The organism is Rhodoferax saidenbachensis (assembly GCF_001955715.1).
In the GTDB taxonomy this organism is placed as follows: Bacteria; Pseudomonadota; Gammaproteobacteria; order Burkholderiales; family Burkholderiaceae_C; genus Allorhodoferax; species Allorhodoferax saidenbachensis.
Window position 1 is genome coordinate 676,974 of record NZ_CP019239.1, and the last position, 57,247, is coordinate 734,220.

Below are 57,247 nucleotides of genomic sequence, written 5' to 3' on the forward strand. Positions count from 1 at the left end.
GATGTGCTGGCGGCCCACCGCAAACAGGTGGAAGAACAAATGGCAGACCTGCAAGCCAACCTGGAAGAGATCAAAGTGCACCAGCGCGAGGCCCGCGCCTTGCTGGCCAAAACTGGCAAAGCGGCAGACACCAAGAGCGAGGCCAAGAAACATGCCGCCTGATGCCCTGTGGGAGCGCGTGGCCAGTAGCTTGGCGCGCCAGGGAATGATGCAGCACCTGGGTGCGCGTCTGCTGCGGGTAGAGCCGGGGCTGGTGGAAGTGGCCCTGCCGTACTCGGACAAGGTGACGCAGCAGCAGGGCGGCTTCCATGGCGGTGCCATGGGTGCGCTGGCCGATATTGCGGGTGGTTATGCCGGCCTGACCATGGCGCCCGAAGGCATGGAAGTGGCTTCGGTGGAATACAAGATCAATTTTCTTGCGGCCTTTCAGGGCGGCGAGTTGCGCGCCACGGGCCGGGTGGTCCGCGCCGGGCGCCGCATCATAGTGACCACGGCCAACGTCGTGCACATCGACAGCGCTGGCAAGACCAGCGACTGTGCCGTGATGCAGCAGACCCTGGCACCAGTGCCCAAAACATACTGAACCTACAAAACAGGAGCCCCTCAAAATGAACAACTTGCCCGGATTGAATTTCCAACTCGGCGAAGATATTGACGCACTGCGCGACGCCGTGCGCGAATTTGCGCAGGCCGAGATCGCGCCACGCGCTGCTGAGATCGACCGCAACGACCAGTTCCCCATGGATCTGTGGCAAAAAATGGGTAGTTTGGGCGTGCTGGGCATCACCGTCGGTGAAGAGTACGGCGGCGCCAACATGGGCTACCTGGCGCACATGATTGCGATGGAAGAAATTTCCCGCGCTTCGGCCTCGGTGGGCCTGAGCTATGGCGCACACAGCAACCTGTGTGTGAACCAGATCAAGCGCAACGGCACGGATGCACAACGCGCCAAGTACTTGCCCAAGCTGATCAGTGGGGAACACGTGGGTGCACTGGCGATGAGCGAACCCGGTGCGGGCTCCGACGTGCTCTCGATGAAACTCAAGGCCGAAGACAAGGGCGGCTACTACCTGCTCAACGGCAACAAAATGTGGATTACCAATGGCCCAGACGCTGACACGCTGGTGGTCTACGCCAAGAGCGAACCCGAGCTGGGCGCGCGCGGCGTCACTGCCTTCCTGATCGAGAAGGGCATGAAGGGCTTCTCCATTGCGCAGAAGCTCGACAAGCTGGGTATGCGCGGCAGCCACACTGGCGAGTTGGTATTCAACAACGTCGAAGTGCCGCACGCCAATGTGCTGGGCCAGGTCAACGGTGGTGCCAAGGTGCTGATGAGCGGGCTGGATTACGAGCGCGCGGTGCTGACCGGCGGGCCGCTGGGCATCATGCAGTCCGTCATGGACAACGTCATTCCGTATATCCACGACCGCAAGCAGTTCGGTCAAAGCATCGGCGAGTTCCAGCTGATCCAGGGCAAGGTGGCGGATATGTACACCGTGTTGCAAGCCGGCCGTTCATTCGCCTACACCGTGGCGAAGAATCTGGATCTGCTCGGCACAGAACACGTGCGCCAGGTGCGCAAGGACTGCGCCTCTGTCATTCTGTGGACCGCTGAAAAGGCCACCTGGATGGCGGGCGAGGGTGTGCAGATCTTTGGCGGCAACGGCTATATCAACGAATACCCGCTGGGCCGCCTGTGGCGCGATGCCAAGCTCTATGAAATCGGGGCTGGTACCAGTGAGATTCGCCGCATGCTGATCGGTCGGGAGCTCTTCGCGGAGACAATGTAGGGCTTAGCGTCAACCGAACCCGTCCATGCTGTCTTTTGTCTCCCGTTTCCTGAGCACCGTGTTGCGCGGTGCCTTGCGTGGCCTGCTGCGTGCGTGGCTCCTGGTCGTGCCTTTGGTCATCGTGCTGTCGCTGATCCGCTGGGGGCAACTGGCCTACTTCTGGCCTGCGGGCTACACGGCCTCTGCCGCCGATGTGGCGACGGTACTGGGCCAGGGGTTTCGTTTTGACCTGAAGGTCAGTGCGATTGCAGGTTTTTTACTGCTGGTCGCCTTGCCCTGGGTACCGGTGCGCGTCTACCGGCGCGTTCTGGCGATGCTCGCCGTGGTGTTTGTGCTGCTCTCGCTGGTCAACCTGCATTACTTTGGCTTTTACAAGACACCCATCGACTCGCTGGTGTTTGGGGTGGTGGAAGATGACACCCTGGCGGTGTTTCGCACCATATGGCACGACTTCCCGGTGGTGGGGACGATTGCGCTGTGGCTGGCGCTGAGTGTCGGGGCCGTGGCCCTGCACCGTTGGGTGACGGCGCGTGCCAACCCCGATGTGCTGCTGCAAAGCCGCCATTGGGCTGGCAAGCTGCTGGTGATTGTGGTGGCGTTTTTTGCGCTGCTGTTTGCCGGCAAGGGCACGTTGCGCCAGATGGCGTTGCAGCGCCAGCATCTGACGGTGACCACGTCGCAGTTCCTCAATGACATGGTGCCCAACGGTGTCATCGCGCTCAAATACGCATGGGACAGCCGGGGCCAGTCGCAAAACCTGCAAAACCCGCTGGTGGTTCTCAAGGCGCTGGGTTTTGATTCGGCCCAGGCCGCTGCCGATGTGCTGGGTTTGCCCCATGGCAGCGAAGCGGAGGTGCATGCGGCGCTGATTGCGCATGAAGCGTTGCCGCCTGATGCGCCCAAGAAGAACCTGGTGTTCTTCCTGATGGAGTCGTTCAGCGCCGAGCCCATGCTTTACCACGCGCCGAAATTTGACGTGTTGGGCCGCCTGGCACCGACGCTGGACAAAGCCTGCCACTTCAGCAATTTCGACTCGGCCCAGCCGGGCACGCATCCCTCTCTGGAGGCCATCCTGTTTTCCTCCCCCATCACTCCGCTGACCTTGGGCGATGTGGGACGCAAGCCGATCCCCTGGGCGATTCCGAAGGTGGTGAAGGACGCGGGCTACCAGACCCTTTTCGTCACCTCGGCCCGCTCCGGTTGGCGTGACCTGAACCGCGTGCTGGCGGTGCAGGGCTTTGACGAGGTGATTGACGCCAACAACCTGAAAGAAGCCTACCCCGACGCCACACTGGGCATCTGGGGCGTGTGGGACAGTTATGTTTTCAAGTACGTCAGCAAACGCTTGGCGGCCCAGCCCAAGGACAAACCGCTGTTTGTGTTTGTGCTGACCTCGTCCAACCACCCGCCCTACGACCTGCCGGCGGACTACCACCGCGTGCCACGCGACATGGCGCTGTGGAAGGGCGAGACCAGTGCCGATACGCTGCTGTTGAACCTGGACACCTACCACTACGCCACCGACCTGCTGGGCGCCTTTGTGCAGGATGTGCAAAAAGGACCGCACAAGAGCGACACCATCATCGCCGCGACCGGCGACCACAACGTGCGCTCCTTTGGCGTGTATGCCGAGGCACAGCGCCGCTACCTGCTGCGCCAAGTGCCATTCCTCATTTGGGAAGAGGGCCTGAACTGCGGCACGCAGCAGGCGCTGCCAGCCAGCCACCGTGACATGTTCTCCACCCTGCTGCCACTGGCCGGCGTGGCGGGGCCGTATGTCAACGCCGGGCGTAATCTGCTGCGCCCGGCCAGTGACAAACCAGACCCCATCAACGCACCACGTGCCATGTTTTTCACGGGCGAGGTGCGCAGCGCCCAAGGCATGTGGCAGCTCGGAAACAAGGACTCCTTTGTCTGCACATCGGCCCAGAAGCCTGCGGCTGACTGCCAGTTCAACGCCCAGGACGACCAGCAGGAGCGCGCTCGCTTTGGATTGCTGGACTGGCATGTGCGCGATTCACTCAAAAAATAAAGGCCAACCAACGATGTCTGAACTGAACGAACTCTTTGCCCGCAACCGTGCCTGGGCCGCCGAGATGGAGCGCACGCGCCCCGGCTTTTTCACCGCCCTGGCCAACCAGCAGACGCCGCAGTACATGTGGATTGGCTGCTCCGACAGCCGTGTGCCCGCCAATGAAATTTTGGGGCTGGCGCCTGGGGAGGTGTTTGTGCACCGTAACGTGGCCAACGTGGTGGTGCACTCTGATCTGAACGCGCTCTCGACCATCCAGTTCGCGGTGGAGCGTCTCAAGGTCAAGGACATCATGGTCGTGGGCCACTACGGTTGCTCCGGCGTGCAGGCGGCGCTGGAGGGCGCGCGCATCGGCCTGGCCGACAACTGGCTGCGCCATGTGCAGGACGTGCGCGACCGCCACAAACACTTGCTGGAGCTGATCCCCGAGCATGGCCGCGCCCAGGCGCTGGTGGAACTCAACGTCATCGAGCAGGTCATCAATGTGGCGCAGAGCACGGTGATGCAGGACGCCTGGTCACGCGGCCAGGACGTGACGTTGCACGGCTGTGTGTACGCCGTGCAGGACGGCCTGATCCAGAACCTGCACATGACGGTCGAGGGCAACGACGGACTGGACACGCTGTACGGCGAAGCGCTGGCCGGTGTGCGCCAGATGCCGCGCCACGCACGCTGAATTTCAAGCGAAATAGGCCTCTAGCCCTCGTCCGTATTGCGCAACCAGCTATCAAAAGCATAGTGAAAGTCGCGTAGCGTGTTCCCTTCTCGCTTGGACTCTTCGGTCGCGTACGACATCGCCAAGGCGATGATGGATGGCTTCAACCGCCACTACCAGCTGTTCCGCACCGAGTCCGCGCGTGCCAAGCACCGGTTTGAGACGGCGGACTGGCACGGCCAGCAAAGGGCGCAGCGCGAGCGCATTGAGTTTTACGACCTGCGCGTGCGCGAAGCATCGCGGCGGCTGGAGCGCGAGTTCAAGGCGGGTGAGCAGGGTATGGAGATCTGGCAGCAGATCAAGCTGCACTACATCGGCCTGCTGGTCGACCACCACCAGCCCGAGCTGGCCGAGACCTTCTTCAATTCGGTCACCACCAAGATCCTGCACCGCAGTTACTTCCAGAACGACTTCATCTTCGTGCGCCCGGCGGTCAGCACCGAATACATCGAAAACGATGAGTCCAAAGTGCGACCCACCTACCGCGCCTATTACCCCGCGCGTGCGTCCATGGCAGAGACGCTGCAGCGCATGGTGGAAGATTTCGATCTGCGCAAACCTTTTGACGACCTGCCGCGCGACGCGGGCTACGTGGCCGCGGCCATGCTGGCGCGCCTGGTGGACGCCCAACTGCGCGCCAACTTCCAGATCCAGGTGCTCACCGGCCTGTTCTTCCGCAACAAAGGGTGTTACATCGTTGGCAAGCTGATCAACGGCTTTACCGAATACCCGTTTGCGCTGCCAGTGCTGCACAACAAGGCCGGTACGGGGCTTGCGATCGATGCGGCGCTGTTTGGCGAAGACGACTTGCTGATGCTGTTCAGTTTCGCCCGTGCCTACTTTATGGTCGACATGGAAATCCCGTCGGCCTATGTGCAGTTCCTGCGCAGCATGATGCCCAGGAAGCCGCGCAACGAGATCTACAACGCGCTAGGCCTGGCCAAGCAGGGCAAGACGCTGTTCTACCGCGACTTTCTGCACCACCAGCGCCACAGCAGCGACCAGTTTCGCATTGCCCCCGGTATCAAGGGCATGGTCATGCTGGTGTTCGACCTGCCCAGTTTTCCCTATGTGTTCAAGGTCATCAAGGACTACTACCCGCACCAGAAAGACACCACGCGCGAGCAGATCATGGGCAAATACCTGCTGGTCAAGCAGCACGACCGGGTGGGGCGCATGGCAGATACGCTGGAATACAGCGAGGTGGAGTTTCCGCGCGCGCGTTTCAGCGACGAACTGATTGCCGAAATCGAAAAGTTCGCGCCCAGCCAGTTGGAGATCAGCGACCGCGATGGCGACGGCAACATCGAAGTCATCATCAAACACGTCTACATCGAACGGCGCATGATCCCGCTCAACATCTACCTGCAGGAGGCTTTTGACGCGGGTGGCGCCAACCCCGCCGACACCAGCCCGGCAGCCGTGCGGGCCCGCGAGCAGATCGAGCGCGGCGTCATCGAATACGGCAACGCGATCAAGGACCTGGTGGCCGCCAACATCTTCCCCGGCGACATGTTGTGGAAAAACTTTGGCATCACGCGCCACGGCAAGGTGGTGTTCTACGACTACGACGAGATTGAATACATCACCGACTGCCACTTCCGCCGCGTGCCCGCGCCACGCAACGAGGAAGACGAAATGTCCGGCGAGGTCTGGTACAGCGTAGGCCCGCGCGACGTCTTCCCCGAAACCTTCGCCCCCTTTCTGCTGGGCAACCCTGCCGTGCGCGAGGTCTTCATGCAGCACCACGCCGACCTGCTGGACGTGGAGTTCTGGCAGACCCACAAGGCCCGCATCCAGGCTGGGTATGTGCACGACGTGTTTCCGTATGGCCGCGATAAACGCTTTGCCAAAGCGCAGGCCATCAACTAGCCCCCTACTTCATTTTCATTGAGGAGAACCCCTATGTCCGATTCCATAGTTATCACCGGCGCCGCCCGCACCCCCATGGGCGGCTTTCAGGGCGACTTCTCGTCGCTCGCAGCCCACGACCTGGGTGGTGCCGCCATCAAGGCCGCCATCGAGCGCGCGGGCATTGCGCCTGAGTTGGTGACCGAAGTGCTCTTCGGCAACTGCCTGATGGCCGGCCAGGGCCAGGCGCCTGCGCGCCAGGCGGCGTTCAAAGGCGGCCTGCCCAAGAGCGCGGGTGCGGTCACGCTGTCCAAGATGTGCGGCTCCGGCATGCGCGCAGCGATGTTCGCGCACGACATGCTGCTGGCGGGCAGCCACGATGTGCTGGTGGCCGGCGGTATGGAAAGCATGACAAACGCACCGCACCTGCTGCTCAAAGGGCGCAGCGGTATCCGTATCGGACACGACCGCGTGATGGACCACATGATGCTCGACGGTCTTGAGGACGCCTACGAAGCCGGCCGTTCCATGGGCACCTTCGGCGAAGACTGCGCCGCCAAGTACAGCTTCACCCGCGAACAACAGGACAATTTCGCCACAGCCAGTGTGCAGCGTGCGCAAGCAGCTATCAAATCAGGAGCGTTTGAGGCGGAGATCACACCCGTCACCGTCAAGACCCGCTCCGGCGAAGAACAAATCAGCGTGGACGAAGGCCCCGGCAAGATCAAGCTTGAGAAGATCCCCACGCTGAAAGCCGCGTTCAAGAAAGACGGCACCATCACCGCCGCCTCCAGCAGCTCGATCAACGACGGCGCTGCCGCGCTGGTGATGATGCGCGCCTCTACTGCCCAGACGCTGGGTAGCACGCCACTGGCCAAAATCGTCGCCCACACCACCCACGCGCAAGAGCCCAACTGGTTTGCCACCGCCCCCGTCGGCGCGGTGCAAAAGCTGCTGGCCAAGGCCGGCTGGAAGGTGGAAGACGTGGACCTGTGGGAAATCAACGAAGCCTTCGCCGTGGTGCCCATGGCGCTGATGAAAGAGCTGAACATTCCGCACGACAAGGTCAACGTGAATGGTGGTGCCTGCGCGCTGGGCCACCCGATTGGCGCGTCTGGTGCGCGCATCATGGTGACGCTGATTCACGCTTTGAAGGCGCGTGGCTTGAAGAAGGGCGTGGCGACGCTGTGCATCGGCGGGGGTGAGGCAACGGCGGTGGCACTGGAGTTGCTTTGAAAGCACAACACGTGTTCGCGCCTCCGTATCTGGACCAGGTGGGAATGAAAATTTGTAAATGGGGGAGAATGCAAGCCACTCGTTCTATCAGGGTTTACGCATGAAATTCAGCTCCAAACTCCTCCTGTGCGCCTTGGTGCCCGCAGTGATCTTCATTGGAGGCTTGGCTGGCAGCATCGGGGGGCTGGTCTATACCAAGGACCAATTCGGTCGTTACATTCAGACCGAGCAGCGGATCAGCGCCGGTCTCAATGAGATGTATGCGCAGGGTCTGCAGATGGGGCAAGCGCTGCGCAATATCGTGCTCGATCCGGCCAATCCGCAGGCGCCCAAAAACCTGGACGCTGCACGTGTGGCGTATGAGAAGGCGTATACCGAAACCGTCAAGACTGCCCAGGGCACGACGTTCGAAGCAGACCTGGCCAAGCTGCCGCCCTTGCGCGCCGCACATGCCCAGGCCCAGGAGAAGGTGCTGGCGCTGATCAAGGAGCAGTCCACAGAAACGGTGAAGTTTCTCAATAGTGCGGAAACGCCGGCCTGGCGCAATTTGCGGGGGGAGTTGCTCAAGCAGGCCGAGGTGGCCGGGAAGGTGTCGCAGGCGGCACAGACCGACGTCGATGAAAAAGCCAACCGTGCCATTCTTTCTTCGGTGTCATTGGCGGCTCTTGCCGTTGTGGTGGCTGCGTGCTTCTGCTTGTACTTGCGCAAGACCGTCGACAAGGAACTGGGCGGTGACCCCAGTGACGCACGCCACGCCCTGTCGGAGATCGCTGACGGCAACCTGGCTTACCCCGTGCCAACTGCGCGTTTTCAGGGCAGCTTGATGGACGGACTGGTGAAAATGCAGGAGTCGCTGCGCCGCCTGGTCGGAGAGGTGCGGCAGTCGACAGACAGTATCACTACGGCCAGTAGCGAGATCGCCGCCGGTAGCCAGGATCTGAGCGGACGCACCGAAAGCCAGGCCAGTGCGCTGGAAGAAACTGCTGCATCCATGGAAGAGTTGTCATCCACTGTCAAGCAGAATGCCGATAACGCCCGCCAGGCCAACCAGCTGGCGCAGAGCGCCAGCACGGTGGCGGTGCAGGGTGGTGAAGTCGTGGCCCAGGTGGTGGACACCATGAAGGGCATCAACGACAGCTCCAAAAAGATTGCCGACATCATCAGCGTGATCGATGGCATTGCCTTCCAGACCAACATCCTGGCGCTCAATGCGGCGGTGGAAGCGGCCCGGGCCGGTGAGCAGGGCCGTGGGTTTGCCGTCGTGGCCTCTGAAGTGCGCAGCCTGGCCGGGCGCAGCGCCGATGCGGCCAAGGAAATCAAGACGCTCATCTCTGACAGCGTGGCGCGAGTGGAACAGGGTACGGCTTTGGTGGACAAAGCCGGCAGCACCATGGCTGAGGTGGTCAGCAGCATCAAACGCGTGACCGACATCATGGGTGAGATCAGCGCGGCCAGCAGCGAACAGAGTTCCGGTGTTGCCCAGGTTGGCGAGGCGGTCACACAGATGGACCAGGCAACCCAGCAGAACGCTGCCCTGGTGGAGGAATCCACCGCAGCTGCGATGAGCTTGCGTGAACAGGCGCAGCACCTGAATCAGTTGGTCGGCACCTTCCGCCTTTGACGGGGTGAACCATGGCCGCGCGCCGGTGTGACATTCAAATGGCCAACGTTGGCTTGCAGTCGGTTAACGACAGGAGTGACGCAGCAGTTGCGCTGCGTCTCGTGGCTGCCGGTGCAAGCCGAAACAAGTAGAAATGAGGCAACCGCATGAACGTTCTCATCCTCGGCGCATCCCGCGGCATCGGCCTGGAGTTTGCACGCCAGTATCTGGAGGCGGGTGACCGTGTCATTGCCACGGCCAGAGACGCAGATGGCATCGCGCGGCTGCAGGAAATGGGCGCGCAGCCCATCAAGCTGGATGTGGCCAACCCGAGCAGCGTGAGCGGCTTGAGCTGGCTGTTGGACGGCGAGAAGATCGATGTGGCGCTGTATGTGGCGGGCGTGTTCTCCGACGACGCAGCCACCAGCCCGCCCACGCAGGAGGCGTTTGACCGCGTGCTGCATACCAATGTGCTGGGCGCCATGCAGGCCATTCCACAGGTTGCGCCCTGGGTGGAAGAGGCGGGCGGTGTGTTTGCCTTCATCACCAGTGGCATGGCACAAATCGGCGGTGTTGAGTCCAGCCGGGGCTGGACCTACCGCGTCAGCAAGGCCGCGCTCAACATGGCCGTGGCCGCCGCGCAAAACGACTACCCGCGCGCCACCTTGCTGGCCATCAGCCCGGGCTGGGTGCAGACCGACATGGGCGGGGCGTCCGCCACGCTGACGGTGGAGGCCAGTGTCAGCGCCATGCGCAAGGCCTTGGTGGCGGCCAAGGGCAAACACCAAGGCCAGTTTCTCAATTACGACGGCACGCCGTTTTCTTCCTGGTGAATCGGAGCCTCTCATGCTGTTAAGTCAAGACCAAGAAATGGTGCGCGACGCGGTGCGCGACTTTGCGCAGGCCGAACTGTGGCCCAACGCTGCGAAATGGGACAAGGAGCACCACTTCCCGAAGGACGCACACAAAGGCTTGGCCGCGCTGGGTGCCTATGGCATTTGTGTGCCGGAAGAGCTGGGCGGAGCGGGGCTGGACTATGTGACGCTGGCACTCGTGCTGGAAGAAATCGCGGCCGGTGACGGCGGCACCAGCACGGTCATCAGCGTGACCAATTGCCCGGTCAACGCCATTCTCATGAAGTACGGCAATGCGCAGCAAAAAAAGCAGTGGCTGGAGCCGCTGGCGCAGGGCCAGATGCTGGGCGCGTTCTGCCTGACAGAGCCGCACGTCGGATCGGACGCATCTTCGCTCAGGACCACCGCCGTCAAGGACGGTGACGAATACGTCATCAACGGTGTCAAACAGTTCATCACCAGCGGCAAACATGGCGATGTGGCCATCGTCATCGCCGTGACCGACAAGGGCGCGGGCAAGAAGGGCATGAGCGCCTTTCTCGTGCCCACCAAGGCGCCGGGCTATGTGGTCGCACGCCTCGAAGACAAGCTGGGCCAGCACAGCAGCGACACCGCGCAGATCAATTTCGACAGCTGCCGCATCCCCGCCGAGAACCTGATTGGCAAAGAGGGCGAGGGCTACGGCATCGCCCTGGGCGGGCTGGAAGGCGGGCGCATCGGCATTGCGGCGCAAAGCGTAGGCATGGCGCGCAGCGCGTTTGAGGTGGCGGTGGCCTATGCCAAAGACCGCCAGAGTTTTGGTCAACCCATCTTCAACCACCAGGCCGTGGGCTTTCGCCTCGCCGAATGCGCCACACAGATCGAAGCCGCGCGCCAGCTGATCTGGCATGCCGCAGCATTGCGTGATGCCGGCCGCCCCTGTCTGAAAGAAGCCGCCATGGCCAAACTTTTCGCTAGCGAGATGGCCGAGCGCGTCTGCAGCGCTGCCATCCAGACGCTGGGCGGTTACGGTTATGTCAGCGACTTCCCGCTGGAGCGCATCTACCGCGACGTGCGCGTGTGCCAGATTTACGAAGGCACCAGCGACGTGCAGAAGATCATCATCCAGCGCGCACTGTGATGACCAGACCTCTGCCCGCCGGAATCACCGTTTTCGAGCGGGGCTGGCTGTCCAGCAACAACATTCTGATTCAGGGTGCGGGCCATGCGGCGTTGATCGATAGTGGGTATTGCACGCATGCGGAGCAGACCCTGGCGCTGGTAGGCCACGCACTGCAAGAGCGCCCGCTGGATCTGCTGCTCAACACCCATTTGCACAGCGATCACTGTGGCGGCAATGCTGCGTTGCAGGCCGCCTATCCCATGCTGCAGACACTGATTCCACCGGGCCACGCGGAGCAGGTGCGCGTGTGGGACGCTAGCGCGCTGACGTATGAAGCGACAGGGCAGCAATGCCCGCGCTTTCGTTTTGATGCGACGTTGCAGCCTGGCACCGAGATCGACCTGGGCGGAACGCCGTGGCAGATCCATGTAGCACCCGGGCATGACCCGCATTCAGTGATTCTGTTCGAGCCCGCCAGTCGCACGCTGGTCTCTGCCGATGCTTTGTGGGAACGGGGTTTTGGTGTGGTGTTCCCGGAGCTGGACGGACAGGACGCGTTTGACGAGGTGGCTGCGACGCTGGATGTGATCGAACGCCTGCAGCCCGCGCTGGTGATTCCCGGCCACGGCGCACCGTTTGCCGACGCGCCCACGGCCATTGCTTTTGCACGCCAGCGCCTCAATGGTTTTGTGCAAAACCCGGCTAAACACCTGCAGTACGCCGCCAAGGTGTTGCTCAAGTTCAAGCTGCTGGAGCAGCAGCAGATGGAACAGGACGCGCTGCTGGCCTGGGCCCAGGGCACACCGTATTTCGCCACCACCTTTGCCAAGCACTTTGCCAGCCAGCCGTTTGCAGAGGCCGCGGGCCAACTGGTGCAGGACCTGGTGCGCTCGGGCGCTGCCACGGTGCAGGGCACGGTGGTGTACAACGCCTGAAGGAGAGAGCCCACCATGCCCGTGACCAAATCATCCCGCGCCCTGGTAGACGAAGCCACGGCGCAGATCACCACCTACTCGGTGGCCCAGGTGCTGCAGCGCTTGCAAGACCCCAAAGTGCAACTGGTGGATATCCGTGATCCGCGCGAGCTGCAGGACGGTACCGCGCTGAACGCCTTCCCCGTACCGCGCGGCCTGCTGGAGTTCTGGGTCGACCCTGCGTCGCCATACCATAAGCCGATTTTTGCGGATGACTCCAAGGAGTTCATCCTGTTCTGCGCCCTGGGCTGGCGCAGCGCGCTGGCCACCAAGACGCTGCAGGATATGGGGATGACCAATGTGGCCCATATCGAAGGCGGCTACATCGCCTGGGTGGAGCAGGGCGGCCCGACGGAAACGCTGGAGCAGCAAAAAGCGCGGCGCGCAGCCAAGGCATGAAGACACTGGCTTTGGACAAGCCTTGCCCGTGTGGACGTGTGGGCGCCAAACCAAAGGCACTGGCGTATAGCGAATGTTGCGGGCGTTGGATCGAGACAGACACTCCAGCCCCTGATGCCGAGAGCCTGATGCGCAGCCGTTACGGCGCGTTTGTGCTGGAGCGCGAAGCGTATTTGCTGTCGACCTGGCACCCAGGCAATCGCCCTGGCGGTGTGGAGTTTGAACCCGGTGTGAAATGGCTGGGGCTGGATGTGCGCAGCCATACGCTGCGGGGCGCAGATCATGCGCAGGTGGAGTTTGTGGCGCGCCAAAAGCCTGCCACCGGCGCCGCAGTGCGATTACATGAGCGCAGCCGATTTGTACGGGAAAACGGTCGCTGGCTGTACGTGGATGGAGATGCCTTGTGAAATTTGATGCGGTGTTGTTTGACTGTGATGGTGTGCTGGTGGACAGCGAGCCCATTACCAACGGCGTGTTGCGTGACATGCTGCAGGACCTGGGCTGGACACTCACATTGCAGGAGTGCATGGATGTGTTTGTGGGCAAGGCCGTGAAGGACGAGATTGCCCAGATCGAGGCGCGCACGGGCAAACCGCTGCCCCCTGAATGGATGGCGGAGTTCCGCACACGCCGAAATGCCGCGCTGATGGAGCGGGCCCAGCCCATTCCGAATGTGCTGCCCGCCGTGCAGCAGATCCATGCTGCCTATGGCGGGCGCATCGCCTGCGCCTCGGGTGCCGACCTGCCAAAGGTGCTGATGCAAATGGGTAAGACGCAACTGTTGCCGTTCTTCGAAGGTTTTGTGTTCAGTGGGCACGACCTGCCACGTTCCAAGCCCTTCCCCGATGTGTACCTGGCCGCTGCGGCCGCACTGGGGGTGGACGCAGCGCGCTGCGCGGTGGTGGAAGACACCGTCACCGGCATCGCCGCAGGTGTGGCGGCCGGGGCCACGGTATTTGGCTACGCACCCCAGGGCCAAAGGGATGTTTTGCTGGCGGCGGGCGCCTCCCAGGTGTTTGCCGACATGACGGAGTTGCCCGGGTTACTGGTCTGAAATCTGCCACAATTGACGTTTACGTAAACGTCAACTCTCAAACCAACTTTTGGGGTGTCCATGCCGGTTCTGGAAACCAAACTCAATGCCCGCTCTGCGGACTTTGTGGCCAACGCCACGGCCATGCGTGCGCTGGTGGCCGACCTGAATGCACAAACCAGCAAAGCTGCACTGGGTGGCGGCGAGGCGGCTCGTGCCAAACACACAGCCCGCGGCAAGCTGCTGCCGCGTGACCGCGTGCAGATGCTGCTGGACCCCGGCACGCCGTTTCTGGAACTCTCCCCGCTGGCCGCGCTGGCCATGTATCCGGACCGTGATGGAACCGACAGTGCGCCTTGCGCGGGTGTGATCGCCGGTATCGGTCGTGTGTCGGGCGTGGACTGCATGATCGTGTGCAACGACGCCACCGTGAAGGGCGGCACCTATTACCCGCTCACCGTCAAAAAGCACTTGCGCGCCCAGGAAGTGGCGGCGCAGAACAACCTGCCTTGTATTTATCTGGTGGACTCGGGTGGCGCGAATCTGCCGAACCAGGACGAGGTGTTCCCCGACCGCGACCACTTCGGCCGCATCTTCTTCAACCAGGCGAATATGAGCGCGCAGGGTATTGCGCAGATCGCCGTGGTCATGGGCTCGTGCACGGCAGGCGGTGCCTACGTGCCCGCCATGAGCGACGAGACCATCATCGTGAAGAACCAGGGCACGATTTTCCTGGGCGGCCCACCGCTGGTGAAGGCTGCCACGGGCGAGGTGGTGACTGCGGAAGACCTGGGTGGCGGCGACGTGCACACGCGCCTGTCCGGTGTGGCTGATCATCTGGCGCAGAACGACCTGCATGCGCTGGCACTGGCGCGTGAAGCCATTGCGCATTTGAATAGAAACAAGCCACAAAGTCTTGTCACACAAGCGCCGGTAGCTCCCAAATTCGCAGCAGACGAGTTGTATGGCGTGATTCCGACGGATACGCGCAAGCCGTTTGACGTGCGCGAAATCATTGCCCGCATCGTGGACGACTCGGAGCTGCACGAGTTCAAGCCGCGCTACGGTGCCACACTGGTCTGTGGCTTTGCCCACATCGAAGGCATGCCGGTGGGCATCATCGCCAACAACGGCATTTTGTTTTCCGAGTCGGCCTTGAAGGGGGCGCACTTTATCGAGCTGTGCTGCCAGCGCAAGATTCCGCTGGTATTCCTGCAGAACATCACCGGCTTCATGGTCGGCCGCAAATACGAGAACGAAGGCATTGCGCGCAACGGTGCCAAGATGGTCACTGCTGTGGCCACGGCCCAGGTGCCCAAGTTCACCATCATCATCGGCGGCAGCTTTGGTGCGGGCAACTACGGCATGTGCGGCCGCGCTTACAGCCCACGCTTCCTCTGGATGTGGCCTAACGCGCGCATCTCGGTGATGGGTGGCGAACAGGCTGCGAGCGTATTGGCCACGGTCAAGCGCGACGGCATCGAAGGCAAGGGCGGCGCCTGGAGTGCGGACGAAGAAGAGGCGTTCAAGGCGCCGATCCGCCAGCAATACGAAGTGCAGGGCCACCCCTATTTCGCCACGGCGCGCCTGTGGGACGACGGCATTATTGACCCCGCCGACACGCGCCGCGTCCTGGCGCTGGGGCTGTCTGCCTCGCTCAACGCGCCTATCCCGGAAACCAAATTCGGCGTGTTCCGCATGTAGCTTGCCGCCATGGATGCGCGCGCCCATTTCCTCACACTGGCCCGGTACAACGGCTGGGCCACGCGGCGCCTGCTGGTGGCGCTGGAGCCCGTGTCAGACGCACAGTACCGTGCCGATGCGGGCCTGTTTTTCAAATCCATCCACGGCACGCTGAACCACCTGCTGGTGGCCGAACACCAACTGTGGTTCAGGCGCTTTGCCGAAGGCCTGTCGCCCACGGTGGCGCTGAATGCCGAGGTGGAGCCGGACCGCACGCGCCTGGCCGCGGCCTTACAAGACGGCGCACTGCGCTGGGAGGCGTTGATCGCCACCTGGCAGGACACGGTGTGGGACGGTGCGCTGAACTACACCAATATGCGCGGTCAGCCGCAAAGCCTGCCGTTTGCAGCCACGCTGGCCCATGTGTTCAACCACGCTACGCACCACCGCGGCCAGATAACCGCAGCACTCACGGCGTTGGGCCATGCCAGCCCGGAGCTGGATATGGTTTATCTGTTGCAGGGGCAGGTCCCATGAAACGAATACGCGCATCACTGTGCGGGCTTGCCGTGTTGTGCGCGCTGTCTGCAGTCGCGCAGACCGAAGCGACACCGGCGACGGCAGAGATTGTCATGGCGCAAGACCTGCGCGAAGAGATACAGCACTTGCCGGTGACGGTGAAGGACCTGTATGGCCGGCAGGAAACGCGGCAGATTCCCGTGACCATCTTCCGCCCGCAGGGCAATGGCCCGTTCCCGCTGGTGATCATGAACCATGGCCGGGCTGTGAGTGAGAAGCGCGCGCAACAGGGCCGCCAACGGTATGAAAATCTGGCGCGTTACCTGGTGGACAAGGGTTTTGTGGTGTTTGTGCCCACACGCGTGGGCTATGGTGAAACTTATGGTGATTTCGACCCCGAAAGCTCAGGCAATTGCAATGCCTTGCGCCTGGAGCCCATGACCCTGGCGGCCTCGGACCAGGTGCTGGCGACGCTGGCTTGGGCGCAAACGCTGCCTTATGTAGATGCCCGGCGTTGGCTGGTGATGGGCCAGTCGGTGGGAGGCTTAACCACGGTGGCGACGGTCACGCGCAATCCGCCGGGGCTGGTCGGCGCCATCAATTTCGCCGGCGGTACCGGGGGCGATCCTGACAAGCACACCGGCCAGCCCTGCTCGCCCCAGGCCACCGAACGCCTGTGGCTGGACAAGGCGTCGGGTGCCAAGGTGCCTATGCTGTGGCTGTACTGGGCCAATGACAAATACTGGGGTGAGGCTACTCCGAAGCGCTGGCACAACGCTTGGGTCAGTGGTGGCGGTGCGGCCGAATTTCACACCCTGCCCGCAGCAGGCACGGATGGACACAGCGGCCTGTTGATTGACATGGACACCTGGGTACCCCTGGTGGAGCAGTACCTGCGCAAAGTGGGCTTTGCCACATCGGGCGTGATTGTCCGGCCACTGGCCACCGCGTATGCGAGAGTGGACGAAGCGGACAAAGTGCCGGTCAACAAAGCGACGCAAGACGGCCTGTACCGCAAGTTCCTGGAGGCCAAGACGCCACGCGCATTTGCAGTGGGCAAGAAGGGCTCTTCGGGGTATGCCACCGGCGACTGGGCCATTGGCCGCGCCATCGGGTTTTGCCAGGCCCGCAGGGGCGACAGCTGCAAGCTGTACGCCGTAGACGATCAAGTGGTGTGGACCAAAGATTAGGGCCCATCGGATATTCAAACAAGGATTGTTATGTTTACAAAAATTCTGATTGCCAACCGTGGGGAGATTGCCTGCCGCGTCGCTGCAACTGCCAGGCGCTTGGCCATCAAGACTGTCGCTGTGTATTCGGATGCTGACGCGAGCGCCAAACACGTTGCAGCCTGCGATGAGTCTGTGCACATCGGCGGTAGCGCGCCCAAAGACAGCTACCTGCGTTGGGAAAAAATCATTGACGCTGCCAAAGCGACGGGCGCGCAGGCGATCCACCCCGGCTACGGTTTCCTGAGCGAGAATGAAGAGTTCGCGCAGGCCTGCGCCAAAGCCGGGCTGGTGTTCATCGGGCCGCCTGCATCTGCGATTTTGGCGATGGGCCTCAAGGCCGAGTCCAAACAGTTGATGGAAAAAGCCGGCGTGCCGCTGGTGCCGGGTTACCACGCGGCGGACCAGGACGCTGCATTGCTGCAGCGCGAGGCCGACCGTATTGGTTACCCCGTGCTGATCAAGGCCAGCGCCGGTGGTGGTGGCAAGGGGATGCGTGCGGTGGATAAGGCAGAAGACTTCGCCGCCGCACTGGCCAGTTGCAAGCGCGAAGCGATCAACAGCTTTGGCGATGACGCGGTGCTGATCGAAAAATACGTGCAACGCCCGCGCCATATCGAGATCCAGGTGTTTGGCGATACGCATGGCAACTACGTCTACCTGTTCGAGCGCGATTGCTCGGTGCAGCGCCGCCACCAGAAGGTGCTGGAAGAAGCGCCTGCGCCCGGCATGACCGAAGCCTTCCGCCAACAGATGGGCGAAGCCGCGGTGGCTGCGGCGCGCGCGGTGAACTACGTGGGTGCGGGCACAGTTGAATTCATCGTCGAGCAAAAGCCAGATGGCAGCATGACCTTCTTCTTTATGGAGATGAACACGCGCCTGCAGGTGGAGCACCCGGTAACGGAGGCGATCACCCGGCAGGATCTGGTGGAGTGGCAACTGCGCGTCGCATCCGGCGAGAAGCTGCCTTTGCAGCAAAGCGAATTGAAGATTCAGGGCCACGCCATCGAAGCGCGCATCTGCGCCGAGAACCCCGACAACAACTTCCTGCCCGCCACAGGAACGCTGCATGTCTACGGCCTGCCGGAGCATGTGACGTTTGAGCGCGCTCCTCATGCTGCGCGCGTGGACTCGGGTGTGCGTCAGGGCGACACCATCAGCCCCTTTTACGACTCCATGGTCGCCAAGCTGATCGTGCACGGAGCGACCCGCGAGGAGGCGCTGGCGCGCATGGACGCGGCGCTGGCGCAAACCCATATCGTCGGCCTGGCGACCAATGTGCAGTTCCTGCGCCATGTGGTGACCAGCCCGTCGTTTGCCCAGGCCAATCTGGACACGGCACTGATCCCGCGCGAGGCGGCGGTGCTGTTCCAGCAGGAACGTGTGGGCCTGGCGCTGGCCGCTGCCGCCGATGTGGCGCGTACGCTGCTGGACGAGCGTGCCACCGAAGGCGCAGACCCCTTCAGCAAGACCGACGGCTGGCGCAGCCATGGCGTATTTGCGCGCCGTTTTGCGTTTGACTTCCATGGCGAGACGGTGCAGTCGGTGCTGAGCTACCTGCACGATGGTGCGCTGCACCTGACCGTGGGCCCGCATGCGGGCGTGTTGCAGTTTGCCGCAGCCGGTGACGCCATCAATGTGCAGTTTGCAGACCAGCGCACGCTCGCCGCTGTGTATCGAAAAGGCGAGGTAGCCCACGTCCATACTGCGCAAGGCGCTACACAAATCATAGCGATTGACCTGCTGGCACACGCCGGTGAAGCGCAGGCGGAAGGCGGACGCCTGACCGCTCCCATGCCGGGCAAGGTCGTGTCGTTTGCGGTGAAGGCCGGCGACCCGGTCAAGAAAGGCCAGGCGCTGGCGGTGATGGAGGCCATGAAGATGGAGCACACCATTGCAGCGCCCGCCGACGGCGTGGTGGCTGAGCTGCTGTTTGCGCCGGGTGAGCAGGTCACCGAAGGCGCGGAGCTACTGCGTCTGGACACCGCTACTCAATAATTCTGCATTCCAATCAACTCCGTTCAGACTGAGCCTGTCGAAGCCCTGCAGCCCTTCGACAAGCTCAGGGTGAACGGATGGTGTGTAAAGCGAAAATGTCCACTATGAAGATCATTTATTTCAGCCCGGACAAAGACGGCGGGACCTGGATTCCAGGTTTGCAGGCCGCGTTGCCTGACGCGCAAGTCAGCCTATGGCAGCCCGGCGCACCGCTGGCCGACTACGCCGTGGTGTGGAAACCCACGCAGCAACTGCTGGATGAACAAACCCGACTCAAGGCCGTTTTCAACACCGGAGCTGGTGTCGATGCGCTGATGCAATTGCGGTTGCCCGCAGGCGTGCCCGTGGTGCGGCTGGACGACGCTGGCATGTCGGTGCAGATGGCGGAGTACGTGTGCCACACGGTGATCCGCCATTTCCGCGAGTTTGACGGTTACGAGGCCGACATGGACAACGGCAAGTGGTCGTTTCGCAAGCCGCGCAGCCGGTTGGACTTTCCTGTGGGCATTTTGGGCTTGGGGGTGCTGGGCGAGCGTGTAGCGCGTGCCGTGGCGCAGTTTGATTTTCCGGTCAACGGTTGGAGCCGCTCGGCCAAGACCTTGCCGGGTGTCAACAGTTTTACCGGAGAGGCCGAGCTGGACGCTTTTCTGGCGGCCAGTCGTGTCGTGGTCTGCCTGTTGCCGCTCACGCCTGACACCGAAAATCTGCTGGATGCCCGGCGCCTGGCGAAGATCCGCGCGGGTGGCTACCTGATCAACGTAGCGCGTGGTGCCCACGTGGTGGACACCGACCTGATCGCCGCCATCGACAGCGGCCATCTGGCGGGCGCCACGCTGGATGTGTTCCGTGTGGAGCCGCTGCCCCAGGGCCACCCTTTCTGGCAACACCCCAAGATCACGCTCACGCCGCATACCTCGGCACGCACCCTGCGCAGCGAAAGCATTGCCCAGATCGCAGGCAAGATTGCCGCACTGGAGCGCGGTGAGCCTGTGGCTGGCAGGGTTGATCCATCCCGGGGATACTGACCCCTGTTTCGTGAAGAGAACACCATGGCTTTACCCAACCGCGTCAAGATCATCGATGTAGGCCCGCGCGACGGCCTGCAGAACGAAAAACAACCGGTGCCCGCCGCCATCAAGGTCGAGCTGGTGCATCGCTTGCAGGCAGCCGGCCTCAAGGACATTGAAGTTACCAGTTTTGTCTCGCCCAAGTGGGTGCCGCAGATGGGGGACAACGCCGAAGTGATGGCGGGCATCCAGCGCCAGTCTGGCGTGCGCTATTCGGTGCTCACGCCGAACATGAAGGGTTTCGAGGCCGCAGTGCTCTCCAAACCCGATGAGATCGTGGTGTTTGGCGCGGCCAGCGAGGCTTTCAGCCAGAAGAACATCAACTGTTCGATTGCCGAGAGCATCGAGCGTTTCCGCCCCGTGGTGCAGGCGGCTGTGGCCCAGGGCATCGCGGTGCGCGGTGCGATTTCGTGCGCGGTGGGTTGCCCGTATGAGGGCGAGATTGCGCCCGAACGTGTGGAGCTGGTGGCACGGCTGATGGCCGACATTGGTGTGCAGCATGTAGGCGTGGCCGACACCATTGGCGTGGGCACGCCCTCCAAGGTACAGCGCGCGCTGGAAGTGACGCTCAAGCACTACGACATCGACCATGTCTCCGGCCACTACCACGACACCTACGGCATGGCACTGGCCAACACGCTGGCCAGCCTGGAGATGGGTATCTGGAACTACGACACCTCGGTGGCGGGACTGGGTGGCTGTCCCTATGCCAAGGGCGCTACGGGCAATGTGGCGACCGAGGACGTGGTCTACATGCTGCACGGCATGGGTATTGAGACCGGTATCGATCTGGACAAGCTCATTGATGCGGGCAAGTTCATCAGTGACTTCCTGGAGCGCAAGCCGCATTCGCGTGCGGCCAATGCGCTGCTGACCAAGAGGGCGGGATGATGAGCGACGCTGGGCCGCCCCAAGGCGCGAAGGCCCCCCTGGGGGGCCGCGCAGCACACGCAGTGGCAAGCGTAGGGGTCATGTTGTGATGTGTGGAGCGGAATTGCACAGCTTGCCGGATGGCGTGCGTCGCGTTGCGGACTTTTTGCAGCAGCGCAACCACCCCCATGGCCCGCAAATGCTGGACGATGCGGCGCGTACTGCGCAGCAGGCGGCCGACGCGTTGGGTGTGGCACTGGGGCAGATTGCCAAGAGCATCATCTTTCGCCGGCTGGCCGATGACTGCGCGGTGCTGGTTATCACCTCCGGGGACCGCCGGGTGGACCAGAAGAAAGTGGAGGCTCTGGTGGGCCCGCTGGGGCGTGCCGATGCGGCGTTTGTGAAAGACCGCACCGGTTTCTCGATTGGCGGCGTGGCGCCTGTAGCCCATGCACAAGAGTGCGTCACGCTGCTGGATGCCGAGCTGTTCCGTTTTGACACCGTGTGGGCTGCAGCCGGTCATCCGCACGCGGTGTTCCAGCTCACGCCGGCAGAGCTCAGCGCGCTGGTGGGTGTGTCGGGGACCGATGTTGTGGAGGCGCTGGCGGTGCCAGCCGCAGGCTAGACCATGGACTTACCAGTCGCATCCGTCTCTCGAGGCGCTATGAAATTGCTAGCTGCTCGCGCAATATCCGTAAGGGCTATGGCCGAAAACATACCTTCTCCCTGCCTTTCGGTATGCCGAATGGACGCGGCTGGCACGTTGTGCCTGGGTTGCTTCCGAACGCTGGACGAGATCGCCCTGTGGAGCCGCGCTGACGATGCCACCAAGCGCCAGGTCTGGGCGGCGATTGCCCAGCGCCTGCCTGCCCCTCACACCCCGTCCACTGCGCCATGAAACACATCACCTTCTACCTGGACTTCATTTCGCCCTACGCCTACCTGGCGTTTGAAGAACTGCCGCAGGCCCTGATGGGGCTGAGCTATTCCGTGACCTACAAGCCGCTGCTGTTTGCGGCGCTGCTCAAACACCATGGCCAGTTGGGCCCGGCCGAAATACCGGCCAAGCGCGACTGGACCTACCGCCAGGTGCTGTGGCGTGCACACAGCCAGGGCTTGCCACTGGACCTGCCTGCTGTCCATCCGTTCAACCCATTGGGCCTCTTGCGCCTGGCAGTGGCCACCCAGGCACAGGGTTTGCCCAACCGCTACGTCTGCGAAAACCTGATGCGCCATGTATGGGTGGGTGGTGCAGATGCGGCTGATGCGGAGCGCCTGCAGGCGCTGACGAAACAACTGGCACCCAGCCGCGATCCGTCGGATGTGTCGGTCAAGGCGCAACTCAAGGCCCATGCGGACGAGGCCATTGCCAAGAACGTGTTTGGTGTGCCCAGCTTCGAAGTGGATGGCAAAGTCTTTTGGGGCCACGACGCCCTACCCATGCTGCGCCGCTACCTGGAAGGTGATGCCTGGTTTGCTGACACAGCCTGGGAGCGTGTGCAAACGCACCCTGCGGGTATTCCCTTGCATCGGACATAACTTGCCGCCATGTGAAAAGACCTTTAAGGGTTAGACCTTAATTCGTCAGGGGTCAGTCAGTTTGGCGCAAGCCCATGTTGGTTTCGCGTCAGAGCAGGGTCAGTGCGGGCTCCAAGAATAGAGCAAGCCTCCATGTCGGGGGCTGCATAAAATCTGGAGACACCACATGGCAACTGCAGCAGCCCCACGGCCGATGTCTGCGGAAGAGAAGAAAGTCATCTTCGCTTCCTCACTCGGTACGGTTTTTGAATGGTATGACTTCTACCTGTACGGCTCGTTAGCCGCCGTTATCGCCAAGCAATTCTTCGGCGGACTGGACCCAACATCGGCGTACATTTTTGCGTTGCTGGCGTTTGCTGCGGGCTTCCTGGTGCGTCCTTTCGGCGCGCTGGTGTTTGGCCGTCTGGGTGACATGATCGGTCGCAAATACACCTTCCTGGTGACCATCCTGATCATGGGCTTGTCCACGTTTATCGTGGGTATCCTGCCCAACTACGCCACCATTGGTCTGGCTGCTCCCGTGATCCTGATTGCCCTGCGCATGCTGCAAGGCCTGGCGCTCGGTGGTGAGTACGGCGGTGCTGCAACCTACGTGGCAGAACACGCGCCCCACGGCAAGCGTGGTGCGTACACAGCCTGGATTCAGACCACGGCGACTTTGGGCCTGTTCCTGTCGCTGATCGTGATCCTGGTCACACGTGAACTGACCGGCGCAGACTTTGATGTCTGGGGCTGGCGCGTTCCTTTCCTGGTCTCCATCCTGTTGCTGGGCGTGTCGGTGTACATCCGTTTGAGCATGAACGAGTCGCCTGCCTTTGCCAAGATGAAGGCCGAAGGCAAAACCTCCAAGGCACCGTTGTCCGAATCCTTCGGTCAGTGGAAAAACCTGAAGATCGTGATTCTTGCGCTGGTCGGTTTGACCGCCGGCCAAGCCGTGGTCTGGTACACCGGTCAGTTCTATGCGCTGTTCTTCCTGACGTCTATCGCCAAGGTGGACGCCAAGACGGCCAATCTGCTGATTGCAGCGGCGCTGGTGATCGGTACGCCGTTCTTCATCGTGTTCGGTTCGCTGTCTGACAAGATCGGCCGCAAGCCCATCATCATGGCAGGCTGCCTGCTGGCTGCGTTGACCTACTTCAAGGCATTCCCCATGCTGCTGGACTACGCCAATCCTGGCCTGGTTGCTGCGCAAAAGGCCGTGCCTGTGGTGGTCACTGCCGATCCTGCACACTGCTCCTTCCAAGGTAGCCCGATTGCACGTCCGATTGATTTCACCAGCTCTTGCGACATTGCCAAACGTACCCTGACAGAGAACTATGTTCCCTACCAGAACGTGGCAGCGCCTGCAGGCACCGAAGCCACCGTCAAGATCGGCGAAACGCTGATCCCATCGGTGACCGGTACGCTGAACGAAAAGCGTGACGCCTTCGCCCCCGATAGCGCCAAAGCCATCGCCGAGTTCAAGAAGACGGTGGTGGATACGGCCAAGGCCGGTGGTCTGACCACCAAGGCTGACAACGCGTCCATGAACACCCCGATGGTGCTGGCGGTGCTGGTGTACCTGGTGATTCTGGTGACCATGGTGTACGGCCCGATTGCTGCCATGCTGGTGGAGATGTTCCCCACCCGCATTCGCTACACATCGATGAGCTTGCCGTACCACATTGGCAATGGCTGGTTTGGCGGCTTGCTGCCAACCACCGCCTTTGCCATGGTGGCCGCGACCGGAGACATCTTCTATGGCCTGTGGTACCCCGTCATCGTGGCGGCCGGTACCTTTGTCATCGGCATGATCTTCGTCCGTGAGACCAAAGACGTGGACATCTACGCCAACGACTGAATGTTGCGCAACTAGTGAGTTAACGCCCCAGCCCTTGCGGTTGGGGCTTTTTCAGGCCCTCCTTGTGGGGGCCTTTTTATTGAAAGAAATGGTATGTGGAAAATTGCAGTTGGTTTTATCGCCTTCGCGGCGCTAGGCTTGTACATCCTGAGTCGTGGCGGCGAGATTGATATGGGTGGTGAAAAACACGGGATCGATACCTCCCACGCCCCCGCAGTCGCCGCCAGCGCACCCAAACAGTGACATACGGGCCACAGGTGCCCTGCAAATGCTGGTAAACGCGATAGGCATGGGCACTGAGGGGCCCTAGAATGTCCGCATGAAATTCATAAAAACGGAGGCAGGCCAGCAGGCGTTCAAGGCGCGTTCGCCGCTTTTTTCGGCCCGGCAACGGTCCGCCTTCATTTTGGTGGACGGTACAAAAACAGTAGACCAGGTGCTTGCCGCCACATCCGGCCTGGGCGTTACCCAAGTCGATCTGGACCATTTGGTGGAGCAGGGCTTTTTGAGTGTGCTCGCTGAACCGGTGGCCGCCACCCAGCCCGGCGCGCTGGCGCCTGTGATCGCAGACGAACCACCCAGCAACCGTACGCCCCAGGAACGTTACTTTGATGCCAAGCCCCTGGCAACCCAGCTCACCGCCAGCATGGGGTTGCGCGGTTTCATGCTGAATTTGTCGGTCGAGTCTGCCGCCGGGTACGACGACCTGCTCATCCTGTTCCCCAAGATCCAGGACGCCTTGGGCAGCAAAGCCTGCCGGGAATTGGAACGCGCGCTGAAGGGCTAACCCCTACGCTCCGGTGCCCTGCGTAAAGCTTGGGGCGACACAATGCAAAATTGCCCTTGCACACAGACGTGGTCATTGTGGAGTGCCTAGAATGTCTCTCCCCCTCACAGAGAGCATCAACTTATGTCCCAGGGCACCATCCGCATTCGCGGGGCGCGTCAGCACAATCTCAAGAACCTTGACCTGGACATTCGCACCGGCGAACTGACAGTGGTGACCGGTCCCAGCGGCTCGGGCAAGTCCAGTCTGGTGTTCGACACGCTATACGCCGAAGGCCAGCGGCGCTACGTGGAAACCTTCTCAGCCTATGCGCGCCAGTTTCTGGACCGCATGGACAAACCGGCGGTCGACAAGGTGGAGGGCGTACCACCCGCGATTGCCATCGACCAGACCAACCCGGTCCGTTCCAGCCGCTCCACCGTGGGCACGATGACGGAGCTCAACGACCATTTGAAACTGCTGTTCTCGCGCGCTGGCAGCCTGTTTGACAAGCAAACCGCATTGCCAGTGCAACACGACACGCCCGAGACGATTTATACGGAGCTGGTGCGCAGGGCTGCGGCTGAGAACGATCCCCGCGTGATATTGACGTTTCCGGTGGAGTTGCCTGCCGACACGTCTGCCGAAGAGGTCACCCAATGGCTCAGCGCCAGTGGCTTCACCCGCATCCACGCCGAACGCGAAGTCGAGGTGGCTTCCGATGCGCCGCCCGACGCAGGCAAAGCTGCGGCAAAGAAAACCAAAGCGAAAGCGGACGCGGCCACCAAAGCTGCGGCCTCGACTCGCAAGGTGCTGGATGTGGTCGCCGACCGCTTTCGCATCGCCGGTGCGGAAAAGGCCCGCGTGCTCGACGCGATTGAGTTGGCCCTGAAGCGCGGCAGCGGTCGCCTCAATGTTTATGTGATGCCTGACGCGACGAACGAACCCGTTCGGCCTGAGCCTGTCGAAGGCAGCGTTTCGACAAGCTCAACGCGAACGGGGGGCGCGCTGTGGCGTTTCTCCACCGGCCTGCACTGCCCGCAAAGCGATCTGCGCTACACCGATCCCATCGCGTCGATGTTCTCGTTCAACTCCGCAGTCGGCGCCTGCGAAGCCTGCCGCGGCTTTGGCCGTGTGGTCGGCGTGGACTACGGCCTGGTCATCCCCAACGACAAGCTCACGCTGCGTGCGGGTGCTGTGAAGCCGATGCAGACGCCCGCATGGCAGGAGTGCCAGGACGACCTGATGCGCCACGCCGAGGCAGCAGGTATTCCGCGCGACACACCCTGGTACAAGCTGACCGAGGAACAGAAGAATTGGGTCTACAAGGGCTCGCCCAACTGGAACGGCAAATGGAACCAGCACTGGTTTGGCGTGGATCGTTTCTTTGAGTACCTGGAGTCCAAGGCCTACAAGATGCACATTCGTGTGCTGCTGTCCAAGTACCGCAGCTACACGCCGTGTGGCACCTGCGGCGGCGCGCGATTGAAGACCGAGAGCTTGTTGTGGCGCATTGGTACTAAGGAGCAAGCTGATGCAGTGCTCGCGCCTTCCAAACGTTTCATGCCGCAAGGCGTGCAGTGGACGCGCGAGCAACTGGAGGCTCTGCCGGGCCTGTGTCTGCACGACATGATGCTGATGCCTCTCGACAAACTGCGGCGTTTCTTCGATTCGCTACAAGTGGGGCTGAACGTATCCGAAGGCTCGGAGGCAGATGCCAAAACCCTCAAGCTGCTGTTCGAAGAAGTTTGCACGCGTCTGAAGTACCTGTGCGACGTCGGTATTGGCTACCTGACGCTGGACCGCCAGAGCCGCACGCTGAGCGGCGGCGAAGTGCAACGCATCAACCTGACGACCGCGCTGGGCACTTCGCTGGTCAACACCCTGTTTGTGCTGGACGAACCCAGCATCGGTCTGCACCCACGCGATATGCACCGCATCATTGTGGCGATGCAACGCCTGCGCGATGCGGGCAATACACTGGTTGTCGTGGAGCATGACCCGGCCGTGATGCTGGCGGCGGACCGCATGATCGATATGGGGCCGGGACCTGGCGAAAAGGGTGGGCAGATCGTGTTTGACGGCACGACGGACGATCTCAAAACTTCCGACACCATGACGGGTGCTTACCTCGGTGGGCGCAAGCAGGTCGGTATGGGCTTCAAGCGCATGGTCGCCGCCAATACGCCGCGGCTGGTGCTGGAAGGTGCGACCGAACACAACCTGAAAAACGTGACGGTAGAGATTCCGCTGCAGCGCCTGGTGTGCGTGACCGGCGTGTCCGGCTCTGGCAAGTCCACCTTGATTCAGGATGTGCTGGCCCCCGCGCTGTTGCGCCACTTTGGCAAAGCAACAGAGACGCCCGGTGCACACGCACGCCTGCTGGGTGCGGAACAGATCAGCGAAGTGGTGTTTGTCGACCAGTCGCCGATTGGCAAGACGGCGCGCTCCAACCCGGTCAGTTATGTGGGTGCGTGGGACGCGATCCGCGAGCTGTTTGCCGGCGCCGCATTGGCGCGTGAACGCAGTTACACAGCCAGCAAGTTCAGTTTCAACAGCGGCGATGGCCGTTGCGCGCTGTGCGGCGGCTCGGGCTTTGAGCATGTGGAGATGCAGTTTTTGAGCGACGTGTATCTGCGTTGCGCGGATTGCGACGGCAAACGATACCGGCCCGAGATTCTGGAAGTCACGATTGAACGCAAGGGTCGCAACGTCAATGTGGCTGATGTGCTGGATTTGACGGTCAGCGAAGCAGCTGATTTGTTCAGCGCTGATCGTGATGTGATCCGCGTGTTGCAGCCCATCGTCGATGTGGGGCTGGAGTATGTGAAGCTGGGCCAACCAGTGCCCACGCTATCAGGCGGCGAGGCGCAGCGCCTCAAGCTCGCAGGCTTTCTGGCCGAGGCGGCCAAGGGCAAGAGCGCAAGTGCCCAGTTCCTGGCGAAGCGCGGTTCGCTGTTTATGCTGGACGAGCCGACTACCGGCTTGCACTTTGATGACATTGCCAAGCTGATGCGCGCGTTGCGCAAGCTGCTGGACGCGGGGCATTCGCTGGTGGTGATTGAACACAACCTGGATGTGATTCGTGCTTCAGACTGGTTGATTGACCTCGGGCCCGAAGGCGGTGATGCGGGCGGTGAGGTGGTGGCTTTCGGGACGCCGGAAGATGTGATGTTGCATGCGACGTCGCATACCGGGCAGGCACTGCGCGACTATGCGGCGGCTATGGGGGTAGTGCATGAGGTTTCCGAGCCTTCTGCGAAATACCTTGCGCTCGCTGCTGCGGACGGACTTACGCCGGGCGCCTCATATGGCAAGCCGAAATCGTTGCCCGGCGCAAGCCCATCCGCAGCGGGCGGTGGTGTGGGTGACGCTTCCAACTCCATTCGCATCGTGAATGCGAAGGAGCACAACTTGAAGTCCTTGTCAGTGGACATTCCACGGGGCAAGTTCAGTGTGGTGACGGGTGTGTCTGGTTCTGGAAAATCGACTCTGGCTTTTGACATTCTGTTTAATGAAGGACAGCGGCGTTATCTGGAATCGCTCAACGCGTATGCACGCTCCATCGTCCAACCGGCAGGGCGGCCCGAGGTGGATGCGGTGTATGGCATTCCGCCTACCGTCGCGATCGAACAGCGCCTGTCGCGCGGCGGGCGCAAGTCCACCGTAGGCACGACGACTGAGGTGTGGCATTTCTTGCGGCTGCTCTACGTCAAGCTCGGTACGCAGCATTGTGTGAACGACGGCGCGGCGGTGGCGCCGCAGACGGCGGACAGCATTGCAGCGCAGTTGCTCAAGACCTATCGCGGGCAGCACATCGGTTTGCTCGCGCCGCTGGTGTCGGGTCGCAAGGGCGTGTACACCGAGCTGGCGGACTGGGCGCGACCGCGTGGCTTCACGCACTTGCGCGTGGATGGCAACTTCCTGCCAACCACGGGCTTTCCGCGCATTGATCGGTTCAAGGAGCACAACATCGAGCTGCCCGTAGCGAGCCTGGATGTCAGCCCGGCGCGTGAGGCCGAGCTGCGCAATGCGCTGGCGCAAGCACTGACGCATGGCAAGGGCGTAGTGCATGTGCTCTCGGGCATGGACGGTTTGCGCGAAGCCATGCTGGCGGGCAACCCGGCGGCGGGTATTGGCAATGTGCAGGTGTTCTCCACCAAACGTGCCTGCCCGATCTGCTCGACGTCCTATGCCGAGCTAGACCCGCGCCTGTTCTCGTACAACAGCAAACACGGTTGGTGCCCGGACTGCGTAGGCACCGGTGTCGCGTTGACCAAAGACCAGCGCAAGGTGTTTGACGATTCGGTGAAGGACGATGACAACAAGGGCCGCGAGCAGACGTTTGCGGAGGCCGACATCGAAGACCTGCATGACGCAACATGCCCCACGTGCCAGGGCACGCGGCTGAACGCAACAGCGCGCGCGGTGCGTTTCGGTTTTCAGCTGGCGAGTGAAGCCACCGTAGACGTGGATGCAACCGCCGCAGTGGATGGCATTGCCATCACGACGTTAGCTCGCCTGAGTGTGACTGACATTCGCAAATGGGTTGAAACTTTGCAAGCCCTGGGCCGGTTGAGCCAACGGGAAAACGATATCGCCCGCGATTTGATTCCCGAGATCAGGAGTCGCCTGGAGTTTCTGGAAGAAGTGGGGCTGGGCTACCTCACGCTGGACCGGGGCGCACCCACGCTGTCCGGTGGCGAGGCGCAGCGTATCCGTCTGGCCGCACAACTCGGTAGCAATCTGCAAGGCGTGTGTTACGTGCTGGACGAGCCTACGATTGGCCTGCATGCGCGCGACAACAAGATTCTGTTGGGCGCTTTGCAGTCTTTGAGTGACAAGGGCAATACGCTGGTCGTGGTGGAGCACGACGAAGACACGATTCGCCATGCGGACCACATCATTGACATTGGGCCTAGCGCGGGCAAACGCGGTGGACGGCTGGTGGCGCAGGGCTCAGTTGCAGATGTGCAGAACGCTGCCGATTCGCAGACCGGGCGTTACCTGTTGCATGCGATGAAGCACCCCTTGGCAGTGCGCCGATGGGCAGAGTCGTTTGACGCCTCTTCTGCGCGCAGCGCAGCAGAGGCCGGCTCCACCCCCGTTGGCGTAGCCAAGCCCGTGAAGAAGCTCACCGGAAAAGCCGCCAAGGCTGCGGTAGTTGCCGCCAATGCGGCCATGAGTGCGGCAGCCAACGCGGAACTTGTTGACCAGGCACGTATTGCTGCTGAATATGCGGCGCTGGCCGACCGCTCGTTGTCCAAGACTTCTGTGTCTGCCGAGCTTCCCGCTGCAGTGGCAGAAAAGATCGACTGGCTGACCGTCACAGGCGCCAACCTGCATAACTTGCAAAACGTCACAGCCCATGTGCCACTCAAACGCTTGGTGGCCATCACCGGTGTTTCCGGTTCGGGCAAGTCCACATTGGCGCGCGACGTATTGTTGGCCAACGTGCAAACCGCCGTGCAAAAACGCAGCACCAAGGCTGGTCGCGATGCCTTGGATGCGGGCGAAAAAATCCAGTGGATGGGCTGCGAGGGTGTAAGCGGTTTTGAGACGGTAGACCGCGTGCTGGAAGTGGACCAGACGCCCATCGGCAAAACTCCACGCTCCTGCCCCGCGACCTACATCGGTTTCTGGGACACCATCCGCAAACTCTTTGCCGACACACTGGAAGCCAAGGCGCGTGGTTACGCGGCTAACCGTTTCAGCTTCAACACCGGTGAAGGCCGCTGCCCGGGTTGCGAAGGACAGGGCATTCGCACCATTGGCATGAGCTTCTTGCCGGATGTGAAGGTGCTGTGTGAAACCTGCAAGGGCGCCCGCTTCAACCCCGAGACGCAGGCCGTCACCTGGCGCGGTAAGAACATTGGTGATGTGCTGCAAATGGAAGTCGACGAGGCGGTCGACTTCTTCGCTGCCATGCCCGTCATCGCGCACCCGCTGCAACTCCTCAAGGATGTGGGCCTGGGCTACCTCACGCTGGGCCAGCCGTCACCGACGTTGTCCGGTGGCGAGGCGCAGCGTATCAAGCTGGTGACCGAGCTCTCCAAGGTGCGCGACGACATTGGCAAGCGCGGCCAGAAGGCGCCGCACACGCTGTATGTGCTGGACGAGCCGACCGTGGGCCTGCACATGGCCGATGTGGAAAAACTCATCCATGTGCTGCACCGCCTGGTCAACGCGGGCCACAGCGTGGTCGTCATTGAGCATGACCTCGATGTGATCGCTGAAGCCGACTGGGTGCTGGATTTGGGCCCCGAAGGTGGCAACGGCGGCGGCCGTGTGGTGGCTGCCACGACGCCCGAAGAGGTGGTGCGCCTGGGCACACACACCGGCAAAGCGCTGGAGGCTGTGTTGGCACGCTGACCCGCTTTTACGCTGGGCTTGCGTTTTTAAATATTACCCGGATATAATTCGCTCATTATTTTTATCCGGGTGAATTTATGGCGTGGTTAGACACCGCTTGCACAGCGTTTGAAGGCAGCCGCTGCATAAGCAGCGGGACATTGAAGGACGTGGCCCTGGCCACCAAACCCGTGGTGGACCGCTGGGCCAGCAGCATCAGCCCGCCGCCGGTGCTGATCTTTGACGACGCGACCAGCGAGGTGATCGAGCTGGACTGGCGCGGCACGCTGGCCGACTTTGTGACGCGGCTGGACGCGCAGGACCATGCCATGCGCAGCGCCACACCCGAGCCCCGAGCGGAGGCAGAAGCGGTCGAAGTACCGCGTGGCCCAGGCCGCCCCAAGTTGGGTGTCTCGGCCCGCGAGGTGACCCTGTTACCCCGCCACTGGGAATGGCTGGCCAGCCAGCCGGGCGGTGCTTCGGTGGCACTGCGCAAGCTGGTGGAAGTGGCGCGGCTGTCGTCCGAAGTCAAAGACCGGGTCCGCAACGCGGCAGCCGCGGGCTACAAATTCATGTCGACCATGGCCGGGCACGAGGCCCATTTTGAAGACGCCAGCCGCGCGCTGTTTGCGGGCGACCAGGCAGGGTTTGAAGCACAGATTGCCGGCTGGCCCGCCGATGTGCAGGTCCACCTGAAAAAGATATTCAAAGACGCCTTTGCGGCGTAAACAAAAAGAGGGAAAACAATGAACACAACAACCCCAACACCCGTGCAGGCACCGCCTTTGTGGAAAGGCTACCTGGCCTTTCTGGTGCCCATGATCATCAGCAACATCCTGCAGGGACTCTCCGGCACGGTGAACAACATCTATCTGGGGCAGATGTTGGGTGTGGGCGCCATGGCGGCCGTGTCGGCCTTCTTTCCTGTGCTGTTTTTCCTGATCGCTTTCATGATCGGTCTGGGGGCCGGGGCCTCGGTGCTGATTGGCCAGGCCTGGGGCGCCAAAGAGTTTGAACGCGTGCGCGCCATCACCGGCACCACGCTGATGGTGGGCCTGTACGCCGGACTGGTGGTGGCCGTATTTGGCGGTGCGTTCACCGAAGGCCTGTTGCGTGCGTTGGGCACACCGGCCGACATCCTGCCCGACGCCGTGGCGTATGCGCGCATCAGCATGATGGCGGCGCCCGGCATCTTTTTCTTCCTGCTCATCACTTCCATGATGCGCGGCGTGGGTGATACCAAGACGCCGCTCAAGACGCTGATCATCGCCACCGTGGTCGGGCTGGCGGTGACGCCCGCACTGATCCAGGGCTGGTTCGGCCTGCCACGCCTCGGTGTGGCCAGTGGTGCCTGGGCGTCTGTCGTGTCCTTTCTGGCCGCCATTGCCTGGACGGCCTGGCACATGCTGCGGGTGAACCATCCCATGGCACCCAATGCGGCGTTCAAGCAGCATCTTCGGGTGGACCGCGCCATCCTGGCCAAGGTGTTGCGTATTGGTCTGCCAACGGGTTTGTCCATGATCACCATTTCCCTGGCCGAAATCGCGGTGCTGTTCCTGGTGAATCGGTATGGCTCGCAGGCTACGGCGGCCTATGGTGCGGTGAACCAGATCGTGAACTACGTGCAGTTCCCGGCCATCTCGATTGCCATCACCGCGTCCATCCTTGGTGCGCAGGCCATCGGGGGCGGGCGCACCCATATGCTGGGCGCCATTGTGCGCACCGGCATTTACATGAACCTTGTGCTGACCGGCTCGCTGGTGCTGCTGGGCTACGCGTTCTCACGCGCCATGCTGGGCCTGTTCATCACCGACCCGGCCGTGGTGGAACTGGCGCAAACCCTTCTGCACATCATGCTGTGGAGCAGCGTGATCATGGGCATGTCCATGGTGCTGTCGGGTCTGATGCGTGCCAGTGGTGTGGTGCTGTGGCCCACCGCGATCAGCATGTTTGCGATTGGCTGTGTGGAAGTGCCCGTGGCCTGGCTGCTCAGCGCGCACTATGGGCTGAATGGCATCTGGGTGGCTTACCCGGTCGCCTTCCTCGTGATGCTGGGCATGCAGACGGCGTACTACCGGCTGGTGTGGCGCAAGCTGACCATCCGCAGGCTTTGAACGCCGGGTTGAAATAAAACGAAACAAACCGCAACCGCCCTGACACCCGGTATCAGGCGCGGCGCGGCACCATGGCGGTCATGTTCAACCCATCCTTCGGGATTAGAAAGACCTCCATGAAACACTTTTTCAAACGCAATTTCAAACGCACCATGTTTGGCCTGGCCGGCGCAGCCATTCTGGTAGGTGGCCTTAGTGCCTGCGGCCACCGTGACCGTGAATTTGGCGCCAACCTGAGCGCTGAGCAGTACACGCAAAAGCGCGACAAGATGGTCGACAAGGCTGCCAGCAAGCTGGACCTCACCGAAGACCAGAAGAAGCGCTTGGCCACGCTGGGTGACAAGCTATACGAACAACGCACTGCGCTGATCGGCCAGACCAAAGACCCGCGCGCCGAGATGAAGGCGCTGGTGGCGGGTGACAAGTTTGACGCCGCACGCGCCCAGGCGCTGATCACTGACAAAACCACTGCCTTGCAAACCAAGAGCCCTGAAGTGATTGCCGCCCTGGCCGACTTCTACAACAGCCTGAACCCGGCCCAGCAGCAAAAGGTGCGTGACTACACGGATGGTCGCGGTCACTGGTTCCGCCGCGGCTGACCCACCATGGCCAGCGCCACACTGAACGCATTGCTGGAGCCCGTGCGCACCCATGGCCGGGCGCTGCTGGCCGCGTCCGACGAGCCCCATGCCGAGCTGCTGGCCCTGGTGTGGGGCCCGCGCTTCGACCGGGAACATGCGCGGGCGCTGTTGGCCACGTTGCCCCAGGCCATGCCCGCGGTCATCCAGACGGTGGAGCAGGTGGCCCTGCAGTTTGACGGCCTGCCCGCGGGTGAACAACAACGCCTGCGTCAGCTCATCCTGCGCCACCACAGCCGGTGGGACAATGCCCAGGCTATTTCATAAAACTGCATGCACCGCATCCTGCTGATCGACGATGACGCTGAACTGGGCCCACCTTTGGCGGCCTACTTTGCGCGCTTTGACATGGCGCTCGAATGCGCGCTCACGCCCAGCAATGGGCTGGCGCGCCTGGCGCAGGGTGGTGTGGACGCAGCGATCCTCGATGTGATGCTGCCCGAGATGGATGGCTTTGCGCTGTGCCGCGTTATCCGCAAGACCAGTGACATTCCCATCCTCATGCTCACCGCGCGTGGCGAGGTGATGGACCGCGTGGTGGGCTTGGAGCTGGGCGCCGATGACTATGTGCCCAAGCCTTTTGAGCCGCGCGAACTCGTGGCCCGCGTGCAGACCGTGCTGCGCCGCCGTGTGGTGACACCGGTGGCGGGCACAGGGGGGCGTTTGGTATTTGACGGCCTGGTGCTCGACGCCGCCACGCGCACCGTGCAGCGACAGGGCGAAGCGCTGGAGCTGACCAGCACCGAATTCGATTTGTTGCACCTGCTGGCGCGCGAGCCCGGCAAGGTGTTTAGCCGCGACGACATCCTCAACCAGTTGCGCGGCCATGAGGCCGAGCTGTACACCCGGGCTGTGGACATTGTGGTCAGCCGCTTGCGCAAAAAGCTGGAGCCGCTGGACTGCATCAAAACCCTGCGCAACGCGGGCTACACGCTGGCAGTGGCGCCGGTTACACCATGAGCATGGCGCGTTTCAAGCGGCGGCAGCGCTGGCATAAGCGGGCCCGTCATGCACTGGCCCACTCACTGCGCGTGCGGCTGGTTGCGCTGTTCCTGTTGCTGGCACTCACCATGGCCGGCACTTTTTTGTTTGGTATGCAGTACGCGCTGGGCATAGGCTGGCGCGACGCGGCCAAGCCGCTGTTGCTGGACTACACCGACAAGTTGACAGCCGAGATCGGCAGCCCGCCCAGCGTGGAACGCGCGCAGGCCCTGGTGCAGCGTCTGCCCTTGTCCATCCGTATCAGTGGTCCGCAGGTCAACTGGCGCAGCCACCCGCAGGAGCAGGTGGATGAACGCGGTTGGACGGACGACCGCTATCGGCCTGCCGACGAACCGCGCTTTTACGAGCGCACCACGGCAGACGGGCACCGCATCCGTTTCGGCATCAGCGTGCAGGCCTGGCACGATCGGCCGCGTATCGTCGGTTGGGCCACACTGACTGCGCTGCTGCTGCTCACCTGGATCGCCTACACCCGCGTACGCCGCATGCTGCGCCCGCTGGACGACATCCGCGCCGGGGCCCAGCGTTTTGGCACCGGCGATTTTGCGCAGCCCATCCCGGTGCGGCACGCCCATCGCCCGGATGAGTTGGGCGAACTGGCCGCCACCATCAACACCATGGGCGGCGATATCCACCAGATGCTGGAGGCCAAACGCACACTCTTGCTGGCCATCAGCCACGAGCTGCGCAGCCCGCTGACCCGCGCGCGCCTCAACACCGAGCTGTTGCCCGAGAACGAAGAAATACAAGCCAACCGCGCGGCCTTGCTGCGCGATCTGGCCCTCATGCGCGACTTGGTCACCGACCTGCTGGAGAGTGAACGTCTGACCAGCCCGCACGCAGCGCTGCACCGCGAGCCGCTGGACATGGCCACGCTGGTGCGTGAGGTGGTGGCCAGCCTGCCCGGCGCGCCCGTGGTCACACAAACACTAGCGGCCGACCTGCCCACGTTACCGTTGGACCCAACCCGCGTGCGCCTGCTGCTGCGCAACCTGCTGGACAATGCGCTGCGCCACAGCACGTCCGCCGCGCAGCCGCCCGGTGTTACGGTGTTGGCAACGCCAGAAGTCGGCCTGCAGATACGGGTGCGCGACTTTGGCCCCGGTGTGGATGCAGCGCAGTTGCCGAATCTGGGTCAACCGTTCTACCGCCCCGACGCAGCCCGCACGCGCGAAGGCGGTGGTGTGGGGCTGGGCTTGTACCTGTGCCGCCTGGTGGCGCAGGCGCATGGCGGCACGTTTGCTGTGCGCAATGCACAGCCGGGGCTGGAGATCACCGTCATGCTGCCGCCAGTTGCTATCTAAATAGTAGCTGCTTGCGCACATTTCATAAGGGTCGCTGGCCTTTTTGGCATGTAATTTCCGAGTGGGGCGCGGGTGGATGGCGGACCCCAGAGGCACGCGCCTTCGGTCTTGCATTACAGTTCAACGTCTACCCGGCGGTAATCGCCGCCCGCTCCCTTTCCCACCACCCCCTCCCATGAAAACCAAAGCCGCTGTCGCCTGGAAATCCGGTGCCCCCCTGACCATCGAAACCGTGGACCTGCAAGGCCCCAAATTTGGCGAAGTGCTGGTGGAAATCAAAGCCACCGGCATCTGCCACACCGACTACTACACCTTGAGCGGCGCCGACCCCGAAGGCATCTTCCCCGCCATCCTGGGCCACGAAGGCGCGGGCATTGTGGTGGACGTGGGGCCGGGCGTGACCACGCTGAAAAAGGGCGACCATGTCATTCCGCTGTACACCCCCGAATGCCGCACCTGCAAGTTCTGCCTCTCGCGCAAGACCAATTTGTGCCAACTGATCCGCGGCACGCAGGGCAAGGGCCTGATGCCTGACGCCACATCGCGCTTCAGCCTGGACGGCAAGCCGATCTTCCATTACATGGGCACGTCGACATTCAGCAACTACACCGTCGCACCCGAAATCTCGCTGGCGAAGATCCGCGAGGACGCACCCTTCGACAAGGTCTGCTACATCGGCTGCGGCGTGACCACCGGCATCGGCGCGGTGCTGTTCACGGCCAAGGTGGAAGCCGGCGCCAACGTCGTCGTGTTCGGCCTAGGCGGCATTGGCCTGAACGTGATCCAGGGTGCCAAGATGGTGGGCGCCGACAAGATCATCGGCGTGGACATCAACCCGGCGCGCCAGGAGATGGCGCGCAAGTTCGGCATGACGCACTTCATCAACCCCAAGGAAGTGCCGAACGTGGTCGACGCCATCGTGCAACTGACCGATGGCGGCGCGGACTACAGCTTTGAGTGCATCGGCAACACGCAGGTCATGCGCCAGGCGCTGGAGTGCACGCACAAGGGTTGGGGCCGCAGCATCATCATCGGCGTGGCTGAGGCCGGCGCCGAAATCTCGACACGTCCATTCCAGTTGGTCACCGGCCGCAAATGGGAAGGCTCGGCCTTTGGCGGCGCACGCGGCCGCACCGACGTGCCCAAGATCGTCGATTGGTACATGGAAGGCAAGATCAACATCGACGACCTGATCACCCACACCATGCCGCTGGAAGACATCAACAAGGGCTTTGACCTGATGAAGAGCGGCGAATCCATCCGCGGCGTCGTCATTTTTTGATGAAATAGGGCTCTAGCACTCGTGGATATTGCGCAAGCAGCTTCTTATTTGATAGCAATTAATGTCATCTTCTTCCCTTGAACTGATCAGCGAACACGCCTGCTTCGGCGGCGTGCAGCGCTTCTACCAGCACGCATCCAACGCCATCGGCCTGCCCATGCGTTTCTCGGTGTTCCTGCCGCCGCAGGCACTGCAGGGCGGGTCCAACAAGGTGCCCGGACTGGTCTATCTGGCGGGCCTGACCTGCAACGAAGAAACCTTCATGACCAAGGGCGGCGCGCAACGCTTGGCGGCTGAACTGGGGCTGGCGCTGATCGCGCCCGATACCAGCCCGCGCGGCGCCAACCTGCCTGGCGACAGCGAGAGCTGGGATTTCGGCGTGGGCGCCGGGTTTTACCTCGACGCGACGCAAGCGCCGTGGGCCAAGCACTACCGCATGGAGAGTTACATCACCTCCGAGCTCCTGGACGTGGTGGCGCAGGCGCTGCCTGTCGACACACAGCGGCTGGGCCTCTTCGGCCACTCCATGGGCGGCCACGGCGCGTTGTCGTTGGCGCTCAAACACCCGCAGTTGTTCAAGTCAGTTTCTGCCTTCGCCCCCATCTGCGCGCCCAGCCAGTGCCCCTGGGGCCACAAGGCTTTCGCCGGTTACCTGGGCGCCGACACTGCTACCTGGGCTGCCCACGACAGCAGCGCGCTGATGGCCGCACGCACCACGGCGCTGTTCCCCCAAGGCATCCTGATCGACCAAGGCCTGGCCGACAAATTCCTGCCCACCCAGTTGTTCCCCGAAGCCTTTGAAGCCGCGTGCCAAAAGGCTGGCCAACCCCTGACCCTGCGCCGCCATGCGGGTTACGACCACGGTTATTACTTCATCGCGACTTTTATGGCGGACCATTTGGCGCACCATGCCAAGGCCCTGGCGTAAACCACACACCCAACGTACCTCACGCTTATTCCATGTCCACATTCGAAATAGAAGGCGGCGTGCCCCTGCGGGGCACCATCCGCGCCTCTGGCAACAAAAACGCCATCTTGCCCATGATTGCGGCCTGCATCCTGACCGACCAGGAGGTGGTGCTGGATAACGTGCCCGACATCATTGATGTGCGCCACATGCTGGACGTGATCGTCGAGATCGGCGGCAAGGTGGAGCGCAGCGGCGAGCGCGTGAGCATCCATGTGGCCAGCGTGCGCACCAACGAAATCGGCCAGGTGCTGTGCAACAAGGTGCGCACCTCCATCCTCTGCGTGGCGGGCTTGCTGCATCGCACGGGCAAGGCACGCCTGCACCCGCCCGGCGGCGACGTGATTGGCCGCCGCCGGCTGGACACGCATTTTTATGGTCTGCAAAAGTTGGGTGCCAAAGTCACCATCGACGGCACCTACGACTTTGAAGTGGCCGGCGCGCTCACGGGCGCCGAGCTGTTCTTCGATGAGCCCTCGGTCACCGGCACCGAACACATCCTCATGGCCGCCGCCGTGAGCCGTGGCCACACGTTGATCCGCAACGCCGCCTGCGAGCCGCATGTGCAGGACCTGGCGCACCTGCTCAACGCCATGGGCGCCAAGATCACCGGCATCGGCACCAACCAGCTCAGCGTGGACGGCGTGGAGTCGCTGCGCGGCACCACCTACACCGTATGCCACGACCACATTGAGGCCGCGTCTTACCTGGCCCTGGCCGCAGCCACGGGCGGCGAGATCACGGTGGAGGGCACCGACAAACACGCCTACGGCATGTGCCATCGCGTGTTCGAGACGCTGGGCGTGAAGATCGAATTGCACGACAAACACATCTACCTGCCCGCCAACCAAAGCCTGCGCGTGACGCGCGAGTTTGATGGCGCCATGCCGGTGATTGGCGACGGCCCCTGGCCCCAGTTCGCCACCGACCAGATGAGCTGCATGATCACGCTGGCCACGCAGGTGGAGGGCAATGTGCTGTTCTTTGAGAAGATGTTCGAGTCGCGCCTGTACTTTGTAGACAAGCTCATCGCCATGGGCGCGGCTGCCGTGGTGTGTGATCCGCACCGCGTCGTTATCAGCGGGCGCAGCAAGCTGCGTGGCACCACGCTGCCTTCGCCCGATATCCGCGCCGGTATGGCGCTGCTGGGTGCGGCCCTGTGCGCCAGCGGCAAATCCACCCTGCAAAATGCCAACATGATCCAGCGTGGCTACGAAAAGCTGGACGAGAAGCTGCTGGCGCTGGGTGCGCGCATCACCCAGAAGGCTTGAGACTTGCTATATAAAATATAGCTGCTTGCGCATACTCCATAAGGGCTAGTGCCCTGTTTGGCTCCAAAGTACCTGCTGCGCCCAGGCGGGCAGCGGTTGTACCAGTTCCTTCGTCCAGTCGCCCTTGCACAGCGCTACTGCCGTCAGCGTGTCGGGCGGCGTTGCGTCGTGCGAGTCGTAGAGCACCGCGGCATCGGCCAGGCGCACGGCGTCAGTCAAGTGGGCCAGTGTGCGCGGGTAGCGTTCCAGAATGCGGTCGGCCGGCACGGGGTGGCCGCCTTCGGCGACGCGCTGCGCCACGCGCGCCAGCAAGCGCTCGGGCTGGTCCAAAGCCACAACCAGCAGCATGACGAAGAAGCCCTGCGCCTGGGCGCTCTCAATCAACTGAAGTTTGGATGCATGTGAAAACACGGTTTCGCTGACGAAAGACTGGCCTGCGGCCAGGAGTTCGGTGCGGCGTGTGTCCGCCCACTGGCGCGCCTGCTCCGAGCGCGCGCCGACCTCGGTGATGTGCCGCAGGTGGGTGGTTTCGTACACGTCTGCGTTGACAAATGCAATGTCAGGCGCAATGGTGCCCGCCAGCACCAACGCGCGGTACAGGGTGGATTTGCCGGCGCCGTTGGGGCCAGCCAGCAGGTAGAAAACGGGCTTGGTTTTGCCACGGCGCTTGCGTGGCGTGGCGGCGGGCGCCATCTCAGGCGACGCGTTGGCCCGCCTTGCTACGGTTGCTGGCTACGACCTCGCGCACCCGCTGCGCCAGGCTGGCGTCGTTCTCTACCGCCATGAACTGGGCGAGCAGGGCGTCGGCTTGCGAAGCGGGTTTGTCAGCGCTGGGGCGTGCGCGGCGCGCGGCGATTTCGTAACCGGCAATAGCGGTTTGCGCCTCTTGTGCGGTCAAGCCGCTGTGTTCAACGATGCGGCCCAGCGTGGCCCAGTACTCCACCTGCCCCGCAACAGAGCGGCGCATGGGCTGCGCGGCCTCGCGGGCCTGTTGCACCAGTTCGGCGGGGAGTTTGACGGATGCAAAACTGGTGGGGGAGGATGCCATAAGAATCTCCTGTTTGGCGCATTATGCGTCAATATGCGCCAAATTGCAGACGTAAAACAGATGGCATGTTGGCTTCAAGGGGTGCAACACCGGGTAATCTTGGGGCCAGGCAGATGCGCGGCGAGTCACCCGCCGGCCAAACGAAAAACCATGAAAACCTTTTACAACCACCTGCACGCCCAGCACCAGGGCAAGGTCGAAATGTTCCGCGGCGCGCTGGTGCCGTGTTTTGAAGTGCCGGCGCGTGCCGATCACGTGCTGGCCGAGCTGAAGCGCCGCCAGCTGGGCACGGCGGTCAACCCGCAGTCCTTTGACGACAGCGCGCTTACCTCCATCCACAGCCCGCGTTACCTGAACTTCCTGGCCACGGCCTGGGACCAGTGGGTGGCGCTGGATGCGGCCAATGCTGACAAGGACATCCTGCCCTCGGTCTGGCCCACGCGCACTTTCCGCACCGACATTGAGCCTGAGAACTTTTCGGCCAAGGTGGGCCTGTATTCGTACGACGCGGGTTCGCCCTTCACCAGCGGCACCTGGGTGGCGGCGCGTGCTGGCGCCCATTGCGCACTGAGTGCGGCGCAAGCCCTGCTGGACGGCGACCGTGCCTCGTTTGCGCTGAGCCGCCCGCCGGGCCACCATGCGGGTGCGGACTTTTTTGGCGGCTACTGCTTCCTGAACAACGCGGCAATCGCTGCGCAGCATCTGCGCGATGCGGGCATGAAGAAGGTCGCGGTGCTGGATGTGGACTACCACCACGGCAACGGCACACAGGCCATCTTTTACGACCGGCCCGATGTGTTCTTCGCCAGCATCCACGGCGACCCACGCACCGAGTACCCCTTCTACCTGGGCCATGCCGACGAAAAAGGGCAGGGCGCGGGGCTGGGTGCCAACCTGAACCTGCCGCTGCCGCGTGGCACCAACTACGCCACCTGGGCGCAGGCACTGGACACGTCGCTGGCGGCTATAGATAAGTTTGGCGCCGAGGCGCTGGTCGTGTCGCTGGGCATGGACACCTTTGAGGGCGACCCGATATCCGGCTTCACGCTCAAGAGCGATGACTACCTGCGTGTGGGCGAGCGCCTGGCCCGGGTGGGCTTGCCCACGGTGTTTATCTTTGAGGGCGGCTACGCCGTCGAAGAGGTGGGCATCAATGCCGTCAACGTGCTGGAAGCGTTTGCCTGAGACCTAAATGTTGGCCGCGCGGCGCGAACGCACCAGTGCGACCAAGCCGATAGCGGCTACCGCAATCAACACGGCGGGGAACGCCACGGTAGGCGACCAGTCGATCAGCGCGCCCGAGATGCCGGACGCGACCAGCCCACCGAGCGTGTAGGTCAGTACCAGCACGGCCGTGCTGTTGACCAGGGTGATGCCTTTTTCGCGCGCGCCAATGTCGGTCATGGCTATGGTGTACAGCGTGCCACCGGCGCCGCCCCATAAAAACACGATGGGCCAGGCCAGCCACACGATGTTGGCCACAAAAGGCAAAACGCAGGTGGCCAGCAGTGTGATGGATGCAAACACCACCATCAGCGTGCGGCGCCCCTGCGCCTGGTTGTCAAACCGGTCGGCCACCATGCCGGCGGGGAACATGATGAGCACACCGCCCAGTCCGCTGGCCGACACCAGTAGCGCGGCCGTGCCTGCGCCCAGGCCGAGTGCCAGGCCGTACAGCGGCAGGATGGAGGTGACGCCGGTTTCAAAGAAACCGCCGACAAAACCCGCCAGCATGATGATGGGATGCGCCAGCAGCGCGCGCCACAGGCCCGGTAACCCGACATGGGCCGTGTCGGCATCCGCGGCGGGCGGCAGTTTGGGGATAAAGAGCGTCCAGATCAGCCCGACCACGGTGCAGCCAATCACCACCCACAGCGTGTGCGGTTGGTCCGCGCCCAGCCAGACCAGGCAGGCTGGTCCGGTGATAAAGGTCAGGCTGACCAGGGTTTGAAAGATGCCCACGTAACGGCCGCGTTGCCCTGCCGGCGAAAACTCGGCAATCAGCGCCTCGGCCAGCACCCAGCGCAGCGCCATGGCCACGCCCGAGGCCAGGTTCAGCGCGAACCAGATCCAGAGCTGGTTCGTGAAGGTGTAGAGCACGGCCGCCAGCGTGAGGATCACGCCGGCCAGCCACAGGCAGGGCCGCCGCCCCAAGCGCGTGGTCACGCTGGAGGCAAACGGCGTCATGATGAAAATGCCCAGCCAGCCGGAGGCGGCAAACAGCCCGGCCACGGTGGTCGACACATCGGCGCCCTTGAGCTTGAGCAGCAGCAAGGGCGAGAGGATGAAGTAGCCCACCAGCTCGACAAAGGTGGAGCCAAAGATGCTGACCAGGCCGAGCTGTGCGCCAGCGGGTGGTGTGGTGTTGGCGGTGCTCATGCCTTGCGTGCCTCCAGGATGGCGGCGGTGACTTCGGCAAAACCCGCACCACGTTCGCTCGGGGTGATGTAACGCGGCAGGTGTTGCAGCTGGCTTTCGAAGCGGCGGATGTTGGCCACGCCCACACTGTGGGTGAAGTGTTCAAACATGGGCTGGTCGTTGCCCGAGTCGCCGACAAACACCCAGCGGCCCAGCTCCTGCGCCAGGTCGCGCTGGAACAGTTCACGGACGATCCAGCACGCGCCCAGCCATTTGTTGAAGTCACCAAAACACCCGTGGATGTGGATGCTGCTGACCGTGGTGTGCATGCCTGCACCTTGCAGGATGGCCAGTGTCTGCTGCACGGCAGCGGGCGAGAGGTGCGTGAACTCGTTGTAGTCAAACGCCAGATCGGTCTCGCGCCCACCTTCGTCGCGCGCGCGCAATGCGCCGGGCACCTGGGCCAGCACCTGCGCGGCCACCTGCTCCATGCGGGCCTGGTTGGTGGCGCGCGTGTCGGCGTCTTGTTGATATAGTTTTGATAGCTGCCTGCGCACATTCCATGCGGGCTGCAGGCCATTTTGGTTTGAATTTCCTGGATTGGGCACCAGCGCCAGTGCACCGTTCTCGGCCACCATGGCGTCCGCGGGCCAGGGCGGGGTGGCCCCTCCTTCCATCAGTGGTTCACACCAGCCGACGTGTCTACCCGTGATGGGAATGACCGCCAGCCCGGCGGCTTTCAGGTCGGCCAGCGCCTGCAGTGCGGCGGGCGTGACCGTGCCTTCGGTGGTGAGTGTGTCGTCAATGTCGGTGAACACGCCCACCAGGTCGCGGCGGGCCTGCAGCGGCCAGGAGGCAAGGGGTTTCAAGGGGCGTGTTGTCCGCGAGAGAAGGGAGGCCGCATTTTATGCGGTGCACGCGGGTAGCATGTAGCCCATGGGATGCCACTCTTGCATGGAGCTGTTATGAATTTTTCAGAGTTGTTGCGCTGGCAGTGGGATGGGTACACCAACTACCACGCCTCACGGGCCAATCTGCTACTGCACATTGTGGTGGTGCCGCTGTTTTTGGTGGGCAACGTCGTTTTGGTTGTTGCGCTGCTGCAAGGGGCCCTGTGGTTTGCCCTGGCGGGCCTGGTGGCGATGGCTGTGTCGTTCGCGGTGCAAGGCAAGGGACACAGCATGGAGGCCGTGCCGTCGATTCCCTTTGCCAGCCCGCGGCAGGCCGTGGCGCGTATTTTCTTGGAGCAATGGATCAACTTCCCCCGCTTTGTGCTGAGCGGGGGCTGGCTGCGCGCGTTGCGCCAGGCCAGCCGCTAAGTACTTCCGTTAGCCCGCGCTCTGCAATGCCAGCCCTGCGTGTTCACGCAGCGGGTGGAAATGGATCTTGGGGAAACGCTCCTGCGCCAGGCGCACGTCGTACGGGCTGGTACACAGGTAAGCCAGCGTGTCCGCCGCATCCCGCGCCATGCGCTGCGGATAGGCGTTGATGAACTCCTGCAGTTCCTTGGGCGTATCGGCCGTGATCCAGCGTGCGCCGGTGTATTGGCAGCCTTCCAGGCGGATGTCGGCGTCGTATTCACCCTTCAGCCGGTGCTGCACCACTTCAAACTGCAGTTGCCCCACGGCGCCCAGCAGCATGTTGCCGCCCATCTCGGGGCGGAACACCTGAATCGCACCTTCCTCGCCCAACTGGGCCAGGCCTTGCTGCAACTGCTTGGTACGCAGCGGGTTGCGCAGCACCACGGTCATGAACATTTCGGGCGCAAAGAAGGGCAGGCCGGTGTACATCAGGTTCACGCTGCCGTCGGTGATCGTGTCGCCCAACTGCACACCACCGTGGGTGGTAAAGCCCACGATGTCGCCCGCATAGGCTTCTTCCACCGCCTCGCGGCGCTGGCTCATGAAGGTCACCACGGACGTGGGGCGCAGCTCTTTGGAGGTGCGCATCACTTTGAGTTTCATGCCCGGTGTGTATTTGCCGGATGCCATGCGCACAAAGGCAATGCGGTCGCGGTGGTTGGCGTCCATATTGGCCTGCACCTTGAACACCACGCCGCTGAAGGCTTCGTCTTCGGGTTGCACTTCTTTGACCACGGGTTGGCGGTTCACCACCGCCGTGCTGATGCGTTTTTGCGGACTCGGCGCCAGGTCCACCAGTGCGTCCAGCACTTCCATCACACCGAAGTTGTTCACGCCGGAGCCAAAGAACACGGGCGTTTGTTTGCCCGCCAAAAAGGCGGCGTGGTCCCAGGCGGGGGATGCGCCGGTGGCCAGTTCCATGCTTTCCATCGCGCTGGTCCATTCGTGGCCAAAACGCTTCTCCAGCGCGGCTTGGTCGCTCAAGGGCATGGAATCAAAATCTTGCGGGCGGCGGTCCTTGCCGCCGTCGAACACCGTCATCATCTGCGTGCGCAAATTGATGATGCCGCCGAAAGATTTGCCCTGGCCCACGGGCCAGGTCATGGGCACGCAGGGCATGCCCAGTTCGCGCTCGATCTCATCCAGGATGTCCAGCGGCTCGCGCACTTCGCGGTCCATCTTGTTCACAAACGTGATGATGGGCGTATCGCGCTGGCGGCAGACTTCGATCAGGCGGCGGGTTTGCGCTTCCACACCGTTGGCCGCGTCAATCACCATCAGCGCCGAATCCACGGCGGTCAACACGCGGTACGTGTCTTCCGAGAAGTCCTTGTGACCGGGGGTGTCCAGCAGGTTGACCACGTGGTCGCGGTAGGCCATCTGCATCACGCTCGATGCAACAGAAATGCCCCGCTGCTTTTCAATCTCCATCCAGTCGGAAGTCGCATGGCGCGTGGCTTTGCGGGCTTTCACCGAACCGGCAATCTGGATCGCGCCCGAGAACAGCAACAGCTTTTCGGTCAACGTGGTTTTACCGGCGTCCGGGTGGGAAATGATCGCAAAAGTGCGGCGGCGGCGGGTTTCGGCAAGAAAAGACATGGGCAATGGATGGCACGCAGCGCGGGCCTGTGGCGCCCGGGTGCTCTGGTGCAGAGTTCTGGAAAAGGCTAGAATTATCGCTTTCCGAGGAGCGTTGCAGTTCACGCGCAGTGAACGAGGCTCGGAAAGCTGACCGATAGGGTTAGTTCAAGCACCAACGACGCTCACCCACTGGTCTGTGTGGTGAGTTCCTTTTTCCGGTCATCCCGGTCTCTCGCGAACAGTCCAGTGGCTTTCAAATTTACTTTTGGAGTGAGCCATGAGCGTACTGAAGCCCGTTAAAAATCAAGATTACCAAATTGCCGACCTGAGCCTCGCGCCCTGGGGCCGCAAAGAGCTGACCATTGCCGAGACTGAAATGCCCGGCCTGATGGCCATCCGCGAAGAGTTCGCCAAAGCGCAGCCGCTCAAGGGCGCGCGCATCACCGGTTCCCTGCACATGACCATCCAAACCGGCGTGCTGGTGGAAACATTGCAAGCCCTGGGCGCCGAAGTGCGCTGGGCATCGTGCAACATCTTCTCCACCCAAGACCACGCCGCTGCCGCCTTGGTTGCCAAGGGCACACCGGTGTTTGCGCACAAGGGCGAAACGCTGGAAGAGTATTGGGACTTCACCCACCGCATTTTTGAATTCAGCGGCAAAAAAGGTTCTGCGGCTGAAGGCCCCAACATGATTCTGGATGACGGCGGCGACGCCACGCTGCTGATGCACCTGGGTGCCCGCGCCGAGAAGGACATCAAGGTTTTGGCCAAGCCTGGCAGCGCAGAAGAAATCTGCCTGTTCAACGCCATCAAGGCCAAGCTCAAGCTGGACCCCACCTGGTACAGCCGCCGCCTGAAAAACATCATCGGCGTGACCGAAGAAACCACCACCGGCGTGATGCGCCTGGAAGAAATGGCGGTCAAGGGCAGTCTCAAGCTGCGCGCCATCAACGTCAACGACTCGGTGACCAAGAGCAAGTTCGACAACCTATACGGTTGCCGCGAATCGCTGGTGGACGCCATCAAACGTGCTACCGACGTGATGATCGCCGGCAAGGTGGCCCTGGTGGCGGGTTACGGCGACGTGGGCAAGGGCTCCGCCCAGGCGCTTCGCGCCCTGTCTGCCCAAGTGTGGGTAACCGAGATCGACCCCATCAACGCGCTGCAGGCCGCGATGGAAGGCTACAAGGTTGTGACCATGGAATACGCCGCCGACAAGGCCGATATTTTCGTGACCACCACCGGCAACAAAAACGTCATCACGTACAAACACATGGCGGCCATGAAGGACCAGGCCATTGTTTCCAACATCGGCCACTTTGACAACGAGATCGACGTTGCTTCGCTGGAAAAACTGCAGTGGGACGAGATCAAGCCCCAGGTCGACCACGTAATCTTCCCCGCTACCAAGGGCAAGAACGGCAAGCCTGAAAAACGCATCATCCTGTTGGCCAAGGGCCGCTTGGTGAACCTGGGTTGCGGTACCGGCCACCCGAGCTTTGTGATGTCCTCCAGCTTCGCGAACCAAACCATCGCCCAGATTGAGCTGTTCACCAAGCCCAAGGAGTACAAGGTCGGCAAGGTCTACGTGTTGCCCAAGCACCTGGACGAAAAAGTCGCCCGTTTGCACCTGAAGAAGGTTGGCGCCATGTTGTCCGAGCTGACCGACGAGCAGGCCGCCTACATCGGCGTCAGCAAGTCCGGCCCGTACAAAAAAGAAACCTACCGCTACTAAGCCCCGCATGCGCATTGACCAACTGCTGGTGCAGCGCGGGCTGGCCAGCACCCGCTCGCAGGCCCAGCGCCTGATCGCCGATGGCGTGCAGTGGCGCAAAGGGGAGGAATGGAAGCGGGTCGCCAAGAATGGCGATGAGGTTCCGGAAGACGCCCCTATCCAGCTGCTGGACGACTCCGAGGCACGTTACGTGTCGCGGGGAGGCCTGAAGCTGGAGGCGGCGCTCAAGCACGTGGGCCTGTCGGTGACAGGACTGCGTTGCCTGGACGTGGGGCAGAGCACCGGTGGTTTCACCGACTGCCTGCTGCAAGCCGGCGCTGCATGCGTAGTGGGTGTAGACGTGGGCAGTGCCCAACTGCACCCCAGCCTGCGTGAGGATGCGCGGGTCCTGTGCGTGGAAAGTGTCAATGCACGCACTCTGTCTGCTGCAGATTTGATAGCTGCTTACGCAGGAAGTACGGGGGCTGAAGGCCAATTTGACCTTGAAGAAGACGGTGAAACCTTTGAGGGTTTTGATGGCTCCGATGACAGCCGCGAAGAGGCCGAACTGGCCACCTTGCCGCCGGAGTTTGCGCCACCGTTCGATCTGCTGGTCGCCGACCTGTCTTTCATTTCGCAAACTCTGGTGTTGCCGGCTGCGGTGGAATTCCTCAAAGAGGGCGGAACCCTGCTGACGCTGGTCAAGCCGCAGTTCGAGCTGCAGCCGGGCCAGGTGGGCAAGGGCGGGATTGTCAAAGACGCCACCATGTACCCCATCGTCGAGCAACGATTGCGTGAGACGTGCGCCGAGCTGGGCCTGACGGTCACCGCGTGGTTTGATTCGCCCATAGAAGGTGGCGATGGCAACCGCGAATTTTTCATTTGCGCCCGCAAGACGGGTGTTTCCTCTTCCTGAAGACGGCCATGTCCCAGACACCCAGACTTCCCCTGAGTCTTGAATTCTTTCCGCCCAAAACACCTGAAGGCGCAGAAAAGCTGCGCGTCGTGCGCCAGCAACTGTATGGTCTGAAGCCCGAGTTTTGCTCCGTCACGTTTGGTGCCGGTGGCTCCACGCAAGAAGGCACCTTCGGTACGGTGCGCAGCATCCTGGCCGAGGGCGTGGATGCGGCCTCGCACTTCTCCTGCATCGGCGCCACCAAAGACACAGTGCGCGCGCAGCTCGCCACGCTCAAGACCATGGGCGTCAAGCGCCTGGTGGCACTGCGTGGTGATTTGCCCAGCGGCTACGGTGCCGGTGGTGAGTTCCACTACGCCAGCGACCTGGTCACTTTTATCCGTATGGAGACGGGTGACGATTTCCACATCGAAGTGGCGGCTTATCCCGAAGTGCATCCCCAGGCCAAGTCACCCGCCAGCGATCTGCAGGCTTTTGCCGCCAAGGTGCAGGCGGGTGCCAATTCGGCCATCACGCAGTATTTCTACAACGCTGACGCGTATTTCCGCTTTGTCGAAGAGCTGGACGCGCTGGGCCTGAACATCGCCGTGGTACCGGGCATCATGCCTATCAGCAGCTCCACGCAGTTGATGCGCTTCAGCGACGCCTGCGGCGCCGAGATTCCACGCTGGATTCGCCTGCGTCTGCAGAGTTTTGGTGACGACGTGGCTTCCATCAAGTCCTTCGGTCTGGATGTGGTCACCGACCTGTGTGAACAGTTGCGCGCCGGTGGCGCACCGGGGCTGCATTTCTACACGATGAACCAGAGCGTTGCGACGCTCGCGTTGTGTGACCGGCTGGGACTGGCGACGGCGTGACACGCAATTTTGCGCCGGGTCGCCCCAAGCAAAATTAGCCCCCCTGGTGGGTAGCGGCGGAGCGTGGGGGCAATGTCAGCCGCCTGATTCCAGCGACGAGCTGGCGTTCTGGTCCTGCTTCAGCAACTCCACCATCTGCGGCAACGCGTCTTTCAGCGCGGCCTTCAGCGTGTGCGGTGGGTTGATCAGGAACATGCCGCTGGCCGGCAAGCCGGGGCGGACCACTTCACCCTCTGCATCCTGAGTCAGTTTGCTGGACTTGACCGTCAGCGTGGCATGCAACCAGCTTTTGCCGGCCTTGTTGGCCAGGGTTTTCAGTTTTTTCGGCAGGTCGTGCGCTTCGGGGCGCGGAATGATGGGGTACCACACGGCGTAGGTGCCGGTGGCAAAACGCAGCAGCGCATCGGCCACCATGGCGGGCACGCGGGCGTAGTCGTGTTTGACCTCATAACTCGGGTCACACAGCACCAGGGCGCGGCGTGAGGGCGGCGGCAGGAATTTCTTGAGCCCTTCAAAACCGTCTTCGCGCAGGATAGTGACCTGGCGGCCCGCTTCCAGCTGCGCCACGTTGGCTGTCAGTGTCTTGGTGTCGGTCGGATGCATTTCCCACAGCTTGAGCTTGTCGCGGCCGCTCAGCAGACTCTGGATGATGAAAGGCGATCCGGGATAGACCTTCCACTGGTTTGCGGCATTGAAACTTGCCACCATTTCCACATAGTCCTGCAGGGCAGGCGTGAAGCCTTGCGGTGGCTTGCTGGCGACCAGTTTCAGGAAACCGTCGGCGGCCTCGGCGCTGGTCTGGGCATAGTCCCCATCCAGGCGGTACAGGCCGGCACCGGCATGGGTGTCGAACACATTGAGCGCGTCTTTTTGCGTCATGTGCCGCAGCACGGCCAGCAAAATGGTGTGTTTGAGGACGTCGGCATGGTTGCCGGCGTGAAAGGCGTGGCGATAACTGAACATGCCGGGATACTAACCTTTGCAAAGCCTCTTATGTAGGCCCCCTAGCCAAAACCCCCGAGGTTTCGTATAATGCTGGGCTTCGCAGCGCTTTAGTGGTTCCGCGACGAAGCTGCCAAAAGCGTTCTGCGCCCCGGCGAAACCTACCTAAGAGATTCCCATCAGAGGAACGCCGACCGTAGAAAAGAGCCCGCCAAACCCTCCTTTAAAGAGAAATCTCATGTCTACTTTCAGCGCAAAACCCGCTGAGGTCGTGCACGAGTGGTTTGTGATTGACGCGACCGACAAGGTCCTCGGACGAGTAGCCAGCGAAGTTGCTCTCCGTTTGCGCGGCAAACACAAGGCCATTTACACGCCTCACGTCGATACCGGTGACTTCATCGTCATCATCAATGCAGCCCAGCTGCGCGTCACGGGTGCCAAGCCCCTGGACAAGGTGTACTACCGCCACTCGGGTTACCCCGGCGGCATTACAGCCACCAACTTCCGCGACATGCAAGCCAAGCATCCTGGCCGCGCTTTGGAAAAAGCCGTCAAGGGCATGCTGCCCAAGGGTCCCCTGGGTTACGCCATGATCAAGAAGCTCAAGGTCTACGGTGGTGCTGAGCACCCCCACACAGCCCAGCAGCCCAAGGTTCTGGACATCCCCGGTATTTCTGCCAATGCAGTGAAACGTGAGGCCGCCAAATGATCGGTGAATGGAACAATGGCACCGGCCGTCGCAAATCCAGCGTCGCCCGTGTGTTTCTGAAAAAAGGCTCCGGCCAAATCGTAGTGAACGGCAAAGCGATCGAAAAGTTCTTCGGCCGCGCAACGTCCATCATGGTCTGCAAGCAGCCCCTGCTGCTGACGAACCACGCTGAAACATTTGACATCATGGTCAATGTGTCCGGCGGCGGTGAGTCCGGCCAGGCGGGTGCAACCCGCCACGGTATTACCCGTGCCCTGATCGACTACGACGCAACCCTCAAGCCGGCCCTGAGCCAGGCTGGTTTCGTGACACGTGACGCACGTGAAGTCGAACGTAAGAAGGTCGGCTTCCACGGCGCTCGCCGTCGCAAGCAGTTCTCCAAGCGTTAATCGCCTTCGCAACGTCCTGTTGCAAAGCAAAAGCCGCCGAACGCAAGTTCTGGCGGTTTTTTTGTTTGAGGTCGCTGCACTTAACTTAGTTTTACAAAGTTAAGTGCAGTTGCGGACGTACTTGTGTTTTTGGACTGCTAGACTTCGCCCTCGATGAGATTTCGCCTGCTTCGCCGCCGCCTTACTATCAGCGCCCCTCGCATGGCGGTGCGTAGCGCATTGCCCTGGCCTTTTCGCTGGGCCATGCTTGCCATCGTGTTGGGATTTTGTGCGGCCATTGGCCTGTGGGCCTTCGAGTTTGGCAAGGATATTGCTGGGCTTGAAAAAGGGTCCAAGGAAGAAGTGACGCGTTTGCGAAGCGAGCTGGCGGATGCGCACGCCGAATTGGCCAGCACCAAGGAAGAGCGTGACCAGGCCCAGTCCATTGCCAATACGGCAGGGACGCTGGTCACCACGGAGAAAGCTTCGCAGGAGCGTCTGATGGAGCAGGTCAAGAAGCTGGAAGCGGACAACCGCAGCCTGCGGGATGACCTGGGATTTTTTGAGAAGTTGATCCCGGCAGCTGGCGTGGATGGCGTGGCGATTCGGGGTTTGCAGGCGGAGATGCTGGGAGTCTCCAAGCTAAAATGGCAGGTTCTGGTGATCCAGGCCAGCAGGAATGCGCCAGAGTTCAATGGCCGCTTGGAGATGTCATTTACCGGCACCTTGAACGGCAAACCGTGGACGGCAGCTTTGCCAGAAGGGCCGCAGGCCATCAAGGTACGGCAGTATGGCCGCCTGGAAGGTGAGCTGGAGTTGCCGGATCAGGTGATTGTCAAAGGTGTTTTGGCCAGAGTGATGGATGGGGCTGTCGTCAAATCAACGCAGTCCGTCAAGTTGTAGCGTTTCAACGAGGTACATCATGTTCAACAAGAAAAAGCAGCCCCCGATCAAGAGTCTGATTGCTGAAGGCAGTCGCATCACCGGGGATATTTCCTTCGCAGATGGATTGCGTGTCGATGGCGATGTGACTGGAAACATCCGTGCCAGTGACGAAGTGGCAAGCATTCTGGTGATTTCGGAGTCGGCCAAAGTGATTGGTGAGGTGGTCGCGGACCACATCATCATCAACGGCAGTGTCAAAGGCCCCGTCCATGCCCGCCTGATGCTGGAGCTGCAGCCCAAAGCCCGGATTGAGGGCGATGTGCAGTATGCGGCCCTGGAAATGCACCAAGGTGCCTTGATCGCTGGTCAGTTGCGGCCGATTATCCTGGGCGAAGAGGAAAAGCCCACACTGAAGCTAGCGGCAAATAACCAGTAAAAGAATTCCCGAGCAGGTTGCTGTACTATTGTCCGCATTCCTGCCATTGAACGGAGCCCGATATGAGCGCAGTTGCTGAAAACATCCAGACCGAAATGCCCGCCCCCATCCTGTTTACGGACAGCGCGGCGGCCAAAGTGGCGGACCTGATCGCCGAAGAAGGCAACCCTGACCTCAAGCTGCGCGTGTTTGTGCAGGGCGGTGGTTGCTCCGGTTTCCAGTACGGTTTTACCTTTGACGAAATTACCAACGAAGACGACACCACCATGACCAAAAATGGTGTGTCGTTGTTGATCGACGCAATGAGCTACCAGTACCTGATGGGCGCAGAGATCGACTACAAGGAAGATCTGCAAGGCGCCCAGTTTGTGATCAAGAACCCCAATGCCACCAGCACCTGCGGCTGCGGCTCGTCGTTCTCGACCTGATTACGCGGGATAAATCGCACCCAGAATACGGGCGCCTTGGGCGCCCGTAACTTTTGGGACGCTGGCGGTTGACCGCAGCATTGCCTGGCGTGCCAGCCAGGCAAATGCCGTGGCCTCTACCTGCAGTGGTGGCAGGCCAAATACGTCAGAAGACGTCACTTTGCACATCGGCAAAGCGCTCGACAAACGGGCCATCAAATGCAGGTTGAGCGCACCACCGCCGCAAACGATCAAGGTGCGGGCATCCGGGGCTTCGCGCAACAAGCTGTCTGCACATGCCCTTGCCGTCAGCTCGGTCAGCGTGGCCTGTACATCCTGTGGGGGCAGCGCTTCCATTCCCTGCAATTGACGGGCCAGCCATGACGTATTAAACAGATCTCTGCCCGTACTCTTCGGGGGTGCTTTGGCAAAGAAGGGTTCCTGCAGCATGCGTTGAAGCAGCGCAGGGTTGACTGTGCCGCTCGCTGCCCATAGGCCCAAGTTGTCATACGGGGCGCCTGAGTGTGCCAGGCACCAGGCGTCCATCAAGGCATTGCCTGGGCCGCAGTCAAAGCCTCGTACGGCGTCCGCCTGGGTGCCCATCAAGGTGAGGTTGGAGATACCGCCAATATTGAGTACTGCAGGGCATTGGCCCCCTTGACCAAAGAAGGCCTGGTGAAACGGTGGAACCAACGGTGCGCCCTGGCCACCCGCGGCCACATCCCGGCTACGGAAATCGGCCACCACGTCGATACCGCATAACTCCGCCAGCAAGGCGGGTTGGTTGAGTTGCAGTGTGTAACCGGTGCCATCAAATTCCTGGGGACGGTGGCGCACTGTTTGCCCGTGCGCACCGATAGCGCGTATGGCGGAGGCGGGGCACTTGCTGGCTTTCAGAAGTTGGTGCACCACGTCGGCATAGATCCGGACCAGCCCATTACCGGCCAGTGCTGCGCGGTGCAGTTCGTTGTCCGATGCGGTGTTGAGCGCCAGCAACTCCTGCTGGAGCGCCGCCGGAAACGGGGCACTCGCGTGGCCCACGACTTGGGGGCTTTGGCCGGAAAAATCTGCCAGTACGCCGTCGACCCCGTCCAGCGAGGTGCCGGACATCAGGCCAATGTACAGATCGGACAAGACCGGAGAGTCTCCGTTGTTTACTGGGCGTTGCCGGGCAGCATGTACGCCGCGGCCGTGAGTTGCGCCTTGACCTGTGCGGCAGCCTTGTCAAACACGGGCTTGGCCGATGCGGCGACGGGAACCGTCTCGCTCTGGCGTGCGATCGTCAGTGGGTCACGGAACACGCCGTTGATGCGAAACTCGAAATGCAGATGGGGACCCGTGGCGTAACCGGTCGAACCGACCGCGCCCAGGTTTTGCCCCTGGCTGATGCGGTCGCCCCGCTTGACGTTGATACGGCTCAAGTGCGCGTACAAGGTGGTGTCGCTGCTGTTGTGTTTGACCATGACCACGTTTCCGTAGCCGTTCTGCACGCCTGCAAAATCGACGATGCCGTCGGCCACGCTACGCACGGGAGTGCCGGTGCTCGCGCCGTAGTCGACGCCGGTGTGGGCGCGCCAGGTTTTGAGAATCGGGTGAAAACGCATGGAAAAACCACTGGTGACCCGGGAAAACTCCAGCGGAGACGTCAGGTAGGTCCGGCGCAGACTCTGGCCTGCCAATGTGTAGTAGCCGCCCTTGGTGAGGGAGTGCGTCGCGGAAGTAGATGCGGTCACTTCTGTTGCGGTGGCCGGTTCCTGGAACCACATGGCCTGGTAGGTCTTGCCTGCGTTGACAAACTCGGCACTCAGCACACGGCCGGCGCGCAGGGGCTCGCCGTCGCCTTCCAGGGTTTCGTAGACCACCGAGAAGCGGTCACCCTTGCGCAGCGCGCGGTGGAAGTCGATGTCGCCCGAGAATATCTCGGCCAGTTGAATGGCAATGGCATCCGGCACACGTGCTTCGTCGGTGGATGCAAACAGCGAGGAGGCAATCACACCGCTGGCCATGCGTGAAGACGCCGCCATGGGCAGTGTTTCGAGGCGGGAGACAAAGCCGCTGGCGGTTTTTTGCACCGTCAGGCGTTTGAACATGCCGTCGTCTTCAGGACTCCAGCGTGCGCTCAGGTTGAGCAGCGCATTGCGTTCACTGGCTTCCACCGTGACGTTGCGTCCCACACGACCCAGCAGGGTTTGCTGCACCAGCGGATCGGCACGCAGGAACGCGGCGGCCTGCGCATCAAAGATGCCCAGACGTTTGAGCAGGTTGTCTGCGGTGTCCGTGGAGCGGGTGACTTCCGAGCGGTAGAGGCGTTGTGTGTTGGCTTCCAGCGCTTCCATCTGCGCCGATACGGGCAGGGAAGCAATGTTTTCCACGATGGTGTGCACCGGCAGGTCCGCAGCGTCAGGGGCCAGATTGGCGACGGCGAACGTGGCACCTGTACCGCCCAAAAGCAGTGCAGAAACAAGAGCGGTGATACGACGGGGATGGCGGCTGGCGAGCGCGGCGGCGGAGTTCAAAAACGACTCGGCGGCTTGGGGCAGTCCGTTAAACACTATGGGGGGCTCCGTTGGTAGGGGGCGGCGCGACTAAAATCCAGCCGCTGGCAATCAAACGTGATTGCAGGAGGGAGGACGCAGTATAGCGGCCTACCGCACAGACGCATCGATAAAAACCCTTATGAATCAAGCCTCAAGCCCTCAATTTGTTGTAACAGACCGTGTTCGTGAAGCCCTGGCCGTCTCGTTGCGCGGCTGTGACGAACTCATTCCTCAAGAAGAGTGGGTCAAAAAGCTGGCCAAATCGGAGGCAACCGGCACGCCGTTGCGCATCAAACTGGGCCTGGACCCGACTGCGCCCGACATCCACATCGGCCATACCGTCGTCTTGAACAAGATGCGTCAATTGCAAGATCTGGGCCATACGGTGATCTTCCTGATTGGTGACTTCACCAGCATGATTGGCGACCCGTCCGGCCGCAACAGCACCCGCCCGCCGCTGACGGCCGAGCAGATCAAGGTCAACGCCGAAACCTACCGCGCCCAGGCCGACAAGATCCTGGACCCGACCAAGACCGAGCTGCGTTACAACAGCGAATGGAGCGACCCGTTGGGTGCGCGCGGCATGATCCAGCTGGCCAGCCGCTACACCGTGGCGCGCATGATGGAGCGCAACGATTTCCACGACCGCTTCAAGGCCGGCACACCGATTGCCGTACATGAGTTTCTGTATCCGCTGATGCAGGGTTATGACAGCGTGGCTTTGAAGAGCGATCTGGAGCTGGGTGGTACCGACCAGAAGTTCAATCTGCTGATGGGCCGCACGCTGCAGGCCGAATACGGCCAGGAGCCGCAATGCATTTTGACCATGCCGCTGCTCGAAGGCCTGGACGGCGTCGAGAAGATGTCCAAGAGCAAGAACAATTACATCGGCATCTCTGAAGACGCCAACACCATGTTTGCCAAGGTGCTGTCCATCTCCGACGTGCTGATGTGGAAGTGGTTCACTTTGCTGAGCTTCAAGTCCGAAGCCGAAATTGCCGCGCTGAAGGCCGAAGTGGACGGTGGCCGCAATCCCAAGGACGCCAAGGTGGCGCTGGCCAAGGAAATCACCGCACGTTTCCACAGCGCCGCAGCCGCTGAT

General features: G+C 62.0%; 55 protein-coding genes and 1 riboswitch (2 of these 56 only partly in view). Of the genes, 47 read left to right on the forward strand and 8 right to left on the reverse strand.

From position 1 onward, the window contains the following. The 36 genes from RS694_RS03240 to murA form a co-directional block, all read left to right on the forward strand. Positions 1–162, forward strand: partial view of a MerR family transcriptional regulator gene (locus tag RS694_RS03240; protein ID WP_029706191.1) — the 3' portion only. The gene continues 270 nt to the left of window position 1, outside the view; only the last 162 of its 432 coding nucleotides appear in the window; the start codon falls outside the window, past its left edge; its stop codon occupies positions 160–162. After that, the gene (locus RS694_RS03245; RefSeq protein ID WP_029706192.1) at positions 152–583 is read left to right on the forward strand and encodes a PaaI family thioesterase; all 432 of its coding nucleotides are present in this window, start codon (positions 152–154) and stop codon (positions 581–583) included. Before RS694_RS03240 ends, RS694_RS03245 begins: the two co-directional genes overlap by 11 nt. A gap of 25 nt (positions 584–608) precedes the next feature. Further along, positions 609–1,790: an isovaleryl-CoA dehydrogenase gene (locus RS694_RS03250; protein ID WP_029706193.1), complete on the forward strand. Its 1,182-nt coding sequence runs from the start codon at positions 609–611 to the stop codon at positions 1,788–1,790. A 25-nt stretch (positions 1,791–1,815) separates the two neighbouring features. Continuing rightward, positions 1,816–3,822, forward strand: a complete 2,007-nt coding sequence (locus tag RS694_RS03255) for an LTA synthase family protein (RefSeq protein WP_029706194.1) — start codon at positions 1,816–1,818, stop codon at positions 3,820–3,822. Positions 3,823–3,835: 13 nt separating this feature from the next. After that, positions 3,836–4,498: a carbonate dehydratase gene (gene can / locus RS694_RS03260; RefSeq protein WP_029706195.1), complete on the forward strand. Its 663-nt coding sequence runs from the start codon at positions 3,836–3,838 to the stop codon at positions 4,496–4,498. Positions 4,499–4,576: 78 nt separating this feature from the next. After that, complete coding sequence (gene aceK / locus RS694_RS03265; protein ID WP_029706196.1) at positions 4,577–6,409, forward strand: bifunctional isocitrate dehydrogenase kinase/phosphatase; 1,833 nt, start codon at positions 4,577–4,579, stop codon at positions 6,407–6,409. Between the two features lie 33 nt (positions 6,410–6,442). Further along, positions 6,443–7,624: an acetyl-CoA C-acyltransferase gene (locus RS694_RS03270; protein WP_029706197.1), complete on the forward strand. Its 1,182-nt coding sequence runs from the start codon at positions 6,443–6,445 to the stop codon at positions 7,622–7,624. 100 nt (positions 7,625–7,724) lie between these two features. Then, positions 7,725–9,245 (forward strand): methyl-accepting chemotaxis protein, encoded by a 1,521-nt coding sequence (locus tag RS694_RS20975; protein WP_029706198.1) that lies wholly within the window; start codon positions 7,725–7,727, stop codon positions 9,243–9,245. 146 nt (positions 9,246–9,391) lie between these two features. After that, positions 9,392–10,057 carry an SDR family oxidoreductase gene (locus tag RS694_RS03280; RefSeq protein ID WP_029706199.1) on the forward strand — a complete coding sequence of 222 codons (666 nt, stop codon included), beginning with the start codon at positions 9,392–9,394 and terminating at the stop codon, positions 10,055–10,057. A gap of 13 nt (positions 10,058–10,070) precedes the next feature. Beyond that, on the forward strand, positions 10,071–11,198 hold the full coding sequence (locus RS694_RS03285; protein WP_029706200.1) for an acyl-CoA dehydrogenase family protein: 1,128 nt from the start codon (positions 10,071–10,073) through the stop codon (positions 11,196–11,198). Continuing rightward, a complete protein-coding gene (locus RS694_RS03290) occupies positions 11,198–12,115 on the forward strand; it encodes an MBL fold metallo-hydrolase (protein WP_029706201.1) in 918 nt (305 codons plus the stop codon). Before RS694_RS03285 ends, RS694_RS03290 begins: the two co-directional genes overlap by 1 nt. Positions 12,116–12,130: 15 nt before the next feature. After that, entirely contained in the window at positions 12,131–12,553 is a 423-nt protein-coding gene (locus RS694_RS03295) for a rhodanese-like domain-containing protein (protein ID WP_029706202.1), read from the forward strand. Further along, positions 12,550–12,960 carry a YchJ family protein gene (locus RS694_RS03300; protein ID WP_029706203.1) on the forward strand — a complete coding sequence of 137 codons (411 nt, stop codon included), beginning with the start codon at positions 12,550–12,552 and terminating at the stop codon, positions 12,958–12,960. The genes RS694_RS03295 and RS694_RS03300 overlap by 4 nt, the downstream gene beginning before the upstream one ends. Then, positions 12,957–13,607: an HAD family hydrolase gene (locus RS694_RS03305; RefSeq protein WP_029706204.1), complete on the forward strand. Its 651-nt coding sequence runs from the start codon at positions 12,957–12,959 to the stop codon at positions 13,605–13,607. Before RS694_RS03300 ends, RS694_RS03305 begins: the two co-directional genes overlap by 4 nt. A gap of 60 nt (positions 13,608–13,667) precedes the next feature. Continuing rightward, positions 13,668–15,290 carry a carboxyl transferase domain-containing protein gene (locus RS694_RS03310; protein WP_029706205.1) on the forward strand — a complete coding sequence of 541 codons (1,623 nt, stop codon included), beginning with the start codon at positions 13,668–13,670 and terminating at the stop codon, positions 15,288–15,290. A 9-nt stretch (positions 15,291–15,299) separates the two neighbouring features. Continuing rightward, the gene (locus tag RS694_RS03315) at positions 15,300–15,806 is read left to right on the forward strand and encodes a DinB family protein (RefSeq protein WP_029706206.1); all 507 of its coding nucleotides are present in this window, start codon (positions 15,300–15,302) and stop codon (positions 15,804–15,806) included. Then, the gene (locus RS694_RS03320; protein ID WP_029706207.1) at positions 15,803–16,978 is read left to right on the forward strand and encodes a dienelactone hydrolase family protein; all 1,176 of its coding nucleotides are present in this window, start codon (positions 15,803–15,805) and stop codon (positions 16,976–16,978) included. Before RS694_RS03315 ends, RS694_RS03320 begins: the two co-directional genes overlap by 4 nt. Before the next feature lie 30 nt (positions 16,979–17,008). Then, the gene (locus RS694_RS03325) at positions 17,009–19,015 is read left to right on the forward strand and encodes an acetyl-CoA carboxylase biotin carboxylase subunit (protein ID WP_029706208.1); all 2,007 of its coding nucleotides are present in this window, start codon (positions 17,009–17,011) and stop codon (positions 19,013–19,015) included. 104 nt (positions 19,016–19,119) lie between these two features. Continuing rightward, entirely contained in the window at positions 19,120–20,040 is a 921-nt protein-coding gene (locus RS694_RS03330; protein WP_029706209.1) for a 2-hydroxyacid dehydrogenase, read from the forward strand. Between the two features lie 24 nt (positions 20,041–20,064). Further along, entirely contained in the window at positions 20,065–20,973 is a 909-nt protein-coding gene (locus RS694_RS03335) for a hydroxymethylglutaryl-CoA lyase (RefSeq protein ID WP_029706210.1), read from the forward strand. Positions 20,974–21,061: 88 nt separating this feature from the next. Further along, positions 21,062–21,577, forward strand: a complete 516-nt coding sequence (locus RS694_RS03340; RefSeq protein ID WP_029706211.1) for a YbaK/EbsC family protein — start codon at positions 21,062–21,064, stop codon at positions 21,575–21,577. A 78-nt stretch (positions 21,578–21,655) separates the two neighbouring features. Beyond that, the gene (locus RS694_RS03345) at positions 21,656–21,850 is read left to right on the forward strand and encodes a DUF1289 domain-containing protein (protein WP_051391712.1); all 195 of its coding nucleotides are present in this window, start codon (positions 21,656–21,658) and stop codon (positions 21,848–21,850) included. After that, the gene (locus RS694_RS03350) at positions 21,847–22,491 is read left to right on the forward strand and encodes a 2-hydroxychromene-2-carboxylate isomerase (RefSeq protein WP_051391713.1); all 645 of its coding nucleotides are present in this window, start codon (positions 21,847–21,849) and stop codon (positions 22,489–22,491) included. The genes RS694_RS03345 and RS694_RS03350 overlap by 4 nt, the downstream gene beginning before the upstream one ends. Positions 22,492–22,657: 166 nt before the next feature. Next, positions 22,658–24,331, forward strand: a complete 1,674-nt coding sequence (locus RS694_RS03355) for an MFS transporter (RefSeq protein WP_029706214.1) — start codon at positions 22,658–22,660, stop codon at positions 24,329–24,331. 93 nt (positions 24,332–24,424) lie between these two features. Further along, complete coding sequence (locus RS694_RS20580; RefSeq protein ID WP_169731123.1) at positions 24,425–24,574, forward strand: hypothetical protein; 150 nt, start codon at positions 24,425–24,427, stop codon at positions 24,572–24,574. A gap of 76 nt (positions 24,575–24,650) precedes the next feature. After that, entirely contained in the window at positions 24,651–25,118 is a 468-nt protein-coding gene (locus RS694_RS03360; RefSeq protein WP_029706215.1) for a hypothetical protein, read from the forward strand. 123 nt (positions 25,119–25,241) lie between these two features. Next, the gene (gene uvrA / locus RS694_RS03365) at positions 25,242–31,469 is read left to right on the forward strand and encodes an excinuclease ABC subunit UvrA (protein ID WP_029706216.1); all 6,228 of its coding nucleotides are present in this window, start codon (positions 25,242–25,244) and stop codon (positions 31,467–31,469) included. A gap of 77 nt (positions 31,470–31,546) precedes the next feature. Then, complete coding sequence (locus RS694_RS03370) at positions 31,547–32,176, forward strand: DUF2239 family protein (protein WP_029706218.1); 630 nt, start codon at positions 31,547–31,549, stop codon at positions 32,174–32,176. A gap of 18 nt (positions 32,177–32,194) precedes the next feature. Beyond that, a complete protein-coding gene (locus RS694_RS03375) occupies positions 32,195–33,562 on the forward strand; it encodes an MATE family efflux transporter (protein ID WP_029706219.1) in 1,368 nt (455 codons plus the stop codon). 116 nt (positions 33,563–33,678) lie between these two features. Beyond that, positions 33,679–34,161 (forward strand): Spy/CpxP family protein refolding chaperone, encoded by a 483-nt coding sequence (locus RS694_RS03380; RefSeq protein ID WP_029706220.1) that lies wholly within the window; start codon positions 33,679–33,681, stop codon positions 34,159–34,161. Positions 34,162–34,167: 6 nt separating this feature from the next. Further along, positions 34,168–34,467, forward strand: a complete 300-nt coding sequence (locus RS694_RS03385; protein ID WP_029706221.1) for a hypothetical protein — start codon at positions 34,168–34,170, stop codon at positions 34,465–34,467. 6 nt (positions 34,468–34,473) lie between these two features. Further along, on the forward strand, positions 34,474–35,160 hold the full coding sequence (locus RS694_RS03390; protein WP_029706222.1) for a response regulator transcription factor: 687 nt from the start codon (positions 34,474–34,476) through the stop codon (positions 35,158–35,160). Then, complete coding sequence (locus tag RS694_RS03395; protein WP_029706223.1) at positions 35,157–36,506, forward strand: HAMP domain-containing sensor histidine kinase; 1,350 nt, start codon at positions 35,157–35,159, stop codon at positions 36,504–36,506. The genes RS694_RS03390 and RS694_RS03395 overlap by 4 nt, the downstream gene beginning before the upstream one ends. Before the next feature lie 175 nt (positions 36,507–36,681). After that, entirely contained in the window at positions 36,682–37,788 is a 1,107-nt protein-coding gene (locus RS694_RS03400) for an S-(hydroxymethyl)glutathione dehydrogenase/class III alcohol dehydrogenase (protein WP_029706224.1), read from the forward strand. Positions 37,789–37,849: 61 nt separating this feature from the next. Continuing rightward, positions 37,850–38,716: an S-formylglutathione hydrolase gene (fghA, locus tag RS694_RS03405; protein ID WP_029706225.1), complete on the forward strand. Its 867-nt coding sequence runs from the start codon at positions 37,850–37,852 to the stop codon at positions 38,714–38,716. Positions 38,717–38,748: 32 nt separating this feature from the next. After that, positions 38,749–40,026, forward strand: a complete 1,278-nt coding sequence (murA, locus tag RS694_RS03410; RefSeq protein ID WP_029706226.1) for a UDP-N-acetylglucosamine 1-carboxyvinyltransferase — start codon at positions 38,749–38,751, stop codon at positions 40,024–40,026. 45 nt (positions 40,027–40,071) lie between these two features. Here the strand turns inward: murA and RS694_RS03415 are convergent, their stop codons facing one another. After that, complete coding sequence (locus tag RS694_RS03415; protein WP_051391714.1) at positions 40,072–40,719, reverse strand: ATPase; 648 nt, start codon at positions 40,717–40,719, stop codon at positions 40,072–40,074. 1 nt (position 40,720) lies between these two features. Further along, positions 40,721–41,074: a TA system antitoxin ParD family protein gene (locus tag RS694_RS03420; RefSeq protein WP_029706228.1), complete on the reverse strand. Its 354-nt coding sequence runs from the start codon at positions 41,072–41,074 to the stop codon at positions 40,721–40,723. A gap of 150 nt (positions 41,075–41,224) precedes the next feature. Between RS694_RS03420 and RS694_RS03425 the strand changes: the two genes are divergently transcribed. Further along, positions 41,225–42,259 carry a histone deacetylase family protein gene (locus RS694_RS03425; protein ID WP_029706229.1) on the forward strand — a complete coding sequence of 345 codons (1,035 nt, stop codon included), beginning with the start codon at positions 41,225–41,227 and terminating at the stop codon, positions 42,257–42,259. Positions 42,260–42,262: 3 nt separating this feature from the next. Here RS694_RS03425 and RS694_RS03430 read toward each other — a convergent pair whose 3' ends face one another. Then, on the reverse strand, positions 42,263–43,453 hold the full coding sequence (locus RS694_RS03430) for an MFS transporter (protein WP_029706230.1): 1,191 nt from the start codon (positions 43,451–43,453) through the stop codon (positions 42,263–42,265). After that, entirely contained in the window at positions 43,450–44,301 is an 852-nt protein-coding gene (locus tag RS694_RS03435) for an HAD family hydrolase (RefSeq protein WP_076069326.1), read from the reverse strand. The genes RS694_RS03430 and RS694_RS03435 overlap by 4 nt, the downstream gene beginning before the upstream one ends. Before the next feature lie 96 nt (positions 44,302–44,397). On the opposite strand from RS694_RS03435, the gene RS694_RS03440 reads away from it, so the two are divergent. After that, positions 44,398–44,751, forward strand: coding sequence for an Mpo1-like protein (locus RS694_RS03440; protein ID WP_029706232.1), 354 nt, complete (start codon positions 44,398–44,400; stop codon positions 44,749–44,751). A 9-nt stretch (positions 44,752–44,760) separates the two neighbouring features. Here the strand turns inward: RS694_RS03440 and RS694_RS03445 are convergent, their stop codons facing one another. Continuing rightward, positions 44,761–46,392 (reverse strand): peptide chain release factor 3, encoded by a 1,632-nt coding sequence (locus RS694_RS03445; RefSeq protein WP_029706233.1) that lies wholly within the window; start codon positions 46,390–46,392, stop codon positions 44,761–44,763. A gap of 80 nt (positions 46,393–46,472) precedes the next feature. Further along, positions 46,473–46,565: riboswitch (S-adenosyl-L-homocysteine riboswitch) on the forward strand. Positions 46,566–46,651: 86 nt separating this feature from the next. Between RS694_RS03445 and ahcY the strand changes: the two genes are divergently transcribed. Genes ahcY through metF form a run of 3 tightly spaced genes read left to right on the forward strand, consistent with a single transcriptional unit; the run spans position 46,652 to position 49,861 of the window. Then, entirely contained in the window at positions 46,652–48,109 is a 1,458-nt protein-coding gene (gene ahcY, locus RS694_RS03450; RefSeq protein ID WP_029706234.1) for an adenosylhomocysteinase, read from the forward strand. Between the two features lie 7 nt (positions 48,110–48,116). Further along, positions 48,117–49,004: a TlyA family RNA methyltransferase gene (locus RS694_RS03455; RefSeq protein WP_029706235.1), complete on the forward strand. Its 888-nt coding sequence runs from the start codon at positions 48,117–48,119 to the stop codon at positions 49,002–49,004. A gap of 8 nt (positions 49,005–49,012) precedes the next feature. Further along, positions 49,013–49,861, forward strand: coding sequence for a methylenetetrahydrofolate reductase [NAD(P)H] (gene metF / locus RS694_RS03460; protein WP_029706236.1), 849 nt, complete (start codon positions 49,013–49,015; stop codon positions 49,859–49,861). 75 nt (positions 49,862–49,936) lie between these two features. Here metF and RS694_RS03465 read toward each other — a convergent pair whose 3' ends face one another. After that, positions 49,937–50,824 carry a 23S rRNA (adenine(2030)-N(6))-methyltransferase RlmJ gene (locus RS694_RS03465; RefSeq protein WP_029706237.1) on the reverse strand — a complete coding sequence of 296 codons (888 nt, stop codon included), beginning with the start codon at positions 50,822–50,824 and terminating at the stop codon, positions 49,937–49,939. A gap of 217 nt (positions 50,825–51,041) precedes the next feature. Between RS694_RS03465 and rplM the strand changes: the two genes are divergently transcribed. The 5 genes from rplM to erpA all read left to right on the forward strand — a co-directional run bounded on the left by rplM (position 51,042) and on the right by erpA (position 53,629). Next, the gene (gene rplM, locus RS694_RS03470) at positions 51,042–51,512 is read left to right on the forward strand and encodes a 50S ribosomal protein L13 (RefSeq protein WP_029706238.1); all 471 of its coding nucleotides are present in this window, start codon (positions 51,042–51,044) and stop codon (positions 51,510–51,512) included. Next, positions 51,509–51,901 carry a 30S ribosomal protein S9 gene (gene rpsI, locus RS694_RS03475; RefSeq protein ID WP_029706239.1) on the forward strand — a complete coding sequence of 131 codons (393 nt, stop codon included), beginning with the start codon at positions 51,509–51,511 and terminating at the stop codon, positions 51,899–51,901. The genes rplM and rpsI overlap by 4 nt, the downstream gene beginning before the upstream one ends. A 153-nt stretch (positions 51,902–52,054) precedes the next feature. Beyond that, complete coding sequence (locus tag RS694_RS03480) at positions 52,055–52,783, forward strand: DUF6776 family protein (RefSeq protein WP_029706240.1); 729 nt, start codon at positions 52,055–52,057, stop codon at positions 52,781–52,783. 19 nt (positions 52,784–52,802) lie between these two features. Then, complete coding sequence (locus RS694_RS03485) at positions 52,803–53,201, forward strand: bactofilin family protein (RefSeq protein ID WP_029706242.1); 399 nt, start codon at positions 52,803–52,805, stop codon at positions 53,199–53,201. Positions 53,202–53,263: 62 nt separating this feature from the next. Beyond that, positions 53,264–53,629, forward strand: coding sequence for an iron-sulfur cluster insertion protein ErpA (erpA, locus tag RS694_RS03490; RefSeq protein WP_029706243.1), 366 nt, complete (start codon positions 53,264–53,266; stop codon positions 53,627–53,629). Here the strand turns inward: erpA and RS694_RS03495 are convergent, their stop codons facing one another. Together RS694_RS03495 and RS694_RS03500 are read right to left on the reverse strand one after the other, a co-directional pair. Continuing rightward, entirely contained in the window at positions 53,630–54,742 is a 1,113-nt protein-coding gene (locus RS694_RS03495; RefSeq protein WP_076069329.1) for an anhydro-N-acetylmuramic acid kinase, read from the reverse strand. Positions 54,743–54,762: 20 nt separating this feature from the next. Then, positions 54,763–56,160, reverse strand: coding sequence for a M23 family metallopeptidase (locus RS694_RS03500; RefSeq protein WP_051391716.1), 1,398 nt, complete (start codon positions 56,158–56,160; stop codon positions 54,763–54,765). A 124-nt stretch (positions 56,161–56,284) separates the two neighbouring features. On the opposite strand from RS694_RS03500, the gene tyrS reads away from it, so the two are divergent. Beyond that, a protein-coding gene (tyrS, locus tag RS694_RS03505) for a tyrosine--tRNA ligase (protein ID WP_029706246.1) crosses the window boundary here: on the forward strand, positions 56,285–57,247 show its 5' portion. 279 nt of this gene lie beyond the right edge of the window; only the first 963 of its 1,242 coding nucleotides appear in the window; it begins with the start codon at positions 56,285–56,287; its stop codon lies off the right edge, out of view.

Coding starts and splice junctions, on each gene's coding strand:
- RS694_RS03245 (WP_029706192.1), top strand. CDS start 152: ATGCCGCCTGATGCCCTGTGGGAGCGCGTGGCCAGTAGCTTGGCGCGC.
- RS694_RS03250 (WP_029706193.1), top strand. CDS start 609: ATGAACAACTTGCCCGGATTGAATTTCCAACTCGGCGAAGATATTGAC.
- RS694_RS03255 (WP_029706194.1), top strand. CDS start 1,816: ATGCTGTCTTTTGTCTCCCGTTTCCTGAGCACCGTGTTGCGCGGTGCC.
- can (WP_029706195.1), top strand. CDS start 3,836: ATGTCTGAACTGAACGAACTCTTTGCCCGCAACCGTGCCTGGGCCGCC.
- RS694_RS03270 (WP_029706197.1), top strand. CDS start 6,443: ATGTCCGATTCCATAGTTATCACCGGCGCCGCCCGCACCCCCATGGGC.
- RS694_RS20975 (WP_029706198.1), top strand. CDS start 7,725: ATGAAATTCAGCTCCAAACTCCTCCTGTGCGCCTTGGTGCCCGCAGTG.
- RS694_RS03280 (WP_029706199.1), top strand. CDS start 9,392: ATGAACGTTCTCATCCTCGGCGCATCCCGCGGCATCGGCCTGGAGTTT.
- RS694_RS03285 (WP_029706200.1), top strand. CDS start 10,071: ATGCTGTTAAGTCAAGACCAAGAAATGGTGCGCGACGCGGTGCGCGAC.
- RS694_RS03290 (WP_029706201.1), top strand. CDS start 11,198: ATGACCAGACCTCTGCCCGCCGGAATCACCGTTTTCGAGCGGGGCTGG.
- RS694_RS03295 (WP_029706202.1), top strand. CDS start 12,131: ATGCCCGTGACCAAATCATCCCGCGCCCTGGTAGACGAAGCCACGGCG.
- RS694_RS03300 (WP_029706203.1), top strand. CDS start 12,550: ATGAAGACACTGGCTTTGGACAAGCCTTGCCCGTGTGGACGTGTGGGC.
- RS694_RS03310 (WP_029706205.1), top strand. CDS start 13,668: ATGCCGGTTCTGGAAACCAAACTCAATGCCCGCTCTGCGGACTTTGTG.
- RS694_RS03315 (WP_029706206.1), top strand. CDS start 15,300: ATGGATGCGCGCGCCCATTTCCTCACACTGGCCCGGTACAACGGCTGG.
- RS694_RS03320 (WP_029706207.1), top strand. CDS start 15,803: ATGAAACGAATACGCGCATCACTGTGCGGGCTTGCCGTGTTGTGCGCG.
- RS694_RS03325 (WP_029706208.1), top strand. CDS start 17,009: ATGTTTACAAAAATTCTGATTGCCAACCGTGGGGAGATTGCCTGCCGC.
- RS694_RS03330 (WP_029706209.1), top strand. CDS start 19,120: ATGAAGATCATTTATTTCAGCCCGGACAAAGACGGCGGGACCTGGATT.
- RS694_RS03335 (WP_029706210.1), top strand. CDS start 20,065: ATGGCTTTACCCAACCGCGTCAAGATCATCGATGTAGGCCCGCGCGAC.
- RS694_RS03340 (WP_029706211.1), top strand. CDS start 21,062: ATGTGTGGAGCGGAATTGCACAGCTTGCCGGATGGCGTGCGTCGCGTT.
- RS694_RS03345 (WP_051391712.1), top strand. CDS start 21,656: ATGGCCGAAAACATACCTTCTCCCTGCCTTTCGGTATGCCGAATGGAC.
- RS694_RS03350 (WP_051391713.1), top strand. CDS start 21,847: ATGAAACACATCACCTTCTACCTGGACTTCATTTCGCCCTACGCCTAC.
- RS694_RS03355 (WP_029706214.1), top strand. CDS start 22,658: ATGGCAACTGCAGCAGCCCCACGGCCGATGTCTGCGGAAGAGAAGAAA.
- RS694_RS20580 (WP_169731123.1), top strand. CDS start 24,425: ATGTGGAAAATTGCAGTTGGTTTTATCGCCTTCGCGGCGCTAGGCTTG.
- RS694_RS03360 (WP_029706215.1), top strand. CDS start 24,651: ATGAAATTCATAAAAACGGAGGCAGGCCAGCAGGCGTTCAAGGCGCGT.
- uvrA (WP_029706216.1), top strand. CDS start 25,242: ATGTCCCAGGGCACCATCCGCATTCGCGGGGCGCGTCAGCACAATCTC.
- RS694_RS03370 (WP_029706218.1), top strand. CDS start 31,547: ATGGCGTGGTTAGACACCGCTTGCACAGCGTTTGAAGGCAGCCGCTGC.
- RS694_RS03375 (WP_029706219.1), top strand. CDS start 32,195: ATGAACACAACAACCCCAACACCCGTGCAGGCACCGCCTTTGTGGAAA.
- RS694_RS03380 (WP_029706220.1), top strand. CDS start 33,679: ATGAAACACTTTTTCAAACGCAATTTCAAACGCACCATGTTTGGCCTG.
- RS694_RS03385 (WP_029706221.1), top strand. CDS start 34,168: ATGGCCAGCGCCACACTGAACGCATTGCTGGAGCCCGTGCGCACCCAT.
- RS694_RS03390 (WP_029706222.1), top strand. CDS start 34,474: ATGCACCGCATCCTGCTGATCGACGATGACGCTGAACTGGGCCCACCT.
- RS694_RS03395 (WP_029706223.1), top strand. CDS start 35,157: ATGAGCATGGCGCGTTTCAAGCGGCGGCAGCGCTGGCATAAGCGGGCC.
- RS694_RS03400 (WP_029706224.1), top strand. CDS start 36,682: ATGAAAACCAAAGCCGCTGTCGCCTGGAAATCCGGTGCCCCCCTGACC.
- fghA (WP_029706225.1), top strand. CDS start 37,850: ATGTCATCTTCTTCCCTTGAACTGATCAGCGAACACGCCTGCTTCGGC.
- murA (WP_029706226.1), top strand. CDS start 38,749: ATGTCCACATTCGAAATAGAAGGCGGCGTGCCCCTGCGGGGCACCATC.
- RS694_RS03415 (WP_051391714.1), bottom strand. CDS start 40,719: ATGGCGCCCGCCGCCACGCCACGCAAGCGCCGTGGCAAAACCAAGCCC.
- RS694_RS03420 (WP_029706228.1), bottom strand. CDS start 41,074: ATGGCATCCTCCCCCACCAGTTTTGCATCCGTCAAACTCCCCGCCGAA.
- RS694_RS03425 (WP_029706229.1), top strand. CDS start 41,225: ATGAAAACCTTTTACAACCACCTGCACGCCCAGCACCAGGGCAAGGTC.
- RS694_RS03430 (WP_029706230.1), bottom strand. CDS start 43,453: ATGAGCACCGCCAACACCACACCACCCGCTGGCGCACAGCTCGGCCTG.
- RS694_RS03440 (WP_029706232.1), top strand. CDS start 44,398: ATGAATTTTTCAGAGTTGTTGCGCTGGCAGTGGGATGGGTACACCAAC.
- RS694_RS03445 (WP_029706233.1), bottom strand. CDS start 46,392: ATGTCTTTTCTTGCCGAAACCCGCCGCCGCCGCACTTTTGCGATCATT.
- ahcY (WP_029706234.1), top strand. CDS start 46,652: ATGAGCGTACTGAAGCCCGTTAAAAATCAAGATTACCAAATTGCCGAC.
- RS694_RS03455 (WP_029706235.1), top strand. CDS start 48,117: ATGCGCATTGACCAACTGCTGGTGCAGCGCGGGCTGGCCAGCACCCGC.
- metF (WP_029706236.1), top strand. CDS start 49,013: ATGTCCCAGACACCCAGACTTCCCCTGAGTCTTGAATTCTTTCCGCCC.
- RS694_RS03465 (WP_029706237.1), bottom strand. CDS start 50,824: ATGTTCAGTTATCGCCACGCCTTTCACGCCGGCAACCATGCCGACGTC.
- rplM (WP_029706238.1), top strand. CDS start 51,042: ATGTCTACTTTCAGCGCAAAACCCGCTGAGGTCGTGCACGAGTGGTTT.
- rpsI (WP_029706239.1), top strand. CDS start 51,509: ATGATCGGTGAATGGAACAATGGCACCGGCCGTCGCAAATCCAGCGTC.
- RS694_RS03480 (WP_029706240.1), top strand. CDS start 52,055: ATGAGATTTCGCCTGCTTCGCCGCCGCCTTACTATCAGCGCCCCTCGC.
- RS694_RS03485 (WP_029706242.1), top strand. CDS start 52,803: ATGTTCAACAAGAAAAAGCAGCCCCCGATCAAGAGTCTGATTGCTGAA.
- erpA (WP_029706243.1), top strand. CDS start 53,264: ATGAGCGCAGTTGCTGAAAACATCCAGACCGAAATGCCCGCCCCCATC.